The 57,671-nt window shown below is 64.7% G+C and carries 39 protein-coding genes (1 of these 39 running past the window's edge); 22 read left to right on the forward strand and 17 right to left on the reverse strand.

The genetic code is table 11. The annotated features are described in order from the left end of the window. Positions 1-172: 172 nt before the first annotated feature. The 9 genes from DT603_RS00005 (at position 173) to DT603_RS00045 (ending at position 13,124) form a co-directional block, all read left to right on the forward strand. Positions 173-472 carry a YciI family protein gene (locus DT603_RS00005; protein ID WP_162347806.1) on the forward strand — a complete coding sequence of 100 codons (300 nt, stop codon included), beginning with the start codon at positions 173-175 and terminating at the stop codon, positions 470-472. Next, entirely contained in the window at positions 469-747 is a 279-nt protein-coding gene (locus tag DT603_RS00010) for a BolA/IbaG family iron-sulfur metabolism protein (RefSeq protein WP_162347807.1), read from the forward strand. The genes DT603_RS00005 and DT603_RS00010 overlap by 4 nt, the downstream gene beginning before the upstream one ends. Positions 748-920: 173 nt before the next feature. After that, a complete protein-coding gene (locus tag DT603_RS00015; RefSeq protein WP_162347808.1) occupies positions 921-1,961 on the forward strand; it encodes a LacI family DNA-binding transcriptional regulator in 1,041 nt (346 codons plus the stop codon). Positions 1,962-2,043: 82 nt separating this feature from the next. Beyond that, positions 2,044-5,004, forward strand: coding sequence for a TonB-dependent receptor (locus tag DT603_RS00020; protein WP_246191508.1), 2,961 nt, complete (start codon positions 2,044-2,046; stop codon positions 5,002-5,004). A 122-nt stretch (positions 5,005-5,126) separates the two neighbouring features. Beyond that, positions 5,127-6,740, forward strand: a complete 1,614-nt coding sequence (locus DT603_RS00025; protein WP_162347809.1) for a glucoamylase family protein — start codon at positions 5,127-5,129, stop codon at positions 6,738-6,740. A gap of 9 nt (positions 6,741-6,749) precedes the next feature. Next, positions 6,750-8,069 carry a sugar ABC transporter substrate-binding protein gene (locus tag DT603_RS00030; protein WP_162347810.1) on the forward strand — a complete coding sequence of 440 codons (1,320 nt, stop codon included), beginning with the start codon at positions 6,750-6,752 and terminating at the stop codon, positions 8,067-8,069. Continuing rightward, positions 8,066-8,944, forward strand: a complete 879-nt coding sequence (locus tag DT603_RS00035; protein WP_162347811.1) for a carbohydrate ABC transporter permease — start codon at positions 8,066-8,068, stop codon at positions 8,942-8,944. The genes DT603_RS00030 and DT603_RS00035 overlap by 4 nt, the downstream gene beginning before the upstream one ends. Further along, positions 8,941-9,765, forward strand: a complete 825-nt coding sequence (locus tag DT603_RS00040) for a carbohydrate ABC transporter permease (RefSeq protein ID WP_162347812.1) — start codon at positions 8,941-8,943, stop codon at positions 9,763-9,765. Before DT603_RS00035 ends, DT603_RS00040 begins: the two co-directional genes overlap by 4 nt. 161 nt (positions 9,766-9,926) lie before the next feature. Continuing rightward, positions 9,927-13,124, forward strand: a complete 3,198-nt coding sequence (locus tag DT603_RS00045) for a discoidin domain-containing protein (RefSeq protein ID WP_162347813.1) — start codon at positions 9,927-9,929, stop codon at positions 13,122-13,124. Positions 13,125-13,305: 181 nt separating this feature from the next. On the opposite strand, the gene DT603_RS00050 is transcribed toward DT603_RS00045, so the two are convergent. The 4 genes from DT603_RS00050 to DT603_RS00065 all read right to left on the reverse strand — a co-directional run bounded on the left by DT603_RS00050 (position 13,306) and on the right by DT603_RS00065 (position 18,673). Then, entirely contained in the window at positions 13,306-13,965 is a 660-nt protein-coding gene (locus DT603_RS00050; protein ID WP_162348321.1) for a bifunctional 4-hydroxy-2-oxoglutarate aldolase/2-dehydro-3-deoxy-phosphogluconate aldolase, read from the reverse strand. A 212-nt stretch (positions 13,966-14,177) separates the two neighbouring features. Further along, positions 14,178-16,091, reverse strand: coding sequence for a phosphogluconate dehydratase (gene edd, locus DT603_RS00055; RefSeq protein WP_162347814.1), 1,914 nt, complete (start codon positions 16,089-16,091; stop codon positions 14,178-14,180). A gap of 181 nt (positions 16,092-16,272) precedes the next feature. Next, positions 16,273-17,262 carry a glucokinase gene (glk, locus tag DT603_RS00060; protein WP_162347815.1) on the reverse strand — a complete coding sequence of 330 codons (990 nt, stop codon included), beginning with the start codon at positions 17,260-17,262 and terminating at the stop codon, positions 16,273-16,275. 49 nt (positions 17,263-17,311) lie between these two features. Further along, positions 17,312-18,673 carry a GH1 family beta-glucosidase gene (locus DT603_RS00065; protein ID WP_162347816.1) on the reverse strand — a complete coding sequence of 454 codons (1,362 nt, stop codon included), beginning with the start codon at positions 18,671-18,673 and terminating at the stop codon, positions 17,312-17,314. A gap of 230 nt (positions 18,674-18,903) precedes the next feature. On the opposite strand from DT603_RS00065, the gene DT603_RS00070 reads away from it, so the two are divergent. From DT603_RS00070 to pbpC, 10 genes are all read left to right on the forward strand, one after another. Continuing rightward, positions 18,904-19,992 (forward strand): ABC transporter ATP-binding protein, encoded by a 1,089-nt coding sequence (locus DT603_RS00070; protein WP_162347817.1) that lies wholly within the window; start codon positions 18,904-18,906, stop codon positions 19,990-19,992. Between the two features lie 240 nt (positions 19,993-20,232). Beyond that, the gene (gene smc / locus DT603_RS00075) at positions 20,233-23,736 is read left to right on the forward strand and encodes a chromosome segregation protein SMC (protein WP_162347818.1); all 3,504 of its coding nucleotides are present in this window, start codon (positions 20,233-20,235) and stop codon (positions 23,734-23,736) included. Positions 23,737-23,861: 125 nt separating this feature from the next. Next, positions 23,862-24,587, forward strand: coding sequence for a cell division protein ZipA (zipA, locus tag DT603_RS00080; RefSeq protein ID WP_162347819.1), 726 nt, complete (start codon positions 23,862-23,864; stop codon positions 24,585-24,587). Between the two features lie 198 nt (positions 24,588-24,785). Next, positions 24,786-27,125, forward strand: a complete 2,340-nt coding sequence (gene ligA / locus DT603_RS00085) for an NAD-dependent DNA ligase LigA (protein WP_162347820.1) — start codon at positions 24,786-24,788, stop codon at positions 27,123-27,125. A gap of 55 nt (positions 27,126-27,180) precedes the next feature. Beyond that, positions 27,181-28,185, forward strand: coding sequence for an EF-P lysine aminoacylase EpmA (gene epmA, locus DT603_RS00090; RefSeq protein ID WP_162347821.1), 1,005 nt, complete (start codon positions 27,181-27,183; stop codon positions 28,183-28,185). 93 nt (positions 28,186-28,278) lie between these two features. After that, complete coding sequence (locus DT603_RS00095; RefSeq protein WP_162347822.1) at positions 28,279-28,992, forward strand: DUF3011 domain-containing protein; 714 nt, start codon at positions 28,279-28,281, stop codon at positions 28,990-28,992. Between the two features lie 54 nt (positions 28,993-29,046). Beyond that, entirely contained in the window at positions 29,047-30,102 is a 1,056-nt protein-coding gene (gene mtnA / locus DT603_RS00100; protein WP_162347823.1) for an S-methyl-5-thioribose-1-phosphate isomerase, read from the forward strand. A gap of 503 nt (positions 30,103-30,605) precedes the next feature. Continuing rightward, positions 30,606-33,200 carry a DNA gyrase subunit A gene (gene gyrA, locus DT603_RS00105; protein WP_162347824.1) on the forward strand — a complete coding sequence of 865 codons (2,595 nt, stop codon included), beginning with the start codon at positions 30,606-30,608 and terminating at the stop codon, positions 33,198-33,200. A 161-nt stretch (positions 33,201-33,361) separates the two neighbouring features. Beyond that, the gene (locus tag DT603_RS00110) at positions 33,362-38,233 is read left to right on the forward strand and encodes an alpha-2-macroglobulin family protein (RefSeq protein WP_246191525.1); all 4,872 of its coding nucleotides are present in this window, start codon (positions 33,362-33,364) and stop codon (positions 38,231-38,233) included. An 82-nt stretch (positions 38,234-38,315) separates the two neighbouring features. Continuing rightward, positions 38,316-40,700: a penicillin-binding protein 1C gene (gene pbpC, locus DT603_RS00115; RefSeq protein WP_162347826.1), complete on the forward strand. Its 2,385-nt coding sequence runs from the start codon at positions 38,316-38,318 to the stop codon at positions 40,698-40,700. Positions 40,701-40,819: 119 nt separating this feature from the next. On the opposite strand, the gene DT603_RS00120 is transcribed toward pbpC, so the two are convergent. Next, positions 40,820-41,413, reverse strand: a complete 594-nt coding sequence (locus tag DT603_RS00120) for a ferritin-like domain-containing protein (protein WP_162347827.1) — start codon at positions 41,411-41,413, stop codon at positions 40,820-40,822. A 30-nt stretch (positions 41,414-41,443) separates the two neighbouring features. Further along, entirely contained in the window at positions 41,444-41,926 is a 483-nt protein-coding gene (locus tag DT603_RS00125; protein ID WP_162347828.1) for a peroxiredoxin, read from the reverse strand. Between the two features lie 136 nt (positions 41,927-42,062). Here DT603_RS00125 and DT603_RS00130 point away from each other — a divergent pair, with 136 nt between their 5' ends. Continuing rightward, positions 42,063-42,518 carry an Hsp20/alpha crystallin family protein gene (locus tag DT603_RS00130; protein ID WP_162347829.1) on the forward strand — a complete coding sequence of 152 codons (456 nt, stop codon included), beginning with the start codon at positions 42,063-42,065 and terminating at the stop codon, positions 42,516-42,518. A 120-nt stretch (positions 42,519-42,638) separates the two neighbouring features. Next, positions 42,639-43,538 carry a DnaJ C-terminal domain-containing protein gene (locus tag DT603_RS00135; protein ID WP_162348322.1) on the forward strand — a complete coding sequence of 300 codons (900 nt, stop codon included), beginning with the start codon at positions 42,639-42,641 and terminating at the stop codon, positions 43,536-43,538. Between the two features lie 37 nt (positions 43,539-43,575). Here the strand turns inward: DT603_RS00135 and pilH are convergent, their stop codons facing one another. From pilH to purB, 11 genes are all read right to left on the reverse strand, one after another. Then, positions 43,576-43,968, reverse strand: a complete 393-nt coding sequence (pilH, locus tag DT603_RS00140; protein ID WP_162347830.1) for a twitching motility response regulator PilH — start codon at positions 43,966-43,968, stop codon at positions 43,576-43,578. 93 nt (positions 43,969-44,061) lie between these two features. Beyond that, on the reverse strand, positions 44,062-45,057 hold the full coding sequence (locus DT603_RS00145; RefSeq protein ID WP_162347831.1) for a YhdH/YhfP family quinone oxidoreductase: 996 nt from the start codon (positions 45,055-45,057) through the stop codon (positions 44,062-44,064). 150 nt (positions 45,058-45,207) lie between these two features. Then, entirely contained in the window at positions 45,208-45,789 is a 582-nt protein-coding gene (locus DT603_RS00150; protein ID WP_162347832.1) for an LOG family protein, read from the reverse strand. A gap of 112 nt (positions 45,790-45,901) precedes the next feature. Continuing rightward, positions 45,902-47,326, reverse strand: coding sequence for a dihydrolipoyl dehydrogenase (gene lpdA / locus DT603_RS00155; protein WP_162347833.1), 1,425 nt, complete (start codon positions 47,324-47,326; stop codon positions 45,902-45,904). Between the two features lie 126 nt (positions 47,327-47,452). Beyond that, a complete protein-coding gene (sucB, locus tag DT603_RS00160; RefSeq protein ID WP_162347834.1) occupies positions 47,453-48,682 on the reverse strand; it encodes a dihydrolipoyllysine-residue succinyltransferase in 1,230 nt (409 codons plus the stop codon). Between the two features lie 36 nt (positions 48,683-48,718). Next, positions 48,719-51,559, reverse strand: coding sequence for a 2-oxoglutarate dehydrogenase E1 component (locus DT603_RS00165; RefSeq protein WP_162347835.1), 2,841 nt, complete (start codon positions 51,557-51,559; stop codon positions 48,719-48,721). Between the two features lie 189 nt (positions 51,560-51,748). Continuing rightward, positions 51,749-52,657, reverse strand: a complete 909-nt coding sequence (locus tag DT603_RS00170) for a GNAT family N-acetyltransferase (protein WP_162347836.1) — start codon at positions 52,655-52,657, stop codon at positions 51,749-51,751. Continuing rightward, the gene (locus tag DT603_RS00175) at positions 52,657-53,832 is read right to left on the reverse strand and encodes a ribosomal protein uL16 3-hydroxylase (protein ID WP_162347837.1); all 1,176 of its coding nucleotides are present in this window, start codon (positions 53,830-53,832) and stop codon (positions 52,657-52,659) included. The genes DT603_RS00170 and DT603_RS00175 overlap by 1 nt, the downstream gene beginning before the upstream one ends. After that, a complete protein-coding gene (gene bla / locus DT603_RS00180) occupies positions 53,829-54,722 on the reverse strand; it encodes a subclass B3 metallo-beta-lactamase (protein WP_162347838.1) in 894 nt (297 codons plus the stop codon). The genes DT603_RS00175 and bla overlap by 4 nt, the downstream gene beginning before the upstream one ends. 44 nt (positions 54,723-54,766) lie before the next feature. Next, a complete protein-coding gene (locus tag DT603_RS00185) occupies positions 54,767-55,165 on the reverse strand; it encodes a VOC family protein (RefSeq protein WP_162347839.1) in 399 nt (132 codons plus the stop codon). A gap of 27 nt (positions 55,166-55,192) precedes the next feature. Continuing rightward, positions 55,193-56,575, reverse strand: coding sequence for an adenylosuccinate lyase (gene purB, locus DT603_RS00190; protein WP_162347840.1), 1,383 nt, complete (start codon positions 56,573-56,575; stop codon positions 55,193-55,195). A 183-nt stretch (positions 56,576-56,758) separates the two neighbouring features. Here purB and DT603_RS00195 point away from each other — a divergent pair, with 183 nt between their 5' ends. Next, a protein-coding gene (locus DT603_RS00195; protein ID WP_162347841.1) for a class II fumarate hydratase crosses the window boundary here: on the forward strand, positions 56,759-57,671 show its 5' portion. Its footprint extends 494 nt past the window's final position; 913 of the gene's 1,407 nt are visible here — the first part of the coding sequence; it begins with the start codon at positions 56,759-56,761; its stop codon lies off the right edge, out of view.

Raw genomic sequence — 57,671 nt, forward strand, 5'->3', positions numbered from 1 at the left:
GGGGGCAGCGAATCGGTCGTCGGGAGGTCTGGCGAATGAGCCGGCTCCGGGCGGGCCGCTGCTTCCGGCCGTGCAATGGAACCAAGAGTAAGCGGTGGCGGGGCGGGTGTCCAGCGCCGACAGGAGCGGCGGCCTTTACAATCCAGCCCTGGAACGATGAGGGAAACAAAGCATGTGGTATGCCATTGAAGGTTACGACGCGGTCGACGCACTACCCAGGCGCCTGCAGGCCCGGGCCGCGCACCTGGCACGATTGACCGCCTTGCGCGACCAGGGGCGGCTGCTGCTGGCCGGTCCCTGCCCGGCGATCGACGCCGAAGACCCGGGTCCCGCGGGCTTCAGCGGAAGCATCGTGATTGCAGAGTTCGAGTCGCTCGCCGAAGCACGCACCTGGGCCGACCAGGACCCGTATGTGGCAGCCGGGGTCTATGGCCGGGTGGAAGTAAGGCCATTCCGCAAGGTGCTTCCGTGACGCGCCTGGAGCGCATCCGCGCGGCATTGGACGCTGCCTTCCAGCCCACCCACCTGCTGGTGAACGACGACAGCCACCTGCATGCCGGTCACGCGGGCGCGCAGGACGGTCGCGGTCATTTCGGCGTTGAAATCACCAGCGCGGCGTTTACTGGCAAACCTTCCCTGGCCAGGCACCGCGCGGTGTATGCGGCGCTGGGCGACATGATGACCACCGACATCCATGCACTTTCGATACAGGCGATTGCGCCTGGAGAGTCCAGTCTGGACAGCTGAGGGCTGCAGCACTACAAAATGACGCGACGCAACACGAACGGGCCTGCAATGACAGCGGCAACCCGCTGAAATAAAAGGACTTTTCTCAACAGATAACATTGGCTTTACATCTGCTTGTGGAAACGTTTACAGTCCGCGCAGCTCGCTGAATCCCGGCTCGCGGAGTGCACTGAATGGCGCGAACCCACGTCACCATCAAAGATGTTGCACGTGAGGCCTCGGTCTCCGTAGCCACCGTGTCGCGTGCCCTGAACGGGCATGAGAATGTCGCCGAGGGCGTGCGCAAGCACGTGACCGAAATCGCCAACCGGTTGCGCTACCAACCCCATGCCGCGGCACGCAGCCTCAGCAGCCGCAGGACCCAGACCATCGGGGTGGTGCTACCTGACCTGTATGGCGAGTTCTTCTCCGAGCTGATACGTGGCATCGACGTGGTTGCCCGCAGCCGGCGCCAGCACCTGCTGGTTTCCAGCTATCACGGCCATCCGGAAGAGCAGGGCGAGGCCTTGCGTGCCATGCGCGGCCGCGTCGATGGGCTGCTGGTGCTGTCTCCTTACGCGGACCGGCCGGGTTTCCTGACCGACAACCTGCCGATGGCATTGCCGGCGGTACTGATCAACACGCACCTGCCCGATGCCACCTATCCGGTCCTGAGCATCGACAATTTCGGCGGTGCCTCGGCCATGGTGAAGCACCTGGCCGAAGTCGGGCACCGCCACGTCGCCTTCATCTGCGGCCCCGAAGACAATTTCGACGCACGCGAACGGCTGCGCGGCTACCGCAGCGCCCTGGCCGAACACCTGCCGCAGGCCACCGCCATGGAATTGCCGGGTGACTTCGACGAGTCCTCCGGTTATGAAGCCGGCAAGCAGATACTGTCCGCCGCCCAGCGGCCCGACGCGGTTTTCGCCGCCAACGACATGATGGCGCTGGGTTGCCTGTACGCGTTCAACGAAGCCGGGGTGAAGATTCCCGACGATATCGCGCTTGCGGGTTTCGACGACATTCCCCTGGCGCGCTTTGTTCACCCTACCTTGACCACGATGCGGGTCAGCATTGCCGAGCTCGGTGGCCTGGCGTTGTCCCGGCTGCTGGTTTCGATAGAAAGCGACGAAGAGCAGGAAGTCACTTCGCAAACGCTGGTGCCGGAGTTGATCGTTCGCGAATCCTCCATCCGCGCGCCCCAACGTCAATCGGACACCGATGGTTCATGAGCCATTTTTTTTCGCTGCCTGATGTAACCGGTTCCAGATGTAGTTCTCCAACTCGATTGCAAACCCTGGGAGGGGATAGGTCATGAAGAGCCACAAGCAACGCAACATCCGTCCCACACGCAAACTGCTCAGCTGCGCCCTCGCCAGCTGCCTGATGCTGGGCGTGGCGCCAGCGGTATTCGCACAATCGACAGCAGCAACGATCCGCGGCCAGGTCTCTGCTGACTCGGCGCCGGCCACGGATGCGAAGGTGACCGCAACCAACGTGGCTACGGGTTTGACCCGCAGCGTCCAGTCCAATGCGAGCGGTGGTTACTCGCTGGCCGGCCTGCCACCGGGAACCTACCGGATTGAGGTTTCTGCGGCCGGACAGACCAGCTCGCAGACCGTGACGGTCGCCGTGGGCCAGACCGCAACGCTGAACCTCGGGGTGGGTGGAGTGGCTGAGACCGCGGCGGGTGAAGCGACTGACCTGGAGGCAGTCACGGTACAGGGCACCATGCTGACCGAAACGAAGACGTCCGAGATTGCGACCTACGTGTCGCAGAAGCAGATTGATTCGCTGCCGCAAGGAACGCGCAACTTCCTGGCTTTCGCCGATACGGTTCCGGGCATGCAGTTCCAGACTGCTTCCGATGGTTCCACCAAGATCAAATCGGGGGCCCAGAGCGCTAACGGCGTGAATGTCTTCATCGACGGCGTCGGGCAAAAGAACTATGTATTGCAGGGTGGCGTCAGCGGCCAGGATTCAAGCCGGGGCAATCCGTTCCCGCAGTCGGCCATTGGCGAGTACAAGGTGATAACCCAGAACTACAAAGCCGAGTTCGACCAGTTGAGCAGCGCGGCGATCGTTGCCACCACCCGATCCGGCTCAAACAACTTCTCCGGAAGCTTCTTCTGGGACTATACCGATACGAACTGGCGTAAATCGACTGAATTCGAACAACGTTCGAACACCAAGGCCGAGTCAAAGGACGAGCAGTACGGCATCTCGTTCGGTGGTCCAATCATCCAGGACCAGGCGCACTTCTTCGTGGCGTATGAAGCGAAGGAATACGAGTCGCCGCGCACGATCATTCCCGGCCGCGGATACACCATCGACGAGCTTCCGGGCGATATCCAGGCCCAGATCGGCACCGGCTTCCTCACCGCCCCGTTCAAGGAAAACCTTTATTTCGGCAAGGTCGACTGGGCATTTGGCGACAATCATTATTTCGAGCTGACCGCGAAATACCGCGACGAAGTGGAAGTCACCAACATCGGCGGTGAAAACCTGCCCAGCTACGGCACCGACAAGGTCAATGATGAAACCCGGGTGGACCTGCGTTATCAGTTCAACACCGGGAACTGGCTAAACGATGCGCACCTCATCTATGAAGACACCAGCTGGGGTCCTCGCCCGAGCACCAGTGGGCGCGGCTACATACTGACGGACGTCACCGGATGGAACGATGTGATCATCCGGACGGGCGCCGGCCCCGACTACCAGAACAAGGGACAAAGCGGCTACGGGTTCCAGGACGACCTGACCTTTACCGGCTGGGAAGGCCACACCGTGAAGATGGGCGTGAAGTACAAGCGTATCGAAGTAAGTGCGCAGGAGCAGTCTCCGTACAACCCGGCCTATTACTACAACATTGGTGGAAGCCTTACCCAGCCGATCCACGTCCGCTTTGGCTTGCCGATTGCCGGAGTGGGTGACAACAGCGCAGTGTCCCGCAACAACCAGTTCGGCCTCTATATCCAGGACGACTGGGAAGTCAACGACAAGCTGATACTGAATTTCGGCGTGCGCTGGGACTATGAGGAAAGCCCGACCTACCTGGACTACGTGACGCCGGCCGATGTTGCTTCCTCGCTGCGCTCTTCGACTGCGATCAACAATCCCAACTCGGGCGTCAATGTCGAGGACTACATCAGCGATGGCAACAATCGCAAGTCGTTCAAAGGCGCATGGGCGCCACGCCTCGGCTTTTCGTATGACCTCGCCGCGGACCAGCGCCATGTGATCTATGGAGGTGCGGGTCGTTCGTACGACCGCAACCTGTTCGACAATCTGCAGCTTGAGCTGACCAAGGCGAGTTTTGCCACCTACGACTTCGCGTTCCAGCCATCGTGTCCCGTGGCCGGCGTCGGCGGTTGCCTGGCATGGGATCCGAGCTATTTCGACCCTGCAGTCCTTGCCGGACTTGCTTCCGCCACCGGCGCGGGCCGCGAGGTCTTCATGTTGAAGAACGAGCTGAAGACGCCGTATTCGGACCAGTTCAGTCTGGGCATGCGCAATGCGCTGGGCGACTGGATGACGGACGTGACCATCTCGCATATAGACAGCAAGGATGGCTTCGCTTTCCTGTTGGGGAATCGCCGCCCCGACGGCAGCTTCTTCCCGCCTGGAAGCACCTGGGATCCGAAGCCCTGGGGCCAAGGCTTTCCCGGGTTCGGCAATCTGATCCTGGGCACCAATGGGATCGAAACACGATCCAATGCGCTGTATGTCAAGGTTGAAAAACCCTATACGCCTTCCTCCGGATGGGGCGCGACCTTCGCTTACACATACACCGACGCGGAAGAAAATCGCCAGGCCGGCGAGGTCTTCTCACTGGACAAGCCAACGCTTGCCGATTATGGGTGGAAGAAGGCGGGCGGCGTTTCGCCACACCGGTTCGTCGCAACCGGTATCTACGACGCGCCGTGGGGAATCACCGTCTCGGGCAAGTTGACGCTTGCCACCCAGGCGCCGCGGTACATAACCAATTGCTTCGACGCTCCCGATTTCAATAATTGCTCGTTCGATCAGTATGAGCCAGATGGAACCCTGGGCTTCAAGCAGTTCGACCTGGCAGTCATGAAGCAATGGGCGGCAAGCAGCAACGTCAAACTGCGTGTCAGGGCGGACGTATTGAACGTATTCGATTGGGTGAACTATGCGGGCTACGACGACTGGCGCGGCGGCCCCGGCGATGCGAACCTGAATTTCGGAACGCCCAATAGCCAGTCCCTGCCGACACGTACCTTCAAGCTGTCGTTTGGCCTGGACTGGTAAGAAGATCAGGCCCACCCGGCCGCCGCACAGGCGGCCGGTTTTTAACGCTGGTCTGCAGATGTCCAAATATCGTGTTAACCCACGCACGGATGTAACCGCTTCCAAGAGGTTCAAAGGTTTCAATGAAGTCTCGTCGTCTACGTGTGTCGCTCTGCATCTGTCTCGCTGCGTTGGTCGCCGTGGCTTCTTCATGCAAGAAAACGCCCGAACCCGAACCGCGGAAGACAACAGCGCAGGTCGCCGGGCAGCCGGCCAAACCCGCCGTGCCTTCGCGGCCTGAACTGCCGCCGCTGTTCCGCGACATCGAACGCCGCACCTTCCAGTTTTTCTGGGACACCACCAATGAAACCAACGGACTGACGCCGGACCGCTTCCCGTCGCGTCCCTTTTCCAGCATCGCTTCGGTCGGTTTCGCATTGACGGCCTATCCGATCGGCATCGAGAACAACTGGATCAGCCGCAACCAGGCGGTTGACCGCACCTTGCTGACGCTGAAATTCTTCCGTGACATACCGCAGGGTCCGGAACGTACCGGCAAGGGGGCCTACAAGGGTTTCTACTATCACTTCCTGGACATGCAGAAGGGCGCGCGCTACGACAGCTGGGTGGAACTTTCCAGCGTAGACACCACCCTGCTGATGATGGGCGTGTTGTTCGCCCAGTCCTACTACGACCACGATGATCCGCGCGAGGTCGAAATCCGCAAGCTTGCCGAGGAACTCTACCGCCGCGTCGACTGGACCTGGCTGCAGCAGAACAAGCCGCTGATCTCGATGGGCTGGTTCCCCGAAAGCGGCTTCATCAAGCACGACTGGATGGGCTACAACGAAGCCATGATGACCTACCTGCTGGCGCTGGCTTCGCCTACCCATCCGGTCAGCCCGGATGCGTGGGAAGTCTGGACGCGCAGCTACGACGAAGTCTGGGGCGTCTACCAGGACCAGGAATTCCTGGCCTTCGGCCCGATGTTCGGGCACCAGTACACGCACGTCTGGGTCGATTTCCGCGGCATCCAGGACGACTACATGCGCGAGCACGGCATGGACTACTTCGAAAACAGCCGCCGCGCCGCGCTCGCCCAGCGCACCTATGCCATTTCCAATCCGATGAAGTGGAAGGATTACGGCGAGAACGTGTGGGGGCTGACCGCCAGTGACGGCCCGCAGCAGACCCTGCAGGAATACCGCGGCGAGCAACGCGAATTCCGCCATTACTCGGCGCGTGGCGCCGGCCTGCGCGAGAACTTCGACGACGGCACCATCGCGCCGACCGCGGCGATCGCCTCGCTGCCGTTCGCGCCGGAAGTGGTGATTCCGGCCACCCTGGAAATGCACAAGCGCTACGGTGAGTACATTTATTCCAGCTATGGCTTCCTGGACTCGTTCAACCGCAGCTTCGACTACGACATCCCGCTGAAGACGGGCCGACTGGTGCCGGGGGAAGGTTGGGTGTCCAGTGACTACATCGGCATCGACCAGGGCCCGATCCTGACCATGATCGCCAATTACCGCAACGAGTTCGTCTGGAACGTGATGAAGAAGAACCCGCACATCCGCACCGGACTGGAGCGGGCCGGCTTCAAGGGCGGCTGGCTGGCGCCGAAGGGCGTACCCGCGCCGACGACGAAACCGGCGGACGTGGACGCAGCCAACGCGCGTTCGCTGGGGATGGCCGAATCGCGCGCCAGCAGCCAGGAAAGCAAGGAACCGCCGCCGAGGCCGCAGGCGCCGCAGTAAGCTGTGCAGATGCGTACCGTGGCCAGGTTCCATTCCACAGCAGTGCTGGTGAAGACGGCAGGCTGGTTGCTGTTGGGGTGCTGCGCGCTGGCGGCTGCTTCGTGCAAACGCGATCAGGACGGACGCGAGGTCGTCACCTTCTGGGCAATGGGTTACGAAGGCGAAGTGGTCGCGAAGCTGCTGCCCGAATTCGAGCGCCGGAATCCCGGCATCCGGGTGAACCTGCAGCAATTGCCGTGGCTGTCGGCGCACGAGAAGCTGCTGACGGCCTTTGCTGGCGAGTCGTTGCCGGATGTTTCGCCCATCGGCAATACCTGGATCCCCGAGTTCAGCGCGCTGGGTGCGCTGGAACCGCTGGACGATGAGATTTCCGCCAGTCCGGGCTTCAATGTGCCCGACTATTTCCCTGGCGTCTGGGACAGCGGCGTGGTCGATGGAAGCACTTACGCGGTGCCCTGGTATGTGGAAACGCGCCTGCCTTTCTATCGAACCGATCTGCTGCAGGCGGCCGGAGTCAAAGTGCCTCCGCGCAGCTGGGACGAGTGGCGCGAGGCGATGCACGCGATCAAGCGCGAAGTCGGCCCGGACCGCTACGCGATCCTGCTGCCGCTCAACGAGTTCGAGCCGCTGCTGAGCCTGGCCATACAGCAGCCGGATCCCTTGCTGCGCGCCGGCGGCCGCTACGGCAATTTCCGCAGCGCCGGTTTCAGGAAGGCGATGGGCTTCTACAAGGAAATGTTCGACCACAAACTTGCCCCCGTGGTGACCAACAACCAGATCTCCAACGTGTGGGATGAGTTCGGCAAGGGCTTCTATTCCTTCTACATTTCCGGCCCCTGGAATATCGCCAAGTTCAAGGAACGCCTGCCGCCGGCGCAGCAGGGCGACTGGATGACGATGCCGCTGCCGGGTCCGGAGGGGCCCGGTGCTTCGTTGGCGAACGGCACCAGCTTCGTGATCTTCCGGCAGTCCACCCACAAGGCGGCCGCGTGGAAACTCATCCACTTCCTGTCCCTGCCCGAGACCCAGGCACGCTTCCACGCGCTGACCGGCGACCTGCCACCGCGCCGTTCACCCTGGCTCACGCCGGCATTGGCAAGCGATCCCTATGCCACGGCGTTCCGCGAGCAACTGGAACGGGCCATCCCCACCCCCAAGGTGCCGGAATGGGAACGCATCGCCCAGGAGCTGCGCGTGGTCGGCGAGGAAGTGGCGAACGGAAAAATGAGCGTGGACGAAGCAGCCGAGGAAATGGACCGGCGCGCTGACCGCTATCTCGAGAAGCGGCGCTGGATGCTGGACCAGGCCGCCGCGGTCGGCGTGCCATGAAGCCGTCCACCGCAGGCTGGATGTTCGCGGCACCGGCGCTGATCGTCATCGGCCTGTTCTTCGGCCTGCCGGTGATTGCCGCACTTGCCCTTAGCCTGACCGATTTCGATATCTACGCACTGGCCGACCTGGGCAACCTGCGCTTCGTGGGGCTCGACAACTACGTCGGACTGCTGCAGAACCCGTTGTTCTGGAAGTCACTGGGCAACACGCTGTATTTCGTGGTCGTCGGAGTGCCGCTGTCGGTGGCGATGTCGTTGGGCGCCGCGTTGCTGCTGCATTCCAAAGCCGGACGGCTGAAGCCGTTCTTCCGCACCGCCTATTTCGCGCCCGTGGTGACCACGGTGGTTGCCGTGGCGGTGATCTGGCGCTACCTGTTCCATACCCGCTACGGGCTGGTGAACTGGGGACTGTCGGCCATCGGCGTCGATGCCATCGACTGGCTGGGGGATCCGCGCTGGGCCATGCCGACCATCATCCTTTTCGCCGTGTGGAAGAACTTCGGCTACAACATGATCATCTTCCTGGCCGGCCTGCAGAGCATCCCGGAAGACCTCTACGAAGCCGCACGCATAGACGGCGCCGGCACCTGGAAGCAGTTCCGCCACGTGACCCTGCCGATGCTGGGGCCGGTGCTGCTGCTGGTCGGCATCCTGACCATGGCTGGCTACTTCCAGTTGTTTGCCGAGCCCTATGTGATGACCCAGGGTGGTCCGCTGGAAAGCACCAAGAGCGTGCTCTACCTGATGTACGAGGAAGGCTTCAAGTGGTGGAACCTGGGCAACGCATCGGCCGTGGCGTTCCTGCTTTTCCTGCTGATGGTCGCCACCACCAGCGGACTGCTGTGGTTCGCGCGCAGGAAGGGCGTGGAATGAAACGCAGCCTGCCGTCGGTATTGCTGATCAATGCGCTGCTGGTGCTGCTTGCCGTGGTGAGCCTGGCGCCGTTGCTGTGGATGCTGTCGGTGTCCTTCATGCAGACCGGCGAAGCGGGGCATTTCCCGCCGCCACTGCTGCCTTCGCATGCCACGCTGGGCAATTACCGCGAGCTGTTCGTGCGCGCCGGCATGGGCCGCTTCCTGTTCAACAGTTTCCTGGTTTCCAGCTGCGTGATGGTACTGTCGGTGCTGTTCAATACGCTGGCCGGTTATGCCTTCGCCAAACTGCGTTTCAGGGGCCGTGATCGCACCTTCCAGGCGCTGCTGGCCGCGCTGGTGATACCGGGCCAGGTGGCGATGATGCCGCTGTTCCTGCTGTTGAAGCAGATGGGACTGGTCAACACCTATATGGGTGCCATCGTGCCGGGCATGGCGGCGATCTTCGGGATCTTCCTGGTGCGCCAGTACGCGCGCTCCATCCCCGACGAACTGCTGGAAGCGGCGCGCATCGACGGCGCCGGTGAATGGCGGATTTTTTTCCAGATCGTGCTGCCGGCGTTGAAGCCGATCCTGGTGACACTGGCAATCTTCAGTTTCCTGGGTGCATGGAACGACTTCATGTGGCCGCTGATCATCCTCAGCGACGAGAGCCTGCAGACGCTGCCGGTGGCGCTGGCATCGCTGTCGCGCGAACACGTGATGGACTACGAACTGATGATGGCCGGCTCGGTGGTCACCATCCTGCCGGTGCTGCTGCTGTTCCTGGTGTTGCAGCGCTACTACATCCAGGGATTGCTGCTGGGGAGCGTCAAGGGGTGAGAATGGATGGCAACCGTGCTTTTTTCCTGTCGTCATTCCCGCGCAGGCGGGAATCGCTATCGGCGGGGTGCCGGATCGACAATGGTCCTCACCTGCGCGCAGATCAGAAGCTTGGAGCGATTCCCGCCTGCGCGGGGTTTCCAACCGCCGTACGGCGGGTCATGACGAGCTTGTTTTCTATCGTCGCTTTAATTGCCCTCACTTCGTTTCGTGCTCACGCACAGGACGAATCCAGAATCCTGGACAACTTCGCCGACCCCGCTGCATGGCGCGTCGTCACCTCCAACCAGGTCAACGGCGCGCTGCGCCAGGTCCAGGGCGCGGACGGCAAGGCGCTATGCCTGGATTACGATTTCAAGGGTGTCTCCGGCTACGCAGGACTGCAGCGCGACCTTGCGCTGGATTACCCGGAAAATTACCGTTTCGACTTCCAGCTGCGCGGCGACTCACCACGCAACGACCTGCAGTTCAAGCTGGTCGATGCCAGCGGCGACAATGTCTGGTGGGTCAACAATCCCAGGTACGACTATCCAACAGCCTGGACTGCGGTCCACTACAAGAAGCGGCACATCGACAAGGCATGGGGGCCGGATCCGGACCGCGTGCTGCGCAAGAGCGCGAAGCTGGAGTTCACCGTCTACAACAACGCCGGTGGCAAGGGCTCGGTGTGCTTCGACGAGCTGACGCTCACCCCGCTGCCTCCACAACCTTCCACCCCTTATGCGCCAAAAGCGCGGGTGGCGGACATGGCCAGTGGCGTGCCCACAGGCAATGACGCGCTGGCGCCGCTGGCCGTGGATGATCCTGGTGCAGACACTTCGCTGGTCTGGTCTGCTGCGGACGCGCCTGCCCAGCCGCTGGTACTTGATCTCGGCGCGAGCCGCGAGTTCGGTGGATTGAGCTTGCGCTGGGGCGCGGTTACGCGAGGCATGCCGACGGTGTTCGCCTCCAGCTACGAGATCGCGCTTTCCGATGACGGCAGGCAATGGCGCATCGCGCGCACCGTGTCTGGCGCCAACGGTGGTTCGGACTGGATTGCATTGCCCGAATCCGAAGCGCGTTACCTCAGGCTGAGGGTGCTGAAAGCGCCGGCTTCGCGGGTGGTGCTCGAAAACCTGACCGTCCAGCCGCTTGGGTTTGCGGAGACACCAAACGCCTTCCTGAAATCCGTGGCGAGGCAGGTGCCCAGAGGCTGGTTTCCACGCGGCTTCAGCGATGAGCAGTCGTACTGGACCATCGTAGGCCTCGATGGTGGATTGCAGCAGGGGCTGATAGGAGAGGACGGCGGCATCGAGATCGGCCGCGGCGCACCCAGTGTTGCCCCGATGCTCTACAGCGAAGGAAGGCTGGTGACCTGGCCGGACGTGCAGATCACCCAGTCATTGCAGGGCGGATACCTGCCGATTCCCAGCGTCGAGTGGAAGGACGGCGACACGGAACTCAAGGTGACCGCATTCGCACAAGGCACGCCCGCGCATTCGCAACTGGTCGCCCGCTATCGCCTGAGCAATCGCTCCGATACCGCCCGTGACTATGTGCTGGCGCTCGCCGTGCAGCCTTTCCAGGTCAATCCTCCCACCCAGTTCCTGAGCACTGTCGGCGGTTTCTCGCCGCTCAATACCCTGCAACTGGGGCAGGACAGGGTCAGCATCAACGGCAAGGCCAGGATCTTCCCCACCACACGCGCTGCCGCAGTGCTGGCGACGACTTTCGACGCAGGCATCATCGGCGAACGCCTGGAGGGCGCTTACCTGGATCGTCCGGATGCCTGGCTGCGACGGGACGTGGTCGCCGATGCGGCCGGCATGGCTTCCGGCGCATTGCTGTATCCCATTCACCTGGAACCTGGCGAAAGCCGCGAGCTGGGCTGGGTGGCTCCATTGCAGGGCGAATACCAACAACAACAGGGATTCGATCTGGAAGCCGCGCAATCGCGGGTCGCGGCCTCGTGGCGCGCCAGGCTGGACAGCGTCCGTTTCGAGGTGCCTCCGCAGGGCCAGGCCCTGGTGGATACCTTGCGCACTTCCACGGCGCACATGCTCATCTCGCGCATCGGCCCGCGCCTGCAACCCGGTACGCGATCCTATGCCCGCAGCTGGATCCGCGACGGCGCGATGATCTCCGAAGGGCTGTTGCGGATGGGCAGGAAAGAGGTGGTGCGCGACTACGTGGACTTCTATGCGCCCTACCAGTTCAAGGACGGCATGGTGCCGTGCTGCGTCGATGACCGCGGCAGCGATCCGGTGCCGGAGAACGACAGCCATGGCGAACTGATCTTCAACATCGCCGAGCTGTACCGTTACGACGGCGACAAGGCCTTCCTGCGCAGGATGTGGCCGCACGTGCTGGGCGCTTACACCTATATGGAAAAACTGCGGCTCAGTGAGCGCACCGAGGGCAATCGCGCGGTCAATCCGGCGTTCTACGGAATGATGCCGCGGTCGATCAGCCACGAAGGGTATTCGGCCAAGCCGATGCATTCCTACTGGGACAATTTCTGGGCCCTGCGTGGTTACAAGGACGCGGTGGACGTGGCCCGCTGGCTGGGCAAGGAAAAGGAAGCAAGGCGTTTCGAGGCCTCGCGCGATGAGTTCCGCCAGGACCTGCAGGACTCGCTGCGTGCGGCCGCGAGCCTGCACGGTATCGATTTCCTGCCCGGTGCGGCGGAGCTGGGCGATTTCGATGCCACATCGACCACGATTGCGCTGGCACCCGGTGGCGAGCAGGGCAGGCTGCCGGAAGACCTGCTGCACAACACCTTCGAGCGCTACTGGCGGGAATTCGAGCAGCGTCGGGATGGTCAGCGCGAGTGGAAGGATTACACCCCGTACGAATGGCGCAACGTGGCGGCCTTCGTGCGGCTGGGCTGGCGCGAACGCGCGTGGGACGCGGTGCAGTTCTTCTTCAAGGACCGCGTGCCGCAGCCCTGGAACCAGTGGGCCGAAGTAGTGTCGCGCACCCCGCGCGCCCCGTTTTTCCTGGGCGACCTGCCGCATGCCTGGGTGGGTTCGGATTTCGTCAGGTCGGCACTGGACATGTTTGCCTACTCGCGTGAGATCGACGACAGCTTCGTGCTGGCCGCCGGTATCCCCACGGACTGGCTGGAAGGCAAGGGCATTGCCATCCACGACCTGCGCACGCCGCATGGCAGGCTCGGTTATTCCCTGCGCCGAAACAAGGGTGAGCTTTCGCTAAGCGTGGAGGCGGGGATGAAGCTGCCGGTGGGTGGCCTGGTATTCCCGTGGCCCTACAGGACGCCGCCGGGCAAGGTCACGGTCAACGGAGCTCCTGCCGAATGGAAAGATGGCGAGGTGCGGATCCAGTCGCTGCCGGCCACCGTGGCCATGGAAGCAAGGTAGCCGGATATTGTAGGAGCGACGCGAGTCGCGAAGCTCGTTATGGTTCGGTTCTTCAGGGCTTCGCGACTCGCGTCGCTCCTACATAGCGGTTGGCGACGTCATGGGTTGCCGGGCTCGCTGATCGCCACGACCTAGTTCTAACAGCAACTTTGAGCCGGTAGCCGGGAGTCGACGGCGCCGATCAGGCGGTGCGCGCCCGCGACACCAGCGCGGCGGCCCTGGCCGAAGCCGCTTCCACCTTGTCCCATTCGCCTGCATCCAGCCAAGCCTTGGGCACCATCCATGAGCCGCCCACGCAGACGACATTGGGCTGGGCCAGGTATTCGGCCGCGTTGTCCTCGGTGATGCCACCGGTCGGGCAGATCTTCAGGTCGGACAAGGGGCCGGCAAGGCCTTTCAGCATCGCCAGGCCGCCGACGGCGCTGGCCGGAAACAGCTTGCACACGCGGAACCCGCGCGCCATCAGCGACAGCAGTTCAGTCGGCGTTGCCGCGCCGGGCACGACGGGAAGTGGAGCCTTCGCCAGTGCATCAGCCATCCCGGCCGGTGTGCCAGGGGTGACCAGGAAATCGGCACCCGCCGCGATCGACTGCTCCATCTGCTCGATGGTCAGCACGGTGCCGGCGCCGATCACGATGCCGGGCAGTTCCTTCTTCAGCATCGCCAATGCTTCCATCGCCACCGGCGTGCGCAGGGTCAGTTCAATCGCCGGCAAGCCGCCTGCCAGGAGCGCGGCCGCTACCTTGCGCGCCTCATCCAGCGTGTGCACGGTGACCACTGGCAGGATGCCCGCCGCACGCAGGAGTTGTTCGGCTTTTTGCTGGTGCTGGGTGATGGTCATGGTCATAGGTGGGGATTCTGGTAGTCGGGCCGCTCTCCCATCGGGAGAGGAGTTGGGGTGAAGGTACGACGGAGTTTGCTGTGGTTACCGGCGTTGTTGGCCTCGCCGTAACCTCACACCCCAAGGGTGCTTCCTTCGGGGCGTCCGTCGCTTCGAGCCACCCCCGCCTTCGCGGGGGCAGGCTCTTGTCCCGACGGGGAGAAGGTAATTTCTCAAGCATCCTTCGCCTCATGCGGCGCCGCTGCCGCGGCCGAGTCGCCGCCCAGCTCGTATTCGGCGTCATATTCCCAGCCGCCTTCAGGGGAGGGCGGGCCACAGGATATCGACAGCGCGCCCTGGTCCGCCGGCGTCACCAGGTTGCGGCTCCAGGCGAACAGGTTGCGTCCCATGTCCTGCGCAGCCGGGGCGGTGTTGGCCGCGTGGCTGCGCGCGTTCCATTCGTCCGCGTCGACCAGTACTTCCAGCGTGCCGGCGTTGGCATCGAGCCGGATCATGTCGCCTTCGCGCAGCTTGCCGATCGGGCCGCCGCGCGCGGCTTCGGGGGTCAGGTGGATGGCGGCGGGAATCTTGCCCGAAGCGCCGGAAAGCCTGCCGTCGGTGACCAGGGCCACCCGGCGACCCTGGTTCTGCAGCAGCCCCAGCAGCGGCGCCAGCGAATGCAGTTCCGGCATGCCGTTGGCGCGCGGGCCCTGGTAACGGACCACGGCGATGAAATCCTGCGGCAGCACGCCGGCCGCATGCAGCTTGTTGAGCGCACGCGGGTCGTCCAGCACCACAGCGGGTGCCTCGATGCGGTGGTATTCGGACTTCACCGCCGAAATCTTCATCAGCGAGCGCCCCAGGTTGCCGCGCAGCAGGCGCAGGCCGCCCTGAAGGTCGAAGGCGGCGATGACCGGGCGCACCACGGCGTCGTCTGCGCTGGTCGCGATGCCCGGGGTGTAATCAAGCTTGCCGTCGGTCAGCCGCGGCTCGTCGCAATAGGCACGCATGCCGCCAGCTGCGACGGTGACCACGTCCCCATGCATCAGGCCGGCATCGATGAGTTCGCGGAACACGAACTGGGTGCCGCCGGCGGCAGCGAAGCGGTTCACGTCGGCCTCGCCATTGGGGTACACCCGGGCCAGCAGTGGAATGATCCGGGAAAGATCATCCATGTCGTCCCAGGTCAGCATCACGCCGGCGGCGCGTGCGACGGCAATCCAGTGGATGGTGTGGTTGGTGGAACCGCCGGTTGCCATCAGCGCGACCATGGCGTTGACGATGGCGCGCTCGTCGACCAGCCGGCCGATGGGCCGGTAGTCGTCGCCCAGTGCGGTGATGCGAAGTACCCGTTCGGTCGAGGCACGCGTCAGCGCGTCGCGCAGCGGCGTACCGGGATTGACGAACGAGGTTCCGGGCAATTGCAGGCCCATCGCTTCCAGCAGCACCTGGTTGGAATTGGCGGTGCCGTAGAAGGTGCAGGTGCCGGCCGCGTGGTAGGACGCCGCTTCCACCTCCAGCAGCTCCTCGCGGGTGGCCTCGCCGGCCGCGTAGCGTTCCCGCACTTCGGCCTTGAGCTTGTTGGGAATGCCCGGCGTCATGGGCCCGGCCGGCACGAACATGGCCGGCAGGTGGCCGAAAGCCAGCGCGCCGATCAGCAGGCCGGGGACGATCTTGTCGCACACGCCCAGGTAGAGCGCCGCGTCGAACATGTCGTGGCTCAGCGAGATCGCGGTGGCCTGGGCGATGTTGTCGCGCGAGAACAGCGACAGCTCCATGCCCGGCCTGCCCTGGGTGACGCCATCGCACATGGCTGGCACGCCGCCGGCGACCTGCGCGGTGGCGCCCAGCTCGCGGGCGACCCGGCGGACGATTTCCGGGTAGTGCTCGAACGGCTGGTGGGCCGACAGCATGTCGTTGTAGGCATTGATGATGCCCAGGTTGGGAGTCACGTCAGCACGCAGCCGGCCCTTGTCCGGCGAATCGCTGGCGGCGAAGGCATGGGCCAGGTTGCCGCAACTCAGGCGCGTGCGGCTGGGGCCTTCGCGATGGGCCGCATCGATGCCGCGCAGATAGGCGGCGCGGGAATCAGCGCTGCGCTTGCGGATGCGTTCGGTGATTTCATGCAGGCGTGGGTGCAGGGTCATGGCGGTGGCGCTATCGGCTCGGAGAGGGCGGAGGCGATTGGAACTGGGACCACGACAATACCAATCCTGTCAGCGCTTCCCGGAAATCAAAGCCTCCGGCCTGAGTTTACCCGCTTCGGATCCTTAGTTGCCGTCAGGATCAAATACCAGATGCATACCAGATGGGATCCCCGCAGAGCGGCTAAAGCCCAGAGAAGCTTTCCACGGCAAATGCCGCCGCGCCCAGCAGGCCCGGGCGGGGGTGGATGACGGCCAGGGTCGGCACACGCGCCATCGCGGGCGAGAAGCGACCCTTGTGCTCGAAGCGCTGGCGAAACCCGGAGTGCTGCAACGACGGCAGCAGCTTGGGTACCAGGCCGCCGGTGAGGAAAACGCCATCCCAGGCGCCGGCGCTGAGCACCAGGTCGCCGGAAATGGCGCCGAACACCGCGCAGAACACATCCAGCGTGCGCATGCAGCGGACATCGCCGGCGGCCGCGCGCGCGGTCACGTCGGCAGGCTGCATGGGGCCGGGGTCTTCGCCGGCGATCTCGCTCAGGGCGCGATGCAGGTTGACCAGTCCGGGGCCGCAGATCAGGCGTTCGTTGGACACACGCCCGAACTGTTCGGAAAGACGGATGAGGATTTCGATTTCCTCGGGTGTGCCGGGCGGGAAGCTGACATGCCCGCCTTCGGTTTCCAGTGGATAGCGCTTGCCCTCGCGGACCAGCAATCCGCCCACGCCCAGGCCGGTGCCCGGACCGATCACCGCGTAGGTTCGGTCGGCCGAGGCCGGCGCCGGCGTCCACTGCGCACCGCCAATGGCAACCACGTCCGCCGGCGTCAGCAGGGAAACCGCCATGGCCTGGGCGGCGAAGTCGTTGACCAGGCGGATGTTCTCGAAGCCCAGCGCGGCGCGGGTACGCGACAGCGAGATCACCCAGGGGTGGTTGGTGATGCGCGCTTCGTCGCCATCGACGCGGCCGGCCACTGCGAAGACGCCGTTCTGGGCGGTGGCCCCGGTCTGGTCCAGGTAATGCTGGGCGGCGTCGGCCAGCGAAGGGAAATCGGCGACCGAAAACCCTTCCACGCTGTCGACGATGAGCGGCGTTTCCGAAGAGGTATCGGCCAATGCGAAACGCGCATTGGTGCCGCCGATGTCAGCGAGCAGGACGCGGGCGGTGCCGGTCATGCGGAGTACTTCAAGTAATGGCTACAAAGAGTATTCCGCTGCATTCGGCTCAGTCGTCCTCGTTGGTCAGCGCTGCGCCGTGGCTGGCGACAACCTTCGCATAATAGCGTGCGCTGTCCTTCGGGGTGCGGGTCTGGGTTTCGAAGTCCACGTGGACAATACCGAAGCGTTTGGAATAGCCCAGCGACCACTCCAGGTTGTCCAGCAGCGACCAGACGAAATAGCCGCCGATATCGCAGCCGGCCTCGATGGCGTTGTGCACTGCACGCAGGTGCTGGCGCAGGTAGCTCAGGCGCAGGGGGTCGCGCACACGACCGTTCTCTGCCTTGGGCGGGTCGAAGAACGCGGCGCCGTTCTCGGTGATGAAGACCTTGGGATTGCCGTAGCGTTCCTTCACCCACAGCAGGGTATCGGTGAGTCCCTGCGGGAAGACCTCCCAACCGGTTTCGGTATAGGTGTGCTGGTTCTGGCGCACCGGCACCACCTTGAGCGGCCAGTTGAGCTCGTCGTGCTTGGACACGTTGCGGGTGTAGTAGTTGACGCCGATGAAATCCAGCGGCTGCTTGATCAGGTCCATGTCGTCCTGCGACCACTCTGGCCAGGCTTCGCCGAAGATCTCGCGCAGCTCTTCCGGATAGGTGCCGAAGAAAGCCGGGTCCAGGTACTGGCGATTCATGTAGGCCTCGGCGCGCCGCGTGGCGGCGAGGTCCTCGGGACTGTCGCTGGCCGGGTACTTCGGCTCGATGTTCACCACCAGGCCGATCTCGTGCTTGCCCACTTCGCGGTATACCTTGACCGCGGCGCCATGCGCGCGCATCAGGTTGTGCGAGGCGATGGGCGCTTCGAACCGGTTGCGGTGGCCTGGCGCCAATGCCCCGTGCAGGTAGCCGCCATCGGTGACCACCCAGGGCTCGTTGAGCGTGGCCCAGCGCTTGATGCGCCCGTCAAGGCGTTCGAACATCACCCGCCCGTACTCGGCGAACCAGTCGGCGACGTCGCGGTTCAACCAGCCACCCTGGTCGTCCAGTGCCGCCGGCAGGTCCCAGTGGAACAGGGTGGCCACCGGCTGGATGTCGTTTTCCAGCAGCGTGTCGACCAGGCGCTCGTAGAAATCCATGCCTTTCTGGTTCACGCGGCCCTTGCCCTCCGGCATCACCCGGCTCCAGGAAATGCTGAAGCGGTAGGCCTGCATTCCCAGCTCTTTCATGATGTCGATGTCGCCACGCCAGCGGTTGTAGTGGTCGCAGGCCACATCGCCGGTGTCGTTGTTCAACATGCGGCCCGGCGTATGCGCGAAGCGCTGCCAGATGCTGGGGCCGGCGCCGTCGGTCAGGGGTGATCCTTCGATCTGGTAGGCAGCAGTGGCGCTTCCCCAGACGAAGCCGTCCGGGAACTGGTAAATATTCGACATGGCCCCTCCGGCGCGTCGGTGGATCTGGCTACGGGATTTGGTGCTGCTTTGTGAAAACGGTTACATGGCAGAATACCCCATGCCCATAGCCAGCGGAACGGTTCAGGGCAGACAAGGGGCCCGCGGCCTCGATAGTGCGACGTAGCGCAAAACGCACGCAGCGGCGATGTCACCGGGAGGGCCGGCGACAACGTGCAAGCCAGGTGCCCAATCCAATCGCCGGAGACAAGATGGCCAGCGTTCGACTCGACAGTGTTCGCAAGGTGTATGACAACGGCCAGGTGGCTGTGCAGGGCGCGAGTTTCGAAGTCGCCGATGGCGAACTGATGGTGCTCGTGGGACCGTCGGGCTGCGGTAAATCGACTTTGTTGCGGATGATCGCCGGGCTTGAGGACATCACCTCGGGCACCTTGTCGATCGGCGACAAGGTGGTCAACGACATCGCGCCGAAGGATCGCGATATCGCCATGGTCTTCCAGAGTTATGCGCTGTACCCGCACATGACCGTGGCCGAGAACCTGGCCTTTGGCCTGAAGCTGCGCAAGCACGACCAGGCCACCATCGACCGGCGCATCGGCGCGGCCGCCGAAACGCTGGGCCTGACCACGATGATGGACAAGCGGCCCGGGCAGATGTCGGGCGGCCAGCGCCAGCGCGTGGCCCTGGGCCGGGCGCTGGTGCGCGAGCCGTCGGTGTTCCTGCTCGACGAACCTCTTTCCAACCTGGACGCCAAGCTGCGCCATTCGGTGCGCACCGAAATCGCGCGCCTGCACCGCCAGCTCGGCACCACCATGATCTACGTCACCCACGACCAGGTCGAAGCCATGACCCTGGGGCAGCGGATCGTGGTGCTCAAGGACGGCGAGATCCAGCAGATCGACACCCCCATGGCGCTTTACGAGCGGCCGGCCAATCTGTTCGTGGCGGGTTTCCTGGGCAGTCCGGCGATGAACATCCTGCAGGGCAGGCTGGTGCAGTCCGATGGCCTGTTCCTGCAGACCAAGCAAGACCTGCGGCTTCCGCTGGGCGCGGCCCGCATTGATCCGGGCTGGCTCGACACCGAGCTGTCGGTCGGCATACGCCCGGAAAACCTGCAGCCCGGGTCGGGCCAGGCGGAGAGCTTCGAGGCGGTGGTGGACGTGATCGAGCCGGTGGGCAACGAGGCGTTCCTGAGCCTGCGCCACGGCATCCATGAACTGGTCGCGCGCGTCGCCCCGGAAAACCTGCCGCGGGTGGGCGACCTGCTCAAGCTCCATGTGGCGCCGGACCGCCTGCATTTCTTCGACCCGGTCAGCGGGCGGCGGCTGCTGCCTGGCTGAGCTGCGAAAGCGGCCGGCGTGCCGGCGTAATCCCTGCAGCCCAGACGTGCTGCGATGCCCTCCAGGCCAAGGGTTTTGCCCTCAGGACAACGCAGGCTGTCGGCTATACTCGCCCGTGGAACCGCAGTTTGATAGCGGTTGAGCCAATCGAATCAATGGGTTGGCAATCACTCTTAATACAACTTCTTATAAAGAGCAGCGTTACCGCCCTGCGGCGACGCTGCCGGAAACCCACGCCGCATGCGCCTTTCCACTATCAAGCTCGCCGGTTTCAAATCCTTCGTCGACCCGACCACGCTGCATCTGCCGACCAACATGACCGGGGTCGTGGGTCCCAATGGCTGCGGCAAGTCCAACATCATCGATGCGGTGCGCTGGGTGATGGGCGAAAGCTCGGCCAGCCGCCTGCGCGGCGATTCGCTGACCGACGTGATCTTCTCCGGCTCGGCGGCGCGCAAGCCGGTGTCGCAGGCCACGGTCGAGCTGGTCTTCGACAACAGCGACCACACCATCGCCGGCGAGTTCGCCGCCTTCAACGAGATATCGGTCAAGCGCCTGGTCAGCCGCGACGGCACCAGCAACTACTACCTCAACGGCACCAAATGCCGCCGCCGTGACATCACCGACCTGTTCCTGGGCACGGGCCTGGGTCCGCGAAGCTACTCGATCATCGAGCAGGGCATGATCAGCCAGATCATCGAGGCGCGCCCCGAAGACCTGCGCGTGTACCTGGAAGAAGCCGCCGGCATCTCCAAGTACAAGGAGCGCCGCAAGGAAACCGAGACCCGCATTCGCCACACACGCGAAAACCTCGATCGCCTGGGCGACCTGCGCGAGGAAATCACCAAGCAGCTGGAGCACCTGAAGCGCCAGGCCAGGCAGGCCGAGCAGTACCAGGCACTGCAGGAAGAGCGCAAGGTCAAGGACGCCGAGTGGAAGGCGCTGGAGTACCGCGGCCTGGACGGCCAGCTGCAGAAACTGCGCGAAGGCCTGTCCCAGGAAGAAACCAAGCTGCAACAGCTGATCGCCGAGCAGCGCGAGGCCGAGCGCCAGCTGGAGACCGGCCGCGTCGGCCGCGAGTCGGCCAGCGAAGCCCTGAACAAGGCGCAGGGCGAGGTCTACCAGGTCGGCAGCGCCCTGGCCCGCATCGAGCAGCAGATCCAGCACCAGCGGGAACTGGGCGAACGCCTGCAGAAGGCGCGCGATGAAGCCCAGAGCGCGCTCAACGAACTGGGCCAGCACATCAGCGGCGACGAAACCCGGCTGGGCGTGCTGCGCGCCTCGGTCGACGAGGCCGAGCCGCAACTTGCCGAGTTGCAGGAGAACGACCAGTACAAGCAGGAAGCGCTGCGTGAGGCAGAAGCCAGGCTGCAGGACTGGCAGCAGCGCTGGGAAACACACAGCCGTGATTCTGCCGAGGCCTCGCGGGCCGGTGAAGTGGAACGCACCCGCGTCGACTACCTGGACAAGCAGTCACTGGAAGCCGACCGCCGTCGCGAGGTCCTGACCAGCGAACGCAGCGGACTGGACCTGGACGCGCTGGCGGCCGTGTTCGAAGACGCGCAACAGCAGCACGAAACCCAGAAAGCAGCGCTCGACGGCCTCAATACCGACCTGGAAACCCGCAAGCAGTCGGTGGGCGCGCTGCAGGAACAACAGCGTGGCGCGCAATCCGAGCTGGCCGACGTCCGCAAGAATACGCAGGCGGCCCGCGGCCGCCTGTCCTCGCTGGAGACCCTGCAGCATGCCGCGCTGGGACAGGAGCAGGGTGCTGCGGTGGCCTGGCTGAAAGCGCGCGGGCTGGATTCGGCGGCGCGCGTTGGCGAAAGGCTGTCGGTCGAGTCGGGCTGGGAAAACGCAGTGGAAGGCGCGCTTGGCCAGCTGATCGAAGGCGTGCTGGTCGATGCGCCCGAAACCCTGGTCGAAGCGCTGGGCGAACTCGGCGAAGGCCGCATCGCACTGGTGTCGTCAGCTGATGACGGTTCTTCCTTCTCGCCGACTTCGCTCGCGGCCAAAGTGCAGGGACCTCTTGCCATCCGCCGCCTGCTGGCGCGCCTGCACGTGGCCGAAGACCTGGCCGAAGCCCGCCGCCTGCTGCCGCAGCTGGCCGAAGGCGATTCCATCATCACCCGCAATGGTGAACGCATGGGCGCCGGCTGGGTGCGCGTGCTGCGCTCCGGCGCCGCCAAGCAGGGTGCCTTGCTGCGCGAACGCGACATCCAGTCGCTGCGCGTGGAAATCGGATCGCTGCAGAAGCGCGAAGCCGAGCTGGACCAACTGCTCAGCAGTTTCCGCGACCAGCTGCTGGCGGCCGAGCAGCAGCGCGAAGACGCACAGCGCGCCCTCTACATCGCCCATCGCGGCGTTTCCGAACTGGCCGGCCAGTTGCAGAGCCAGCAGGGCAAGGTCGAATCGGCGCGCAACCGCATCGACCGCATCGACGGCGAACTCCTGCAACTGCACGAGACCCTGGACACCAGCCGCGAGCAGGCCCGCGAGGCGCGCTCGAAGCTGGAGGACGCGATCAGCCGCATGGCCGGACTGGAAACCAATCGCCAGTCACTGGACGCCGAACGCCGCCAGCTCGCCGAGGCCCGCGATGCCGCCCGCGATGCGGCCCGCAACTCGCGCGATACCGCCCATGCGCTGGCATTGACCCTGGAATCGCAACGCACCCAGATCGTTTCGCTGAGCCAGGCGCTGGATCGCATGGCGGGCCAGCGCGGCCAGCTGGACTCGCGCCTGGGCGACCTGTCCTCGCAGCTGAGCGCCGGTGATTCGCCGGTGGAAACACTCGAGAACGAACGCCAGGCTGCGCTGGAACAGCGCGTGCTTGCGGATCGCGCGCTGGGCGAGGCGAGGGCGGCGCTGGAAGGGATCGACAACGACCTGCGCAATTTCGAGCAGGTCCGCCACCAGCGCGACGAGCAATCCATTGCCCAGCGCGAGGTCATTTCCCAGCGCAAGCTCGACCAGCAGGCGCTGAGCCTGAAGGCCGACCAGCTTTCCTCGGCCGTGGTGAATGCGGGCTTCGTGCTCGAGGACGTCATCAACAGCCTGCCCGAGGTTGCGGCGCTGGCCGACTGGGAACAGGCGGTAACCAGCATCGACGGCAGGATGCGCCGGCTGGAGCCGGTCAACCTGGCCGCCATCCACGAATACGGCGAAGCTTCGCAGCGTTCCGAATACCTGGAAGCGCAGAACCTCGACCTGACCTCGGCCCTGGAGACGCTGGAAGAAGCAATCCGCAAGATCGACCGCGAGACCCGCGGCCGCTTCAAGGACACGTTCGACAAGGTTAATTCGGGCGTACAGGAGCTGTATCCGCGCCTGTTCGGCGGCGGCCACGCCTACCTCGAACTCACCGGCGAGGACCTGCTGGATACCGGCGTGGCCATCATGGCGCGTCCGCCGGGCAAGCGCGTCTCCAATATCTCGTTGCTGTCCGGTGGCGAAAAGGCGATGACGGCGGTGGCGCTGGTGTTCGCCATCTTCCAGCTCAACCCCGCGCCGTTCTGCCTGCTCGACGAGGTCGATGCGCCGCTGGATGAGGCCAACGTCGGCCGCTTCACCGCCATGGTCAAGGAAATGAGCGAGAAGGTGCAGTTCCTGTTCGTCAGCCACAACAAGTCGACGATGGAAGCCGCGCACCAGCTGAGCGGCGTTACCATGCGTGAGCCTGGTGTCAGCCGGCTGGTATCGGTGGACCTGGAAGAGGCCGCACGGCTGGCGGGAGCAGCCTGATTGCCGATACGATGATGGCGAACCCGATGACGGCAGGCCGGATGACGACTGATTCAACAATGACAGCCGGCATGATCCTGAAAAAACCCATTCCCTCAGCGACCCCCGCGCGGAGAAACAGATAAATGTCCGACATGGCCTTGCTTCGTATCGGCATCCTGATTGCTGGCGCACTTTTGATCGTGGCGATCGTGTTCTTCGGTCGACCCAAGAAATCCAGCCAGGGCAAGCGCATCGAGCCCGGCGAACGTGATGCCACGCGCAGCGAACCCAGCCTGGCCGGGGAACTGTCGGCCGATGGCGCGGGACTGGACTACAGCAGTGATGCGGTTTCCCAACCCGAGCTCGGCCTGCCCGGGGCGTCCATCGATTCGGACCTGGGCAAGCGGCCCAGCCAGGATTTCGACAAGATCGTCTCGCTTTATGTCGCCGCACGCGCCGGCCATGCCTTGCGTGGCGAGGACATCGTGGTGGCTGCGGAAAAAACCGGCCTGACCTTCGGCCACATGAATGTGTTCCACCGCCTGGTGGAGAATCACCCGGAACGCGGCCCGATCTTCAGCATGGCCAATATCCTGCAGCCGGGCAGTTTCGACATGGCCAACATCCGGGAGCTTGAAACCCCGGCCATCGCCTTCTTCCTGACCCTGCCGGCGCCGCTGACCGCGCTGGACGCCTGGGAGAAGCTGCTGCCCAACGTGCAGCGCATGGCCGAGCTGCTGGATGGCGTGGTGCTGGACGACAGCCGCAACGCCCTGGGCCGCCAGCGCATCATGCATATCCGCGAGGAACTGCGCGCCTACGACCGCCAGCACGAAGCACCACCGCTGACCAAGTCGCCGCGCTGGTGATACAAGCTCCTCTCCCGTCGGCGCCCGAAGGCTGTCCGCAGGTGAGAGGGGTTGGGGTGAGGGTAGGGCGAAGTCATGATGGTTCGGACGCCGCCGACTCCGCCGTACCCTCATCCGGCGCGATGCGCCACCTTCCCAGCCTTGCACACCCCTGATGGGGCGCCGAGAGGAGAAGGGTTAACAAGCCACCGCTGAATCATGACCAATCCCGCCGCCCGCGCCGCCCGACTCCGCAGCCAGCTGGAAGACGCCAGCCACCGCTATCACGTCCTCGACGAACCCAACATCCCGGACGCGGAATACGATCGTCTGCTGCGTGAACTGGAGGAGCTGGAAGCCGCCCATCCGGAATTGCTGACGCCGGATTCCCCGACCCAGCGCGTGGGCAACGCGCCGTCCGCGAAATTCGCCGAAGTCCGCCATGCCATTCCCATGCTTTCGCTGGGCAACGCCTTCAGCGAAAGCGAGGTGCGGGATTTCGTGCGCCGCATCGAGGAAAAGCTGCGGCGACCGGTACTGGAATTTTCGGCCGAGCCGAAGCTCGATGGCCTGGCCATCAGCCTGCGTTACGAAGACGGCAGCTTCGTGCAGGGCGCGACCCGTGGCGACGGCGCCAGTGGCGAGGACGTCACCGCCAACCTGCGCACGGTGAAGGCCATTCCGCTGCACCTGCGCGGGACGGGCTGGCCGCAGGTACTGGAGGTGCGTGGCGAGGTCTACATGCCCCGCGCGGGCTTCGAGCGCTACAACGAAAACGCCCGCCTGCATGGGGGCAAGGTGCTGGCCAACCCGCGCAACGGTGCTGCGGGCTCGCTGCGCCAGCTCGATCCGCGCCTGACCGCGCAACGGCCGCTGGCGTTCTTCGCCTACGGCATCGGGCTGGTGGAGGGCGGCGCGCTGCCGGACACGCATTCGGCCACCCTCGCCCGACTGCGTGAATGGGGTTTCCCGGTCAGCGCCGAATCGAAAGTGGTGCAGGGTGCTGACGGGTTGCTTGGCTATTACCAAAGCATCGGGAAAAAACGCGACGCGTTGGCCTTCGACATCGACGGGGTGGTCTACAAGCTGGACGACAATGCGGGCCAGCGCGAGATGGGCTTCGTGTCGCGCGCGCCGCGCTGGGCCATCGCCCACAAGTTCCCGGCGCAGGAGCAGGCCACCACGGTGGAGGCGATCGAGATCCAGATTGGCCGTACCGGTGCCGCTACCCCGGTCGCGCGCCTGAATCCGGTGCAGGTCGCCGGCGTGGTGGTGACCAATGCGACCCTGCACAACGCCGACCAGATCGCCCGCCTGGACGTGCGCGTCGGCGATACCGTCATCGTCCGCCGCGCCGGCGACGTTATTCCGGAAGTGGCCGGCGTGATGCTGGAGCAGCGGCCGAAGAATGCGATGCCGTGGGCCATGCCATCCACTTGTCCCATCTGTGGATCGGAGATCGTGCGCGAGGAAGGCGAGGCGGTCTGGCGCTGTTCCGGCGAGCTGTCTTGTCCGGCGCAGCGCAAGGAAGCCATCCGCCATTTCGCTTCGCGGCGCGCCATGGACATCGAAGGCCTGGGGGATCGCTTCATCGAAGATCTGTCCGACTTCGGTTACCTGCAGTCGGTCGCCGACCTCTACAAACTCAACCTCGAAGACCTGCTGGAGATGAAGCGCCGGGTCGACGAGCGGGATGGAACCACGCCGGAGACAGTGAAGGCGGGCAAGGTAGCGACCAGATGGGCGGAAAACCTGGTCGAAGCCATCGACCGCAGCCGCAAGACCACGCTGGAACGCTTCCTCTTTGCGTTGGGCATCCAGCATGTTGGCGAAAGCACCGCCAAGGCACTGGCCAACTGGTTTGGCGATCTTGAACTCATCCGCCACTTGCCCTGGCCGCTGTTCAAGCACGTGCCGGACGTGGGGGGCGAAGTGGCGCGCTCGATCGGTCATTTCCTTGACCAGCCCGGCAACCAGCAGGTCATCGACGCGCTGCTGGCCCGCGGGGTGGTGATCAGCGACACGCACCTGCCGACCGCGAAACTGCAGGAAAGCCTGGATCTGGCGAACCTGCTGCTGGATCTGGAAATTCCAAAGATCACCCGCATTCGCGCCGACCAGCTAGGCAAAGCATTCGACTCGGCACAGGCGCTGGTCGATGCGCCTACCCATCATTTCGTGACTGCGGGTCTGCCGGCCGAATCAGCGGAGTCATTGGCCGCATGGCTGGAGAAGCCGGGCAACGCCGCCTTGTTGCTGCTTGCGGGCGCTGCACTCGCCACGCTGCAGGCGATGGTGCCCCAGGGGGACGAAAGCACCGCCGGACCGCTGGATGGCAAGACGGTAGTGCTGACCGGCGGACTGGCCTCCATGAGTCGCGGCCAGGCCGGTGAGAAACTCGAAGCACTGGGCGCAAAACTCGCTGGCAGCGTATCGAAGAAGACCAGCCTGGTGGTTGCCGGCGAAGCGGCCGGATCCAAGCTGGCAAAAGCCGAGGAGCTGGGCATCGAAATCTGGGATGAAGCCAGGTTGCTCGAGTTTCTGGAAGCAAACCCATGACCAGGGCGAAGTCATTTTGCAGGGCCGACGCAAGTCGCGCGCCGCTGAAACTGCAATGGCTTCGCGACTTGCGTCGCTCCTACATGCGGAGCTGGGCATCTTGACTGGCGCCGGGCTGGAGGCACTGCGTTTGCGCGCCGCGGTCAATGCCTTGTTCCGCCTGTATTTCGCGGAGCGCGACGTGCTGGAGGTGGAGACCCCGATCCTTTCGGAGGCGGGCAACACCGAGCCCAACATCGAGAGTTTCACCACCACCTTCACGGGCCACTCCGATGCGGGCGCACGCACGCGGTGGATGCGGACCTCGCCCGAATACCCGCTCAAGCGCCTGCTCGCCGCCGGCGTGGGTGACTGCTACGAACTGGGGCGCGTGTTCCGCAACGGCGAGGCCGGCGGGCGCCACAACCCCGAGTTCACCATGCTGGAGTGGTATCGCGTCGGCTGGGATCACCTGCAGCTCATCGACGAGACCATAGAGCTGGTGCAGCGTGCACTGGCGTTGATCCGGCGCCAGGCCGAAGTGGTATCGCTGACCTATCGGGAGCTCTTCCTGCAGGGCCTGTCGCTGGATCCGTTCACTGCATCCGATCAGGAGTTGCAGGCGCCGCTGTCAACGCAGCTCATCGATGGCCGTGGCCTGACCCGTGACGACTGGCTGGATCTGCTGATCACCCATCTGCTGCAGCCGGACTTCCCGGTCGATCGCATTACCGTGGTCCGCGACTGGCCCGCCAGCCAGAGCGCACTGGCCAGGATCAGGCCGGGCGATCCCCCATTGGCTGAACGTTTCGAGCTGTACCTGGGCCATCACGAACTGGCCAACGGCTACCACGAACTCACTGACGCCCACGAGCAACGCCAGCGTTTCCATCGCGACCTTGTAGTGCGGGAAGCAAGAATCGTCTCGCTGCCTCCACTCGACGAGCGGATGCTGTCGGCACTCTCGGGCGGTATGCCGGCGTGCACCGGCGTAGCGCTGGGAGTGGATCGTCTGCTGATGGCCATGCTGGACACCGACCAAATCGCGGACGTACTGGCTTTCGCATTCAACGAAGCCTGAACAAAAGCTCCAGGTAACGCGCCCACACCGTCCTTGCAGCTGCGTTAACGGTCTTCATGGGACCCTTGCCGCAGAGACAGGGGCAGTGTGGACATGAAAGTATTGGGCAAGAACTGTGCGGCCGGCCTGGTGTTGGCGGTGGCCATCAACGCCAGCTTATCCGCAGCGCCTGCCGTGCAGGACGGTATGCGTTTTCGCTGCGAAGCCGAGCGCAGCCAGCAGCATTACTGCAGCGTCGACACCCGCAATGGCATCACCCTGGTCAAGCAGCTTTCCGGCACGCCGTGCCTGCAGGGACGCAATTGGGACTACGACCGCCATGGCGTGTGGGTGTCGCATCGCTGCCGTGCCGAGTTCATAAGCGGAACCCTTCCCCCGGAGCCCCAGCCCACTCGCGCCACCACGGTCCGATGCGAATCACGAGCCAACCGCATCCAGCACTGTGCCGCGGACACCCGTAAGGGTGTTCGCCTGACGCGGTTGCTTTCCTCCTCGGACTGCGTTGAAAACCGCGACTGGGGCAGTGACGGGGAAGGCATATGGACGGCCAATGGCTGTCGTGCGGAGTTCGCGCTGGAAGGCGATGCTGAGTCCGGCTCAGGGCGCGACCCGGCCGCTGTTCCCCATCGCCTGACCTGCCAATCGATTGCGCAACAGCGGCAGCATTGCGCGGCCGCGGCCAGCAAGGGGGTGGACCTGATCCGCCATCTGTCGAAGACGCGATGCGTGGAAGGAGCCAACTGGGGATGGAACCCGACAGGCGTTTGGGTCGACAACGGCTGCCGCGCCGAATTCCGCGTGCGTTGAAGGGCGGCATCGGGCGGGGCCACTGCTTCCGCAGGGGTGCTCTAAACTGCGCTGATGGACAGACCAATCGACTACGCCCGCTACGACCGCATCCGCCCCATCCTTTGGACCGGCGACACCCTGGACCTGCTGGACCAGCGCAAGCTGCCATTCCAGGTCGAGCACCTGAGTTCCTCCACCAGTGACGAGGTCGCCGCGGCGATCCACGCGCTGGCCGTGCGTGGCGCGCCGGCCATCGGCATCGCCGCCGCCTGGGGTGTGGTGCTCGCAGGACGTGAAGTGGAAGCGGCAGACGGTGCCGAAGCCGCTTTGAAGATGGAGCCGGCCCTGCAGCGGCTGAATGCGGCGCGCCCCACCGCAGTGAACCTGGCATGGGCCCTGGCGCGCATGCGTCGGGTCCTGCAGGTCGCGGGCGCCGACTGGCGGCTGGTGCTGGAGCGCGAGGCGCAGGCCATCGCCGACGAAGACCTGGCCGCCAATCGCCACATGGGCGCGCTGGGTGCCGGACTGATCGAGGCGGGCAGCGGCGTGCTGACCCATTGCAATACCGGTTCGCTGGCCACTGCCGGCTTCGGTACCGCGCTGGGGGTGATCCGCGCAGGTGTGGCGCAGCATCGCATCGGCAAGGTCTTTGCCGACGAGACCCGCCCCTGGCAGCAAGGCGCACGCCTGACGGTCTGGGAACTCCAGCAGGATGGGATCGACGCCACCCTGATCGCCGATTCCGCCGCCGCGCACCTGATGAAGACCGGGGCCGTGCAGTGGGTGGTGGTGGGTGCCGACCGCATCTGCGCCAATGGCGACACCGCCAACAAGATCGGGACCTACCAGCTGGCCATTGCCGCGCGCCATCATGGGGTGAAATTCATGGTCGTTGCTCCGTCCTCCACGGTGGATATGGAAACGGCCAACGGCGAACTGATCGAGATCGAGGAGCGCGACGCCAGCGAAATGCTGGGTATCGGCGGCGTGCGCATCGTGGCTGAAGGCATACACGCCTGGAATCCGGTGTTCGACGTCACTCCTGGCGACCTGATCGACGCCATCGTCACCGAGAAGGGCGTGATCGAGCAGCCGACCCTCGATAAAATGCGTGCCGCCTTCGGCTGAAGGGTGACTGCGCCGGCCTGGCGTCTGTAGGAGCGACGCGAGTCGCGAAGCCGGTAAATCATGGGCCCGGACCCTGGTGCCAATCAGGCGCTACCTGCCTCGCGACTCGCGTCGCTCCTACAGCCGGTTGCCCCGATCGCCAGCCCGGCGCAGGCCGGAAGCCGCCTCATGGGGGAAGGTGCGTGGAGCGGGCAGGGGCCGACGCATCGGGCCATCGCAGGAGTCCTTGCACTGGCTTTGCTGGTAGGGCGATGAAATCGGTGGGCCACGCAGTGGCCGCGTGACCGGTACGGTCACCACGAAGAAAAGCGGGGATCAAGGCCGGCATTTCGACGCCAGCTCTGAGCCCCTAAGTGCTTGTTTTTCCGACCTTCCAGCCCTGCGTTGAAGCCCCTATCCGTGGTACACTTCCGCAGTTGAAAATCCCCTCGATTTCCGGCTCGCCGAACCCGCTTCGGCAGCATGGTTATTGACCGAAGAAATCACCAGCAGACGGAACCCGAATGGCAGATCTCGCCAAGGAAATCATCCCGGTCAATCTCGAAGACGAGATGCGCAAGAGCTACCTGGATTACGCCATGAGCGTAATCGTGGGGCGCGCGCTTCCCGACGTCCGCGATGGCCTGAAACCCGTCCACCGCCGCGTGCTGTTCGCCATGAACGAGCTCGGCGCGCACAGCAACAAGGCCCACTTCAAATCGGCCCGTATCGTCGGTGACGTGATCGGTAAATACCATCCGCACGGCGACCAATCGGTCTACGACACCCTTGTGCGCATGGCCCAGCCATTCTCGCTTCGCTATCTGCTGGTGGACGGGCAGGGCAACTTCGGTTCGGTCGACGGCGACTCCGCCGCCGCGATGCGTTACACCGAGGCGCGCATGGCGCGCCTGACCGACCAGCTGATGGCGGACATCGACAAGGAAACGGTCGATTTCCAGCTCAACTACGACGAGAAGGAATACGAACCGACGGTCATGCCGACCCGGTTCCCGAACCTGCTGGTCAACGGCTCGGCCGGCATCGCCGTCGGCATGGCCACCAATATCCCGCCGCACAACCTTACCGAAGTCATAGACGGCCTGATCGCGCTGATCAACGATCCGGAGATCGACGTCGACGGCCTGATGCAGTACATCCCCGGTCCCGATTTCCCCACCGCCGGCATCATCAACGGCACCAGTGGCATCGTCGCCGGTTACCGCACCGGCCGCGGCCGGGTGCGGATGCGCGCCCGCGCCACCATCGAGGTCAACGACGACACCGGCCGCGAGTCGATCATCGTCACCGAGATCCCCTACCAGGTGAACAAGGCGCGGCTGATCGAGAAGATCGCCGAGCTGGTCAAGGAAAAGAAGCTGGAAGGCCTGAGCGAGCTGCGCGACGAGTCCGACAAGGACGGCATGCGCATCTACATGGAGGTCAAGCGCGGCGATTCGGCCGACGTGGTGCTCAACAACCTGTACCAGCAGACCCAGATGGAGTCGGTGTTCGGCATCAACATGGTGGCGCTGGTCGACGGCCGCCCGCAGACGCTGAACCTGAAGCAGATGCTGGAGGCGTTCATCCGCCACCGCCGCGAAGTGGTCACCCGCCGCACCATCTTCGAACTGCGCAAGGCCCGCAACCGCGCCCACATCCTCGAAGGCCTGACCGTCGCGCTGGCCAACATCGACGAGATGATCGAGCTGATCAAGACCTCGGCGAACCCGGCCGAAGCGCGCGAGCGCATGCTGGCCAAGACCTGGGAACCGGGCCTGGTAGGCGCCTTGCTGGCAGCCAGCGGCGCGGACACCTCGCGGCCCGAAGACCTGCCGGCCGGCGTCGGTTTCCTCGACGGCGTCTACCAGTTGACCGAGGTGCAGGCCACCCAGATCCTGGAAATGCGCCTGCATCGCCTTACCGGCCTTGAGCAGGAAAAGCTGACCGAGGAATACAAGGAGCTGCTGGCCGTAATCGAAGGCCTGATCCGCATCCTTGAAAATCCCGACGTGCTGCTGGACGTGATCCGCACCGAACTGCTGAACATCCGCGAGGAGTTCGGCGACGCGCGCCGCAGCGAAATCCGCCACAGCGAGGAAGACCTGGACATCCTCGACCTGATCGCCCCGGAAGACGTGGTGGTCACCCTGTCGCATGCCGGCTATGCGAAGCGCCAGCCGGCCAGCGCCTACCGGGCGCAGCGTCGTGGCGGCCGTGGCCGCAGCGCGGCGGCGACCAAGGAAGAGGATTTCATCGATCAGCTGTGGCTGGTCAACACCCACGACACCCTGCTGACCTTCACCAGCAGCGGCCGGGTGTTCTGGCTCTCCGTCTACCAGTTGCCCGAAGCCGGTTCCAACGCGCGTGGACGCCCCATCATCAACTGGATTCCGCTGGAAGCCGGCGAGCGCGTGCAGGCGGTGTTGCCGGTGCGCGAATACGCCGAAGACCAGTACGTGCTGTTCGCCACCCAGGACGGCACGGTCAAGAAGACCCCGCTCACCGAGTTCGCCTACCGCCTCTCGCGCGGCAAGATCGCCATCAACCTGGACGAAGGCGACGCGCTGGTCGGCGTGGCCCTGACCGATGGCAGCCGCGATGTGATGCTGTTCGCTTCCAACGGCAAGGCCGTGCGTTTCGCCGAGAGTTCCATCCGCAGCACCGGCCGCAACACCACCGGCGTACGCGGCATCCGCCTGGCCAAGGGCGAGCAGGTGCGAAGCCTGATCGTGGTCGAGGGTGACGGCGATATCCTCACCGCCAGCCAGCGCGGCTATGGCAAGCGCACGCCGGTCGAGGATTATCCGCGCAAGGGTCGCGGCACCCAGGGCGTGATCGCCCTGCAGACCACCGCCCGCAACGGCCAGCTGGTCGGCGCAGTGCAACTGTCGGACCACCATGAGGTGCTGCTGATTTCCGATGGTGGAACCCTGGTACGTACCCGGGCAGCGGAAATCTCGCAGGTGGGCCGCAATACCCAGGGCGTGACCCTGATCAAGCTGGCCAAGGACGAAACCCTGCAGGCGGTCGAACGCCTGGATGCGTCGCTGGACGAGGAAGAAGAAACCTCGCCCGACGCCGCCGTTGTTGCCGAGCCGCCGCCGCCCGAAGCATGAGGATCGCGGCGCCCGTCAGCGGGCGACGTTGACCCTTGGCCGACTTTGTTTGCGTTCTATACTGCCAATACATTCTGGGCAGGGAAATGCAAATGGAATTGGCATCTCGGGGAAATCAGAACGCGCGCAGCCGGCTGGTGCGCGCGTTTTTCGTTGCGGCGATGCTGGTGCTGGCACTGGGTGCCTGCAAGCGCAATGAAACCGGCCAGCTCCCCGCACCCAGCGGTGAGCCGATCAAGGCACAGAAGGAAGAGATAAAGGGCTTCGCCCTGTCCAGCGCGTATCCGGACCAGCACGACGGCGACCTTTCCATCGCGCTTGAATTCAGCCGCCCGCTGGTGGGCTCGCAGGACTTCGACGCGCTGTTGGCGGTGACCGACGACAAGGGCGCCACGGTCAAGGGCAGCTGGGTGCTGGATGACAAGGGCCTGGTCCTGCGCTTCCCGTTCGTCGAGGCCGCCAAGGATTACGAGGTGCTGGTTCGAGCCGACCTGCTGGCGGCCGATGGCAGCCGCCTGGGCAAGGAGCTGAAGCAGAAGGTCCATACCGGGCAGCTCGACCCTGCCGTCGGCTTTGCCTCGCAGGGCAGCGTGTTGCCGGCGCGGGAAAGCCGCGGCCTGCCGGTGGTGTCGATCAATGTGAAAGAGGTGGACGTCGAGTTCCTGCGGGTCACCGAAAAGAACCTGCCCAAGTTCTTCTCCGAGTACCAGCGCGGCGGGCGTCGCGGCAGCTGGGACCTGGACAGCGAATACGATGACCACACACCCATCGGCGAACTGGCCGAGCCGGTCTACGTCAACCGCTTCCTGCTGGGCGGCAAGCCCAACGAGCGCATGCTCACCTACCTGCCGATCCAGGGCGTAAAGGAGCTGCAGGAACCCGGCCTGTACTTCGCGGTGATGAAGCGCACCGGAAAGTTCTCCGGCGATTTCGAAACCGCGTTCTTCACCATCAGCGACCTGGGCCTGCATGCGCGTGCCTACAAGGACAAGCTGTTTGTGCACACGGCCTCGCTCAACAGCGGCGCCGCGGTCGGCGGGGTGGAGTTGAAGGTGCTGGACCCTCAGGGCGAGACCTTCCTGAAGGGTGAAACCGACAGCAACGGCAACGTGCTGCTGAACTACAAGCTGGAAGCCGGCCACGTGCTGGTCGCCCGGCGCGGCAAGGACGTGTCCATGCTGCCGTTCAACCAGCCGGCACTGGACCTGTCCGAGTTCTCCGTCGCCGGACGGCAGGCGGCCTGGTTCGACGTATTCGCCTGGTCGGGCCGCGACCTGTATCGCCCAGGCGAGACCGTGCGCATCAACGCGCTGCTGCGCGACAACGACGGCAAGCCCGTCGTCGCGGCTGGAAAAGTCGGCCAGCCGATCTTCCTGCGCCTTAAGCAGCCGGACGGCAAGACCTTCCGCGAAACGCGCCTGCAGCCGGGCGCCCAGGGTTATTTCAGTTTCGAGCAGGTCATCCCGCTGGAAGCGCCGACCGGACGCTGGCAGGTGGAGTTCCGCACCGATCCGGACAGCAAGGAAGCCGTGCAGGGCATGACCCTGCGCATCGAGGAATTCCTGCCCGAGCGCATGAAGCTGGACCTGCAAACCAGCCAGGCGGTGCTGAAGCCCGGCGAGCCGTTCAAGCTCACCGCGAAGGCGGCTTACCTGTATGGCGCTCCCGCGGACGGCAACCGCTTCACCGCCAAGCTCGCGGTCGCGGTGGAGCAGCATCCGCTGGAACAGCTGCCCGGGTATTTCTTTGGCGACCCCACGCTGAGCCTGCCCAAGGAAGCCAAGGACATCATCGATGCCAGCTTCGGCGCCGATGGCGTCTATGCGGAAGAGATCGCCTTGCCTGCGGAGGTCAAGCCCACCAGCACCATCGCGGCGATCGTGACCGGCAGCGTGTATGAGACGGGCGGTCGCACGGTCAATCGCTCGCTCAAGCGCGTGCTGTGGCCCGCCAGCGCGCTGGTCGGCGTGCGCCCGCTGTTCGACGACAAGGACGGCGCAGACGCCAACAGCAACGCGCGCTTCGAAATCGTGCGCGTCGATGCCGCGGGCAAGGCCCAGCCAGCCAAGGGGCTGAAGGTCACCCTGGTCCGCGAGCACCGCGACTACCACTGGAACTACGACGACGATGACGGTTGGGATTACGACTTCACCCAGCGTTTCGAAAATCTGGAAGTGAAGACGGTCGACGTGGGCGCCACGGCGGCGAAAATCGATTACCCGGTGGAGTGGGGCGGCTATCGGCTGGAGGTGTTCGATCCGGCCACTGGCCTGACCACGCGCTATCCCTTCAACGCCGGCTGGGGCTGGGACGACCAGAACCAGGGCCTGGATGCGCGCCCCGACAAGGTCAAGATCGCCCTCGACAAGACCGGCTACAAGGCCGGCGACACCATGAAGGTCACGGTGACCCCGCCACACGCCGGCCCGGGCCTGCTGATGGTGGAGAGCGACCGCATGCTGTATGTGCAGGCCATCGATGCCAAGCCGGGCAGCACGTTCCAGATCCCGGTGACCAAGGACTGGGAGCGCCACGATGTGTACGTGACCGCGCTGGTGTTCCGGGGCGGTTCGGTCTCCAGCAAGATAACCCCGGCGCGCGCCGTGGGCGTGGCCCACGTGCCGATGGATCGCCGGGCCCGTCGGGTTGCGGTTGGGCTGGTCGCGCCCAGGCAGATGCGACCCGAGCAGGACATGCCGGTCACCGTCAGCGTGCCCGAGCTTGCCGGCAAGACTGCGTTCGTGACCGTGTCGGCAGTGGACGTGGGAATACTCAACATCACCCGCTTCCCGGTGCCCGATGCCAACGCGCAGTTCTTCGCCCAGCGCCGCCTGGGCGTGGATGCCTATGACATCTATGGCCGGGTGATCGAGAGCTTCGAAGGCAGTACGGCCAAGATCCGCTTCGGTGGCGACATGGCGTTGGCGGCCCTGCCGCAGGCCAAGCGCCCGACTTCGCGGGTGCAGACCGTGGACCTGTTCGCAGGACCGGTGCAGCTCGACGCCAGGGGCAATGCGCGCATCAGGCTGAAGGTGCCTGATTTCAACGGCACGCTGCGGGTTTCGGCACTGGTGTATTCAGAGGAGCGCTATGGCAACGCCGACCGCGAAACCGTGGTGCGTGCACCGATCGTGGCCGAAGCCAGCCTGCCGCGGGTGCTGGCGCCGGGCGACAGGAGCACCGTGACCCTGGACGTGCAGAACTTCACCGGCACGGCGGGCGATTTCAAGGTCCAGGTCGATGGCATCGGGCCGCTGGATATCGCGCAGGCTTCGCGAAGTGCAAGACTCGGGAAAGATGCCAAGACAACGCTCAGCTTTCCCATCACCGCGCGCGAGGGCTATACGACGGCGCAGGTGCGAGTGCGCGTGGACGGCGGAGGTTTCAAGGTCGACCGCAAGTACGACCTGCCGGTGCGCGCCGGCTGGCCTTCGGTATTGCGTTCGCAGACACGGGTGCTCGATACGCTGTCTGCAATCGAACTGGGCAGCGGTTTCGCCGAGGGCCTGATGACTGGTTCGGTCACCGCACGCATGATGGTCAGCGCCTTGCCGCCGATTCCGTTCGGCAGCGCGCTGCAGGGTGCGCTCGAGTATCCGTATGGCTGCGCCGAACAGACCACCAGCAAGGGCTATGCCGCGCTGGAACTGGATGACGCCACCGCCAGGATGCTGGGTGTAAAGGGACTGGACCCGAAGAAGCGCCGCGAACGCATGGAAGGGGCGTTCGGGCGGCTGGCCTCGATGCAGGTTTCCAGCGGCCACTTCTCCATGTGGGGCGACGATGACTACGTCAATCCGGGCCTGACCCCGTACATCGTCGAGTTCCTGCTGGATGCGAAGGAGGGCGGTTTCGCCGTCCCCGATGCGGTGCTGCAGAAGGCCTTGAACCGCCTCAGCGAAGACCTGTTGGCCGGCGGCGCGCAGTTCTACGGTTACGACTCGCGCGAGCACCTCAGGTTCGCCAGCCAGGCGTACTCGGGCTATGTGCTGGCGCGCGTCAACCGGGCTCCGCTGGGAACCCTGCGTGCGTTGTACGACAACGAACGCGCCAGGAGCCTGACCGGTTTGCCGCTGGTGCACCTGGGCATCGCGTTGAAACTGCAGGGCGATGGGAAGCGGGGGGCCAAGGCCATTGCCGATGGTTTCGCCAAGGCCGGCGATCGCCCGGGCTACCTGGGTGACTACGGTAGCCGCGTGCGTGACGATGCGTTGATGATTGCGCTGGTGCACGAGCGCAAGGTCGCCAGACCGGAATACGACGCGCGCTCGGTGTCGCTGGGGCGCGAGCTGGATGCGCGCCGCAATAGCGGCTGGCTGTACCTCAGTACCCAGGAGCAGGTGGCGCTTGCGCGCCTGGGCAAGGCCCTGATGGCCGACCAGAAGAAACTGGTGTCGGGCAGCTACAGCGTGGGTGGCGAAACGGAAGCGATCACGCCGGTGAAGCTGTTCGGTCGCGCCTTCGATTACGCCACCCTGGCCAAGGGCGTGAAGTTCACGCCCGAAGGCGCACCGCCCCTGTTCGCCAGCCTGGAGATTGCCGGCATTCCCCGCAGCGCGCCGGCCTTCGACAACCGGCAGATCGGCATCGAGCGCAAGTACTACACGACCGACGGCAAGGACTGGAAAGGCGGCCCGCTCAAGGAGGGCGAAGCGTTGATCGTCCGCGTCAGCATCACCGCCAACGTGTCGATGCCCGATGCCTTGTTCACCGACCTGCTTCCTGCCGGGCTGGAGATCGAGAACTTCAACCTGGGCGACGCCGAGCAATGGGCGGACGTGGTCGTGGACGGCATCAACATCACCGACCGTTCCAGTTCGGCCGACGTCAAGCATGAGGAATATCGCGATGACCGCTACGTGGCGGCGCTGAAGCTTGATCGGGGCGATGCGGCCAGGGTCTTCTATCTGGTGCGCGCGGTTACGCCCGGCACCTACACGGTGCCGCCGCCGCTGGTCGAAGACATGTACCGGCCGGAAATCCGCGGGGTTGGCAAGTCGACACCTGCCTCGATCACGGTGGTGCAGCCCTGAGGAGTTGGCGCCGTGAGGGTTGACCGACGTCATCCCGGCGCAAGCCGGGATTCCTCCTGATCTGGTTCCTGGTTGTCATGTGATGGGTTGGCTGAAAAGAAATGTGGATTGCAGCCGCGGGCAGCCCGGATGGCGTCGACTGTCTCTGCTCAGGTGGAGTACGGTCGTCGTGCTGGTCACGATACTCGTACTGGATCTGGCTTCGCCCCCGCCACTCCCAAAGGCTCGCGACACCAGCACTCTGGTGGTCGCCCGCGATGGCACGCCGCTGCGCGCCTTCGCCGACCGCAATGGCGTGTGGCGTTATCCGGCCACGCCCGAATCGGTATCGCCGCTCTACCTGCAGGCGTTGCTGAATTACGAGGACCGCTGGTTCTGGAAACATCCCGGCATCAATCCCTGGGCGCTGCTGCGTGCGGGCGGGCAGTGGCTGCGCGGAGGGCGCATCGTGTCCGGCGGGTCCACCCTGACCATGCAGGTCGCGCGCATCCTCGACCCGCATACGCGCACGCCCTGGGGCAAGGCCAAGCAACTGTTGCGGGCGCTGCAACTCGAAGCTCATCTGTCGAAGCGGGAAATACTCCAGCTTTATCTGGAACGCGCGCCTTTTGGCGGCACCATCGAAGGCGTAGAGGCCGCCAGCTGGGCCTACCTCGGAAAGCCTGCTTCGCGCCTGTCGCAGGCCGAAGCCGCACTGCTGGCGGTTCTACCGCAGTCACCCAGCCGCCTGCGCCCCGATCGCCATCCCGATGCTGCCCGCAGCGCGAGGGACAAGGTGCTGCGGCGCATGGTCGCGCTGGGGGTATGGTCGCAAGCGGAGGTGGACGATGCCCGCATCGAACCGGTGGTGGCGCGCTCGCTGAAGCCGCCGCTTAGCGCCGCCTTGCTCGCCGAGCGCCTGCACCAGGCCGATCTCCGGGCGGCGCGCATCGTCTCCAGCATCGATGCCGGCCTGCAGCGGACGCTGGAAGAACGCGTGAACGCCTATTTCTCGACCTTGCCGGCGCGTACGTCGGCCGCCCTGCTGGTGATCGACAATGCCAGCATGCAGGCACGTGCCTATGTGGGTTCGGTGACCTTTGCCGACACCGAGCGGCTGGGCCACGTGGACATGGTGCGGGCGTGGCGTTCGCCCGGTTCCACCCTCAAGCCATTCCTGTACGGGCTGGCGTTCGATGACGGGCTGATCCATTCGGAAAGCCTGCTGGTCGATGCCCCACAGACCTTTGGCGGCTACCGTCCGGGCAATTTCGATTCGGCGTTCAACGGCCCCATCGGCGCGGCCGAAGCATTGCGCTTGTCGTTGAACGTGCCGGCTGTGGACCTGCTGGACCGCGTCGGGCCGGCCCGTTTTTCCGCACGCCTGGCCAATGGCGGCATCGAGCTGAAGTATCCGCGCGGCGGCAAGCCGAACCTCGCCATGATCCTGGGTGGCACCGGCGCGCGGCTCGAGGACCTGGTCGGCGCCTTCGCCTCGTTCAACCGGCAAGGCCTGGCCGGACGGGTGCGGTACACGCAGGACGACCCGCTGGTCGACCGGCGGATGATGTCGCCGGGAGCGGCCTGGATCCTGCGCGAGATCCTGGAGGCCAATCCGCGCCCCGGCTACGGCCTGGGCACCTTCGACATCGGCTCGCGTCCACGTGTGGCATGGAAGACCGGCACCAGCTATGGATTCCGCGATGCCTGGGCCATTGGCGGCACGCGCCGCTATACCGTGGGGGTCTGGGTAGGGCGACCGGACGGCACGCCGTTGCCGGGTCAGTACGGCGCGGTCACCGCCTTGCCGTTGCTGTTCGAAGTGATCGACAGCCTGCCACGCACGCGCAGCGACGGTGTGCCTTCGCCGCCACCGGCCAACGTGGCCGAGATCGACGTCTGCTGGCCCCTGGGTTTGCCCCCGGAAGACGAGGCGCCGCAGCTGTGTCAGCGAAAAATGAAGGCGTGGTCGCTGGAAGGCGCGGTGCCGCCCACGTTCCCCGAACGCGACGCGCGCCTGTGGAATGCCGGGCGCGAACGCTTCGAAGTGGATGCCAGTACTGGCATGCGGCTTTCCGGTGAATGCACGCGGCCACACCAGCCACGCGCCACGCAGATCGCCCGTTGGCCCGCGCTGGCTTCGCCGTGGCTGTCGGCGCAAACGCGCCAGCTGTCGGCACTGCCACCACTTTCGCCTGACTGTATTGCCGATGGGCGCGAGGCTTCCAACGAATTGCGCATTGAAGGCATCAATGACCGCGCCACCATAGCGCGGGCTCCCGGCAGTCGGCATGGCGCAAGGCTGCAGTTGCGCGCCTTGGGCACCGACGCGCGCGTGCAATGGCTGCTGGATGGAAAGTGGATTGCCGAGACGCAGGGCGCGCAGGCATTCCAGCGCGATTACGAAGAAGCCGGCGAACACTCCCTTACTGCATTGGCGGAAAGCGGTGCGTGGACGCGGATAAACTTCCGCATCCTCGAGCCATAGCTCGGGGACGCTGGTCCGAGGTCAGCCGGGAGACGCAAAAGGCCTTCGGCGGGAAACCGAAGGCCTTTTTTTAATCGCGAATCAAATCGTTCCCGCGATGCCGCACGGGATGCCGGTACTCAGTCTCCGATCCAGCCATCAAGCATGTCGGAGAATTCATCGGCGTGCTCTTCTTCCTGGGCAAGGATGGATTCCAGGATCCGCTTGGTGGTCGTATCGCGGTTGCCGATGTAGCTGATCATTTCGCGGTAGCTGTCGATGGCGATGCGCTCGGCCACCAGGTCTTCCTTGACCATGTCGCGCAGGTCCTGGCCTTCCTTGTATTCGGCATGTGCCCGCGCGGTAAGGGTGTCCGGATTGAGGTCCGGCTCGCCGCCCAGTTGCACGATGCGCTCGGCCAGCTGGTTGGCATGGGCCTGTTCCTGCTGCGCATGCTCCAGGAATTCGGCCTTCACCGAGTCGGCCAGCATGCCGGAGGCCATGAAGTAGTGGCGGTAATAGCGCAGCACGCATACCCACTCTGTCGCCAGCGCCTCGTTGAGCAGGCGGATCACCACTTCCTTGTCGGCGCCGTAAGTGCTGGTGATGGCGCCATCCTCGATGTTCTTGCGGGCATTGGCGCGCAGCGTCGCTTTATCGGTGAACACGCCACCACGGGCTTTCTCCAGGGCGGGCGAGCTGGCGGGTTGGGACTCGTTGGCGGGCTTGGACATTGACTGGCCTTTTTGAAGTGAAGGGGAGAATCAGCTCGGCAGGTTTTCCAGCACGTACTCGGCGGCGGAGACCTTGAATTCGCCTGGGGACTCGATCCAGAGCTGCTTGACGATGCCGTCTTCGGCGTACAGGGCATAGCGCTTGGAGCGCAGGCCCATGCCATAGCCGCTGGAGTCCATTTCCAGACCCAGCGCGCGGGTGAAATCGGCATTGCCGTCGGCCAGCATCTGCAGGCCCTCGGGCACGTCCTGCGACCGTCCCCATGCCTGCATGACGAAGGGATCGTTCACCGACACGCAGTAGACGTCGATTCCCCGCTCATGGAATGTTTCATAGTGCTCGACGTACCCGGGCAGGTGGCGTTCCGAGCAGGTGGGGGTGAAGGCGCCCGGTACCGCGAACAGGACCACCTTGTGGCCCTCGAACAGGGTAGGGGTGTCCACTGTTTCCACGCCCTCGCGAATACGCTTGAGGGTGGTTTCGGGAATGGCGTCGCCGATCTGGATGGTCATTGCTGCTCCTTGGGGATGAACGAGGGTAGGTCTGGCGATGGTAAGGCAGTGTCAAAGACTTGAAATGTCCGGGTTGGAACTCATGTTCCGGTCATGGCGGCCTGGTGCCGCCCCCAAAGCCTTCCAGGAGCATGCAATGCACATCGTCCACCACCGCCCGTGGCCGCGCCAGATCGCGCGCCAGCAGCAGATCAACCAGTTGTTCGAGCGCATCCTCGACAATGACGCGTCCCGCGTAGCCAGCAAGCCCCAATGGGCGCCGCGTGTCGACGTTCGCGAGGAAGCAGCACGTTTCGTGATCCTTGCCGACCTGCCGGGTATCGATCCCGATCAGATCGAGATCCAGATGGACAAGGGCGTGCTGAGCATCAAGGGCCAGCGCGGCACTGCTGTTGCCGACGCGGAATTGGGCCGTCATACGCGCATGGAACGGCCGCAGGGCAGCTTCCAGCGTGACTTCGCTCTGCCCGACAGTGCCGACGCCGAAGGCATCGTCGCCAGCGGCAGCAACGGGGTACTGGAGATCAGCATTCCCAAGAAAGCCGAGGCCTCGCCGCGTCGCATCCAGGTGGGCGCGTCGTCGGTGCAGTGAGCCGCGTCGCAGGCGTCCCTGTCCGCGGCCGTCGCCAACGATGGCCCGGACGGGCCGCGCAGTAAGTAGAATCGGCCCGCAGTCCGCAGGATTGCGGGCCGATTGTTCGAGAGGTACACGATGCAGTTCAAGGATTACTACCAGATACTCGGGGTCGAGCCGACCGCCGGCGATGCCGAGATCAAGACGGCGTACCGTCGCATGGCGCGCAAGTACCATCCGGACGTCAGCAAGGAGGCCGGTGCCGAGGAGAAGTTCAAGGGCGTGAACGAGGCCTACGAGGCTCTGCGCGACCCCCAGAAGCGCAAGGCCTACGACCAGCTGCGTTCGCAGGGCTACCGTCCGGGTGAGGAGTTCCGCCCGCCGCCCGATTTCGGTCGCGGTGGCGGCGCCGGCGGACAGGGCTTCGATTTCGAGGAAGTGTTCGGCAGCGATGGCAGCGGTGGCGCCGGGTTCAGCGACTTCTTCGAAGGCCTGTTCGGCCGACGTGCCCATGGTTCGCCCGGTCCGCGCGGACCGCGTCCGCAGGGTGATACGCGGGCGAAGGTGTCGGTGCCGCTGCAGGCGGTCTACGACGGCGGCCATGTGCGCCTTGGCCTCAACGGCAGGCAGCTCGACGTACGCGTGCCCAAGGGCGTCAAGCCCGGACAGGTCATCCGCCTGTCAGGGCAGGGGGATGGTGGCGGCAACCTGTTGCTGGAAATCGAATACGCCGCGCATCCGCAATTCGAAGTGGATGGACGCAACATCATCCACGTGCTGCCGGTGGCGCCATGGCAGGCGGCGCTGGGTGCAACGGTCAGCGTGCCCACGCTGGGGGGATCGGTGGACCTGAAGATCCCGGCCGATTCGGAAGCCGGGCGAAAATTGCGGCTGCGCGGACGCGGCTTGCCCGGCGCGCCGGTGGGCGACCAGATTGTCGAGCTGGAGATCACCGCCCCCAAGGCCGTCAACGAACGGCAGCGCACCGTTTACCGGATGCTGCAGGGCGCCTTCGAGGAAAACGAAAACGACGGGTAGGACCCGTCGTTTTCATTGCAAAACCTGTTGCCTTGACTCAGGCAGCCGTGGAAGGCGGCCTCTCGGTCGTGCTGAAAATGCGATCGATGACCTCGGCCAGCTCGTCTTCCGAGAAGGGCTTGGTCAGGTAGGCCTTCGCGCCCTGGCGCAATCCCCACATGCGATCGGTGTCCTGGTCCTTGGTGGTGACCAGGATGACCGGGATGTGCTTGGTGGTGGCCTCGCGACTCAAGGTGCGCGTGGCCTGGAACCCGTTTAGGTTCGGCATCACCACGTCCATCAACACCATGTCGGGCAGCTCGCGCTTGGCGACCTCCACCCCTGCGGCGCCGTCTTCGGCGGTGAGTGATTCATGCCCCAGTTTTTCAACGATGCGCTGGATGCCCAGCAGCTGCGAAGGCGAATCGTCGACGATCAGAATGCGCGCCATGCTTTACCCCATGTTGTCCCCAATGCCGATTGTAGTGTGACTTTGGCCTCGCGGAAAATGGGGCAGGAGCCGCAGCCGTGACCGGGTTCGCGTTTATCCGGTTTTAACCAGGGTGCGGCCGAAGGATTGTCCGGCGAGCATGCCGTTGAATACCTCAGGAAGCCCGTCCAGCGTAGTTTCCCGCGTGCAAATGGCTTCCAGGTGCCTGGGTTTCCAGTCGTCGGCCAGATGCCGCCAGATATCGTCGCGTATGCCGCGGGCGGTTCCGGCGGAGGCCACGCCCAGCAGAGAGACCCCACGGATGATGAAAGGCATGACCGTGGTGGGCAGTTCGTGGCTGGCCACCAGCCCTGCGGATGCGACGTTGCCGTAGGGCGCGGTCTGCGCCAGCAGGCTGGTCAGCATGCTGCCGCCGACATTGTCCAGGCCTCCGCCGAAGCGCACGGATTCCATGGGCCGCTTGCTGTCGAGCGCTTCCCTGCCAAGGACTTCCACGGCACCCAGCGACCTGAGGTAGTCGGCACGATCGGCCTTGCCACTCACGGCATGCACCTGGAAACCGGCACTGGTGAAGATGTCGACAGCCAGCGAGCCCACGCCCCCGGTGGCGCCGGTGACGGCCAGCGGACCCAGCTCGGGCGTCTGGCGGTTGTCCAGCATCCTGTACAGGGCAAGCGCGGCGGTGAAGCCGGCGGTGCCCAGGATCATGCTCTCGCGCAGGGTCAGGCCCGCGGGCAGCGCAATGACCCATTTCGAATCCAGTCGGGCGTACTGCGCGTAGCCGCCGTCGCGGGTTTCGCTGAGCCCCGAGCCGGTCACCAGCACCGCGTCCCCTTCCTTGAACGTGGGGTCGGTACTGGCAACCACATGGCCGGCTACATCGATGCCGCCCACCAGCGGGAATCTGCGCAGGATCTTGCCCTGGCCCGTGCCTGCCAGCGCGTCCTTGAAGTTGACCGATGAATACGCGGTCTTGACCACCACTTCGCCGGGATTGAGGTCGTCCAGCGAAATCGACTCGATGCCCGCGCGGTAGCCGTTGGCGTCGTCGTGGATGCGGAAGGCGGGGAACTGGTTGGGTACGGTCATAGCGTGCTCTCGACCCTGTCGGACGCAGGAATACAGTGACGAGATTCTGCGTCAACGGCTGCGCGACTGGAAGGAACAGGCCTGCTACTTTCGTCTTGCGCGCGACCTGTGCGAGCAGTCCGGGATCACGCAGCTCCTGATCAAGCAGGCTCAGCGCATCGCCAGGCGACGCTTCTCGCCGATCTGCGCCGGCTGATAGTTGCGCATCCACTGAAGCATTGTCGGGATGTCCTCGCCATGCCAGAGGTCGGCGCGCTGCTCGGCATGCAGGAAACGCTCTTCCACCATGCGGTCGATCATGCCGATCAGCGGGGCGTAGAACCCGTCGACGTCGAGGAACGCGCACGGCTTGTTGCCGATGCCGAGCTGTCGCCAGGTCAGCATCTCGAAGATCTCTTCCATGGTGCCGAAGCCGCCGGGCAGGGTGACGAAGCCATCGGAGAGGTCGAACATGCGCGCCTTGCGCTCATGCATCGAGCCGACGATTTCCAGCTCGGTCAGGCCACGGTGCGCGACTTCCCAGTCCGCGAGCTGCTTGGGAATCACGCCTGTGACCTGGCCACCGGCTTCCAGCACGGCATTGGCCACCACGCCCATCAGGCCGACGTTGCCGCCGCCGTATACCAGCCGCAATCCTTCCCTGGCGATGCGGTCGCCCAACGCCGCCGCGCGTTCCGAATAGATGGCCTTGCTGCCGGAGTTGGAACCGCAATAGACACAGATGGATTTCATAATGGCCGTAGGAATAAAGGGAGCGGACGCAGCGCGTGCTCAATGAAGAATTAGAAACAGGAAAGGGGAAGGGCGCTTTTCTTCACCCTTCCCCCTTTTCTGTTTGCTGCTTTCAGTTGACCTTGTGGATCGAACGCTTGGACACCGCCATGGCCGCATCGTGCACGGCTTCGGACAAGGTCGGGTGCGCGTGGCAGATGCGGGCCAGGTCGTCGGCCGAGCCGTTGAACTCCATCGCGATCACACCTTCGTGCACCAGCTCGGACACACCTACGCCAACCAGGTGCAGGCCGAGGATGCGGTCGGTCTCGGCATGTGCCAGGACTTTCACGAAGCCGGCCGGCTCGCCCATGGCCACGGCCCGCGCGATCGCCGCGAACGGGAAGCTGCCGGCCTTGTACGGAATGCCTTCGGCCTTGAGCTGTTGTTCGGTCTTGCCCACCCAGGCGATTTCCGGCTCGGTGTAGATGACCCAGGGCACGGTGTCCAGGTTGACGTGGCCGGGCAGGCCGGCGATCAGCTCGGCAACGGCGATGCCTTCCTCGAAGCCCTTGTGCGCGAGCATCGGGCCGCGCACGCAATCGCCGACCGCCCACACGCCGTCGACGCCGGTGTGGCAGTGTTCGTCGACTTCGATCTGGCCGCGATCGCTCAGCTTCACGCCCGTGCCTTCGGCCAGCAGGCCTTTGGATGCCGCCTTGCGTCCTACGGCTACCAGCAGCCTGTCGACCGCGAGCGTCTTCTCGCCTTCACCGTCGGCATAGGTAACGTGGACTTCCTTCTTCTTGATCTCGGCCTTGCTGACCTTCGCGCCCAGCTTGATGTCCAGGCCCTGCTTCTTGAATTCCTTGGCCGCGGTCCTGGCGACTTCCGCATCTGCGGCGCCCAGGAATTCCGGCAGGGCTTCCAGGATGGTGACTTCGGCTCCAAGGCGCTTCCACACGCTGCCCAGTTCCAGGCCGATCACGCCGGCCCCGATCACCGCCAGGCGCTTGGGCACCGAGGTGAAGTCGAGGGCGCCGACGTTGTCGACGATGTATTCGTTATCGAACTTCGCGAAGGGCAGCTCGATGGAATCCGAACCGGCGGCGATGACGACGTTGGTGCCCTTGAGCTCGACTTCGCTGCCGTCGTGCTGCTTGACCTTGACGATGTTGCCGGGCTGCAGCTGGCCGAAACCGTAGTAAGGCGTGATCTTGTTGGCCTTGAACAGCATCGCGATGCCGCCGGTGAACTGCTTCACGATCTTGTCCTTGCGGCCGATCATGGTGGCGACGTCCATCTTGGCGTCCTTGACGCTGATGCCGTGGTCGCCGAACAGGTGCTGCAGGTTGTAGTACTGGCGCGAGCTGTCCAGCAGCGCCTTGGAAGGAACGCAACCCACGCGCAGGCAGGTGCCGCCAAGAGCCGGCTTGCCATCCTTGCCCAGGGCGGCGTCGATGCACGCGACCTTCATGCCCAGCTGCGCGGCGCGGATGGCAGCGTGGTAGCCGGCCGGGCCGGCACCGATGACGACGACGTCGAATTGTTCGCTCATTGTGGTTCGTTATCCTTTGAACGGACGCTCATCGCATGATGAGCGGGGCAAATGGCAAATCGTGAAGGGTGAAGAAAAGCGCGCTTGTCCTTCACCATTGAGCGCCCAGCGCGCCCCATTCACCACTTACATGCCAAGCAGCATGCGGCTCGGATTCTCAAGCTGGTTCTTGATGTCCACCAGGAACAGGACCGCGTCCTTGCCATCGATGATGCGGTGGTCGTAGGAGAGCGCGATGTACATCATCGGCGCGGCAATGACGACGCCGTTCTCGACGATGGCCCGTTCCTTGATGGCGTGCATGCCCAGGATGGCGCTCTGCGGCGGGTTGACGATGGGCGTGGACATCAGCGAACCGAAGGTGCCGCCATTGGTGATGGTGAAGGTGCCGCCCTGCAGGTCTTCCAGCGCGAGCTTGCCGTCGCGGGCCTTCTTCGCATACTCGCCAATGCCTTTCTCGATTTCGGCGAAGCCCATGCGCTCGACGCTACGCAGGACCGGCGTCACCAGCCCCTTCTCGGTCGACACGGCGATCGAGATGTCCGCATAGCCGTGGTAGATCACGTCGTTGCCGTCCACCGACGCATTGACCGCCGGATGGCGTTGCAGCGCGTTGGCGGCCGCCTTGGCGAAGAAGCTCATGAAACCCAGCTTTACGCCATTGGCTTTCTCGAACGATTCGCCCAGCTCCTTGCGCATGGCCATGACCTTGCCCAGGTTCACTTCGTTGAACGAGGTGAGCATGGCGATGGAGTTCTTCGACAGCATCAGGCGCTCGGCGATGCGCAGGCGCATGCGGGTCATCGGCACGCGCTCTTCCGGACGCGAACCGCCGGTCACGCCGGCGGTCTTGCCGCTGGCGTAGTTGATGAGGTCTTCCTTGGTCACCGCGCCCTTGCGGCCGGTACCTTCGACTGCGGCCGGGTCGATGCCTTCGGAGACGGCGGTGAAACGCGCGCCTGGCGGCAGGCCATCGGTCGAGGCGACCGGTGCGGGCTTGGTGGAAGCAGGAGCCGCCGCCTGGGCCTTGCTCGCTTCGGCCCTGGGTTGGACTTCCTGGGCGCCCGCGGCCGGCGCGGCCTCGGCCTTCTTTTCGGGAGCCGGTGCGGCGGCCGCCGCGCCTTCCTCGATCACCGCCAGCAATTGCTGGCTGGTCACGGTGGCGCCTTCGGCGAACTTTATTTCCTTGAGAACGCCGTCGACGGGCGACGGCACTTCCAGCACGACTTTGTCGGTTTCAAGGTCGACCAGGTTCTCGTCACGCTTGACCGCGTCGCCGGCCTTCTTGTGCCAGGTGGCGATGGTGGCGTCGGAAACGGATTCGGGAAGAACCGGGACTTTGACTTCGGTGGCCATGTTGGAAAGGCTTCCTGTTAAGGGTTGTCGAATGGATTATTCGGCAACGATGTCGTTGCCGAACTTGTTGACGAGGGCATCGGCGACCAGTTGCAGCTGCTCTTCCACGTGCTGGGCGAAATGGCCGGCGGCGGGCGAGGGCGAGCGTGGTCGACCGGCGTAATACAGTTCCTGCCTGCTGCCGGTGCATGCCTTCAGGTGGTGGCGGATCTGGTACCACGCGCCCTGGTTCTGGGGTTCTTCCTGGCACCAGACGACCTCGGTGGCCGCTGCATAGCGCTTGAGTTCGGCTGCCAGCAGTTCGCGCGGGAAGGGATACAGCTGCTCGATGCGCAGGAGGGCCACGTCGTCCTGGCCGCGCTTGCGCTGGTCTTCCAGCAGGTCGTAATAGACCTTGCCGGAGCACAGCACGACGCGCTTGACCTTCTTGACGTCGGCGGTGGCATCGGGGATCAGGTGCTGGAATTCGCCATTGGCCAACTCATCCAGCGAAGACACCGCCAGCTTGTGGCGAAGCAGCGACTTGGGCGTCATCACGATCAGCGGCTTGCGCGTGGTCATGCGCAACTGGCGGCGGATCATGTGGAAGCACTGCGCCGGAGTGGTGGGTACGCAGACCAGCATGTTCTCGAGTGCGCACAGCTGCAGGAAACGTTCCAGGCGGGCGGAGCTGTGCTCGGGACCCTGGCCTTCGTAACCGTGTGGCAACAACAGGGTCAGGCCGCTGATACGGCTCCACTTGGCCTCGCCGGCGGCGATGAACTGGTCGATCACCACCTGCGCGCCGTTGGCGAAATCGCCGAACTGCGCTTCCCAGACGTCGAGGGTGTTGGGGTCGGTCGTGGAGTAACCATATTCAAACGCCATCACCGCTTCCTCGCTGAGCAGCGAGTCGATGATGGTGGCGTCTTCGGGGTTTTCGACCAGCTGGCGCAACGGCAGGTAATAACTGTCGGTCTTCTGGTCGTGCAGGATCGCATGGCGGTGGAAGAAGGTGCCGCGACCCGCGTCCTGGCCGACCAGGCGCAGGCGGTGGCCTTCCGAAAGCAGGGTGGCGTAGGCCAGGTTCTCGGCAAAGCCCCAGTCGCCCGGCAGCTCGCCCTTGGTCATCTTCATGCGGTCGTCGTAGATCTTGGCTACGCGCGGGTGCAGGGTGACGCCAGCCGGTATCGTGTTGATGATCCTGGCCAGCTGGTCCAGCGCGGTGCGCTTGACCTTGGTGTTGACCGGGTCGGTGACCTTGCCGGACAGGTATTTCGACCAGTCGATGGCAAGTTCATCGGGCTTGGGCTTGGCCAGCTCGGTGGTGACTTCACCGGAATCCAGCTTGTTGCGATAGCTGTCGACCAGCGCCTGGGCCTCACCCGCGGCGATGACGCCGCGCGCTTCGAGGTCCGCCGCGTAAAGCTCGCGGGTGGTCTTGTGGGCACGGATCACCTGGTACATCAGGGGCTGGGTAGCGGCAGGTTCGTCGGCCTCGTTGTGGCCCCAGCGGCGGTAGCAGACCAGGTCGATCACCACGTCTTTCTTGAACTGCTGGCGGAAGTCGTAGGCCAGGTTGGCGCAGAACACCACGGCTTCCGGATCGTCGCCATTCACGTGCAGCACCGGCGCGCCGACCATCTTGGCCACGTCGGTGCAGTACAGGGTGGAACGTGCGTCATCACGGGTGCTGGTGGTGAAGCCGATCTGGTTGTTGATGACGATGTGGACGGTGCCGCCGACCGCGAAACCGCGTGCCTGCGACATCTGGAACAGTTCCATCACCACGCCCTGGCCCGCGAAGGCGGCGTCGCCATGGATGATCACCGGCAGCACGGCCTTGCGCTCGCTGTCGCCACGTCGTTCCTGGCGCGAGCGCACGCTGCCCGCAACCACGGGATCGACGATTTCCAGATGCGAGGGATTGAACGCCAGCGCCAGGTGCACGGGATTGCCGGGCGTTGCTATGTCGGCACTGAAACCGTTGTGGTATTTGACGTCGCCGGTGTGGGCGCGGTCGTCGGCAACATATTCGAACTTGCCCTCGAACTCGTCGAACAGCTTGCGCGGCGACTTGCCCAGGGTATTGATCAGCACGTTCAGGCGCCCGCGGTGGGCCATGCCCAGCACGATGTCCTTGACGTTGTCGGTGCCGGCGCGGCGGATGGTCACGTCCAGCAGCGGGATCAGCGAGTCGCCGCCTTCCAGCGAGAAGCGCTTCTGGCCGACGTACTTGGTGTGCAGGTAGCGCTCCAGGCCCTCGGCGGCGGTCACGCGTTCCAGAATGCGGCGTTGCGTCTCGACATCCAGGCCGTAGTTGCCGCCCGCTGCTTCGAGGCGCGAATACAGCCACTGGCGCTGGGCGACGTCGGTGATGTACATGAATTCGGTGCCGATGGAGCCGGCGTAGGTGGCTTTCAACCGGGAGAACAGGTCGCGCAGCTTCATGCGCGGCTGGCCGGCGACCCCGCCGGTGCTGAATTCGCTGTCCAGGTCGCGGTCGGACAGGTTGTGGAAGCCCAGCTCCAGGTCCGGAGAATCCTGGCGCGGGGTCAGCCCGAGCGGATCCAGGTTGGCGGCCAGATGGCCACGTGAGCGGTAGGAGGTGATCAGGCGGCCGACATTGCGCTCGCGCTCATCGCCCGGGCCGGCAGCTGGTGCGGCGGCATAACCATTGTTGGCGGCGTGCCGGGCGGCTTCGCTGATCTGGGCGATGACGACCGAATGGGGTACGTCGCCAGCCTCGTGGCCCTTGAAGCCATCAAAGTAGGCCTTCCATTTGGGGCCGACGCTCTCGGGAGAGACCAGGTACTGCTCATACAGGTCTTCAATGAAGGAGGCGTTGCCGCCGCCGAGTTGCGAGGATTGCGCAAACTGCTTCAGGAGGTTGTCCACGATGGCGTAGGTAGGCTTGTCGAAGGGCCGATGTCTGGCTTGTGGGGTACCGGCAGGAACAGGGGAGCGAGGCCTGCGCGGGCGAGATGAATGCGCGAAATTATACCCGTATGGGGATAACGGCGCTGGCTCCTTGGACTAAAGGCCCATGCCCCGTACGGGTCCACGGTTGTAGCCAGCAATTCCTGCTCAGATGCCCAGTGCACGGAACTCGGTGCATGGCCGGGCCCGTTCCCAGAAACGGCCGAACTCGTCACGCAGTTGCCGCGCGCGACCGGCGCCATCCAGGTTGACTTCCCCATCGAAACGATGGCCCAGCGTGCGGAAGTAGTAGCCACTGGTGTCATTGGCGACAAAGGCCGCAGCGTAGGCCCTGTCGACCGGCTCGCGCACTTCGCGGAACGTGAACACGCTGGGCAGGCGCTGTGCCAGGGTCAGCAGGGGCGCCAGCGCGCGCTGTGGCGTGCCGGCGTCCTGCACCAGGATATGGACCTCGCCACCGCGCGTGGCCGTGGCGAAGCGCCGCAGCGCGTCGAGCACCTGCGGATGGTCCAGCAGACCCGGATCCAGCTCGCGGGTGTAGATGCGCAGGCCGCGCCGCGCATGGGTGACCACCGCCAACATCGCCGCGATCGCTCCGGCGCCGGTCTCCACCAGGGTGGTGCCGTGCAGCGCGCGGCGCATGGACTGATGCTGGATGCCCGCCTCTTCGAAGCGTTCGCCGTGCGGAATGAAGCCCTGGCGTGCGTAGAAGGCTTCAGCCGAGACCTGCGCATTCAGCGATACCGCCGGCCATCCCTGGTTGCGGGCTTGCTCCATCAACGCCAACAGCATCGCATCGCCCACGCCTTGTCCGCGCCAGGCGGCCAGCACCGCCATGCGTCCGATCCTGTGCTCGGGGGTCAGCCTGCCGGTGCCAATGGGATGGCCGTCCTGGTCGCGTGCGATGACGTGATGGCAAAGCGGATCCAGTGCATCCCACTCTTCCTCCAGGGGCACCTGCTGCTCCTGGACGAAGACGGTCTCGCGGACGGCGCGCAGTTCTGCCAGGCCGCTGGCATAGTCGATCGGCATCACCTGGAACGCGCGGTCGGACATCACTCCTCCTCGTCGGCAAGCAGCTGGTAGTGGCCCTGTGAATAGAGCTCGAAGGCGATATCGCGCCCTGCGTCGGAAAGGGCCGCATAGCCGCCGCCGTCCAGCAGCTCGGCCGACGCCAGCGCCTGTGCGTCCTTCACCGGTAGTGTGAACTCCAGGCCGCTGCAGAACAGTGTCGCCAACCGGCCGCTCCTGCGCCAGGCCAACCGGGAGAACGGATGTCGCTGCAGCTCGGCACCCTGCTGCAGGTCCCATTCCACTTCAATGCGGGGACGCGGCTGCCCGGCCACGGCCACTTCGCCGCCCGCCCGATAGGTGGTGATGAAACGCCCGAACCAGTCGCCCAGCTTGTCCGGGTCATTGAGGCGCAGGGTATTCAGCGCCTCCACGGCGCGCACCATGGCGGCTGCATCGATCTCGTTGGGGTCCTTCGGCGGCGCAAGATCAGGGTCGTGGTAGCGCATCGACTCGTCGGCGTCGGCGATCAGGTTGTCCAGGTAGTCGCTGACCAGCTCCGCCGATGAGGGCGCGCGCATGCCGACGGAGAGGGTCAGGCAGGGGTTCAGGGCCACCCCGTGGTGCGGTACACCGGGCGGGAGGTACAGCATGTCGCCGGGTTCCAGCACCCAGTCATGGCTGGGAGTGAACTGGCGAAGCAGTTTCAGTTCCACATCATCGCGGAAATCGAGCGGCGGGTTGGCTCCCGCATCGATCTGCCAGCGCCGTTGCCCCTGGGCCTGCAGCAGGAACACGTCGTACTGGTCCACGTGCGCCCCTACCGAACCACCGGTAGCGGCGAAGCTGACCATCACATCGTCGATCCGCCAGCGCGGCAGGAAGTCGAATCGCTGCAGGATCGCGCGCACGTCCACGTCCCATTTGTCCACGTCCTGCACCAGCAGGGTCCAGTCGTGGTCGGGCATGCCCGGGAACTCGTCTTCGGTGAAGGGGCCGGTGCGCAATGTCCATGCGTCGCGCGCACGGTCATGGCTGACGATGCGCGACAGGGCCATTTCCTCGCAGGCCAGCCCAGCCAGGTCTTCGGGCTCGATCGGCGAAACGAAGTCGGGAAAGGCATTGCGGATCAGCAGCGGCTTCTTCTGCCAGAATTCCTTGAGGAATTTCGCCGCGGGCATGCCAAGAAGATGCTTTGCGCTGGCCTGGACTTCAATCATGGGCTATTCCTTTTTTCATTTGCGGCGGCTTCTTCCGCCACGCGCTGGTCAAGGCGCTCGGCAGCCCTGGCGGCGTAAATCCGGCATGCGCTGGCGTCGACCAGTGGCTGGGTCGCACCGGGACCGAGCCGTGACCATAGCTGGCTGGCGGAAGGATGGGGCGTGAGCAGGATCTCGCAATCCAGCCTCGCCACGCGCAACAGCGTCTGCCGGAAGTCCGCCAGCACGCCCGGATGCGCGGCGTCGTCGGTATACCGGTACACATCGTCGGAGATGGCGGTAAGGCTGTCGGCGTATACCAGTTGCCGGCACTTGCGCTTTTCGCAGGAGCGCCAGCTCCAGCTGGTGCCCCCGGGGGTGTGTCCCGGCGTCGCGATGGCCTGCAGTGCCAGCGGGCCAACTTTCACGGCCTCGTCGTCAGCGATCAGCTGCACGCGCGCGACGGCGGGAAAGGAACGCAGCACCAGGAATTGCGGGTCGCTGCGATCGCTTGCGCCGCGCTTCAGTGTTGCCGCGGCGGGCGCACGCGCCAGCACCGGCGCCCCGGTGGCAGCTTGCAGCGCGGCCAGCCCGCCGGCGTGGTCCAGGTGTTCATGCGAGGACACGATCGCGCGCACATCTTCTGGCTTGAAACCCAGTGTGCGGATATTGGCAAGGATCTGCGCGCTGCCCGTGGGCGTGGCCCCGTCTATCAGTACGTGCCCCTGCACGGAGGTGACCAGCACTGCGCTGATGCCACAAGTGCCCACGAACCAGGTGTTGCCGTAGATACGTCGCGGCGTAGCGGGGTCGTCCCACCCGGCATCGGCGGCGCAAACAGTGGCCGCAGCAGCTGGCCCGGCGGCTGCGTGCGCGCCTGCGGAGGCAAGCAGCGTCGAGGTGAGAGCCATCAACCGCATGAGCAGTGAAGTGCGTGCGTGCAAGATATTTTCCTTCAATCGCAGAGTTCGTCGTAACCGCGGCCCAGGAACTGCAGCAGGCACCAGCCGTGGCCGAACGGATCGGCCAGCTGGACGATACGCCCCCAGGACGCTTCGCGGATTTCTCCTTCCTGGATGGCCCCGGCGGCCAGCGCGCGGGTCAGTGCCGGTTCCAAATGGTCCACCACCACATCCAGGTGGATGGGCATCCAGTGGCGTTGGTAGTCCCGCGTTGCCATGGCTGCGGCAATGCTGCCGGCAGTGTTTTCAAGCAGGTAAACCGGTACGTCTCCTCCCAGCATTTCCTGCACATGTGCGCCCAGTCGCCGGCCACGGTGCAGGCCGAATGCGCTGATGTAGAAACGCTCGGCTGCAGCCAGGTCGGGAACGTCGATGTTGATGAGCTGCTTCATGGCCGCATCACCCTGGAAATCACAAGCTCAGATATCCGCCGCCAGTGTGCCGGCGAGTCCTGTGTAGCTGCCAGGAGTCAGATCCAGCAGCCGCTGTTTCGCATCCGCCGGCAATTCCAGCGAACCGATGAACTGCCGCATCGACTGTTCGGTGATGCCCTGTCCGCGCGTCAGCGCCTTCAGTTGCTCGTACGGGCTCGGCAGGCCATGGCGGCGCATCACCGTCTGCACGGCCTCGGCCAGCACTTCCCAGGCTCCATCCAGATCTGCGTCCAGTTTTTCCGGGGCGACACTGAGCTTGGCCAAGCCCTTGCCCAGCGAATCCAGCGCCACCAGGGTATGGCCGAAGGCGGTGCCCAGTGCGCGGAGCACGGTGGAATCGGTCAGGTCGCGCTGCCAGCGGCTGATCGGCAGCTTGGCACTGAAATGTTCGAACAGCGCATTGGCCAGGCCCAGGTTGCCCTCGGCGTTCTCGAAGTCGATCGGGTTGACCTTGTGCGGCATGGTGCTGGAGCCGACTTCGCCTTCCTTGAGCGTCTGCTTGAAGTAGCCCAGCGAGATGTAGCCCCAGATGTCGCGGGCAAGGTCTATGAGGATGATGTTGGCGCGGCGCGTGGCGTCGCCGATCTCGGCCACGTTGTCGTGCGGCTCGATCTGGGTGGTGTAGGGGTTGAAGACGATGCCCAGCCTGCCGATGAAGGCCTGGGTGAAGGCTGGCCAGTCCACTTCCGGATAGGCGATGACATGGGCGTTGTAGTTGCCCACTGCGCCATTGCTCTTGCCGGTCAGTTCAACGGCGGCGATCTGGCTGCGCTGGCGCTGCAACCGCGCGACCACGTTGGCGATTTCCTTGCCCAGTGTGGTCGGCGAGGCAGTCTGGCCATGCGTACGCGACAGCATCGGCTGCGAAGCCTGGGCATGCGCCAGCGCGCGCAACTGGGCGATGACCTGGTCCAGCGCGGGAAGCAACACGTTGCTGCGCGCCTGTTCCAGCATCAATGCATAGCTGAGGTTGTTGATGTCTTCGCTGGTGCAGGCGAAATGCACGAACTCCAGGGCCGGGCCCAGCTCTGAACCAAGATCGCCGGCATCGTCCTTGAGCTGCTCCTTGATGAAGTACTCGACCGCCTTGACGTCGTGGTTGGTGGTGCGCTCGATCTCCTTGACCCGCGCCGCATGCGCGGTAGAGAAGCCGTCGGCCAGGGCGCGCAGGCGCAGGGCCGCGTCCTCGCTGAACTTCGGCAACTCGACGATGCCCGGCTCGTCGGCCAGCGCCAGCAGCCACTCCACCTCGACCTTCACCCGGGCCTTGATCAGGCCGTACTCGGAGAAGATCGGCCGCAGCGCATCGACCTTGGCGGCATAGCGGCCATCGAGCGGGGACAGGGCGAGCAGGGCGGATTCGGACATGTGGGGATGCTGGGGATGTGGGGGCCACATTCTAAACGTTGCGGGCGTATCCTTCAGAAAACCGGTTTCGCCATTGTGCGAAGGCTGGACCCAGCGTCTTCCACGCCTAGTGTTTTCGGATGAAGTCGCTGGATTGCGCCATCGCCGGATGGCAATGAACCATATCTGGGAACGGAGACCGTCATGAGTGATTCCTTTCGCATCGAACACGACAGCATGGGCGAGCTGCGCGTGCCCGGCGAGGCGCTCTGGGGCGCGCAGACGCAGCGCGCGCTGCAGAATTTCCCCATCTCGGGCCAGCCCATCCCGCGCGGGTTGATCCGCTCTCTGGGCCTGATCAAGGCCGCTGCCGCCGAAGTCAATGTGGGTCTGGCGCTGTTGCCGAAAGGGGTCGCCAAGGCCATCCGCAGCGCTGCGCTGCAGGTTGCAGCAGGCGAATACGACGCGCATTTCCCGATCGACATCTACCAGACCGGCTCGGGCACCTCGTCCAACATGAATGCCAACGAGGTCATCTCCAACCTGGCTTCCGCATCCGGCAAGGTTCGGGTGCATGCCAACGACCACGTGAACCTCGGCCAGAGCTCCAACGACGTCATTCCCACCGCGATCCGGGTATCGGCCCAGCTCGCCGTGGTCGAAGAGTTGCTGCCGGCCCTGAAACATCTCAGGCAGACCATCGACAGGCGCGGCCGCTCACTGGCCAAGGTGGTCAAGACCGGGCGCACGCATCTGATGGATGCGATGCCGCTGACCTTCCAGCAGGAATTCTCTGCCTGGTCTGCGCAATTGAAGTCGGCCGAGGATCGCCTGCAGGATAGCCTCAAGCGGTTGCGTCGCCTGCCGCTGGGTGGGACCGCGATTGGCACGGGCATCAACGCCGATCCGCGCTTCGGCGCCAGGGTGGCGCGTGCGCTGTCACTGCTTACGAAGACGCGCTTCGAATCGGCCGCCAACAAATTCGAGGGACTGGCGGCGCAGGACGATGCGGTCGAGCTGTCCGGCCAGCTGAGCGCGCTGGCCGTGGCCCTGATCAAGATTTCCAACGACCTGCGCTGGATGAATTCCGGGCCGCTGGCCGGACTGGGTGAAATCG

It is taken from the genome of Pseudoxanthomonas gei (assembly GCF_010119615.1).
Classification (GTDB): Bacteria; Pseudomonadota; Gammaproteobacteria; order Xanthomonadales; family Xanthomonadaceae; genus Pseudoxanthomonas_A; species Pseudoxanthomonas_A gei.

Bases quoted from the DNA above. Each gene is read 5' to 3' on its own strand.
- DT603_RS00145 (WP_162347831.1), bottom strand. From the start codon at position 45,057: ATGACCGTACCCAACCAGTTCCCCGCCTTCCGCATCCACGACGACGCC.
- DT603_RS00005 (WP_162347806.1), top strand. From the start codon at position 173: ATGTGGTATGCCATTGAAGGTTACGACGCGGTCGACGCACTACCCAGG.
- DT603_RS00185 (WP_162347839.1), bottom strand. From the start codon at position 55,165: ATGAAGCAGCTCATCAACATCGACGTTCCCGACCTGGCTGCAGCCGAG.
- glk (WP_162347815.1), bottom strand. From the start codon at position 17,262: ATGACCGGCACCGCCCGCGTCCTGCTCGCTGACATCGGCGGCACCAAT.
- DT603_RS00110 (WP_246191525.1), top strand. From the start codon at position 33,362: ATGCTGGTGCTGGCACTGGGTGCCTGCAAGCGCAATGAAACCGGCCAG.
- sucB (WP_162347834.1), bottom strand. From the start codon at position 48,682: ATGGCCACCGAAGTCAAAGTCCCGGTTCTTCCCGAATCCGTTTCCGAC.
- bla (WP_162347838.1), bottom strand. From the start codon at position 54,722: ATGGCTCTCACCTCGACGCTGCTTGCCTCCGCAGGCGCGCACGCAGCC.
- DT603_RS00125 (WP_162347828.1), bottom strand. From the start codon at position 41,926: ATGACCATCCAGATCGGCGACGCCATTCCCGAAACCACCCTCAAGCGT.
- DT603_RS00120 (WP_162347827.1), bottom strand. From the start codon at position 41,413: ATGTCCAAGCCCGCCAACGAGTCCCAACCCGCCAGCTCGCCCGCCCTG.
- DT603_RS00175 (WP_162347837.1), bottom strand. From the start codon at position 53,832: ATGATTGAAGTCCAGGCCAGCGCAAAGCATCTTCTTGGCATGCCCGCG.
- mtnA (WP_162347823.1), top strand. From the start codon at position 29,047: ATGGACAGACCAATCGACTACGCCCGCTACGACCGCATCCGCCCCATC.
- DT603_RS00130 (WP_162347829.1), top strand. From the start codon at position 42,063: ATGCACATCGTCCACCACCGCCCGTGGCCGCGCCAGATCGCGCGCCAG.
- DT603_RS00040 (WP_162347812.1), top strand. From the start codon at position 8,941: ATGAAACGCAGCCTGCCGTCGGTATTGCTGATCAATGCGCTGCTGGTG.
- DT603_RS00015 (WP_162347808.1), top strand. From the start codon at position 921: ATGGCGCGAACCCACGTCACCATCAAAGATGTTGCACGTGAGGCCTCG.
- ligA (WP_162347820.1), top strand. From the start codon at position 24,786: ATGACCAATCCCGCCGCCCGCGCCGCCCGACTCCGCAGCCAGCTGGAA.
- smc (WP_162347818.1), top strand. From the start codon at position 20,233: ATGCGCCTTTCCACTATCAAGCTCGCCGGTTTCAAATCCTTCGTCGAC.
- DT603_RS00050 (WP_162348321.1), bottom strand. From the start codon at position 13,965: ATGACCATCACCCAGCACCAGCAAAAAGCCGAACAACTCCTGCGTGCG.
- pilH (WP_162347830.1), bottom strand. From the start codon at position 43,968: ATGGCGCGCATTCTGATCGTCGACGATTCGCCTTCGCAGCTGCTGGGC.
- DT603_RS00135 (WP_162348322.1), top strand. From the start codon at position 42,639: ATGCAGTTCAAGGATTACTACCAGATACTCGGGGTCGAGCCGACCGCC.
- purB (WP_162347840.1), bottom strand. From the start codon at position 56,575: ATGTCCGAATCCGCCCTGCTCGCCCTGTCCCCGCTCGATGGCCGCTAT.
- zipA (WP_162347819.1), top strand. From the start codon at position 23,862: ATGTCCGACATGGCCTTGCTTCGTATCGGCATCCTGATTGCTGGCGCA.
- DT603_RS00020 (WP_246191508.1), top strand. From the start codon at position 2,044: ATGAAGAGCCACAAGCAACGCAACATCCGTCCCACACGCAAACTGCTC.
- DT603_RS00170 (WP_162347836.1), bottom strand. From the start codon at position 52,657: ATGTCCGACCGCGCGTTCCAGGTGATGCCGATCGACTATGCCAGCGGC.
- epmA (WP_162347821.1), top strand. From the start codon at position 27,181: ATGGCTTCGCGACTTGCGTCGCTCCTACATGCGGAGCTGGGCATCTTG.
- edd (WP_162347814.1), bottom strand. From the start codon at position 16,091: ATGACCCTGCACCCACGCCTGCATGAAATCACCGAACGCATCCGCAAG.
- DT603_RS00025 (WP_162347809.1), top strand. From the start codon at position 5,127: ATGAAGTCTCGTCGTCTACGTGTGTCGCTCTGCATCTGTCTCGCTGCG.
- gyrA (WP_162347824.1), top strand. From the start codon at position 30,606: ATGGCAGATCTCGCCAAGGAAATCATCCCGGTCAATCTCGAAGACGAG.
- lpdA (WP_162347833.1), bottom strand. From the start codon at position 47,326: ATGAGCGAACAATTCGACGTCGTCGTCATCGGTGCCGGCCCGGCCGGC.
- DT603_RS00035 (WP_162347811.1), top strand. From the start codon at position 8,066: ATGAAGCCGTCCACCGCAGGCTGGATGTTCGCGGCACCGGCGCTGATC.
- DT603_RS00070 (WP_162347817.1), top strand. From the start codon at position 18,904: ATGGCCAGCGTTCGACTCGACAGTGTTCGCAAGGTGTATGACAACGGC.
- DT603_RS00045 (WP_162347813.1), top strand. From the start codon at position 9,927: ATGACGAGCTTGTTTTCTATCGTCGCTTTAATTGCCCTCACTTCGTTT.
- DT603_RS00030 (WP_162347810.1), top strand. From the start codon at position 6,750: ATGCGTACCGTGGCCAGGTTCCATTCCACAGCAGTGCTGGTGAAGACG.
- DT603_RS00150 (WP_162347832.1), bottom strand. From the start codon at position 45,789: ATGAAATCCATCTGTGTCTATTGCGGTTCCAACTCCGGCAGCAAGGCC.
- DT603_RS00095 (WP_162347822.1), top strand. From the start codon at position 28,279: ATGAAAGTATTGGGCAAGAACTGTGCGGCCGGCCTGGTGTTGGCGGTG.
- pbpC (WP_162347826.1), top strand. From the start codon at position 38,316: ATGGGTTGGCTGAAAAGAAATGTGGATTGCAGCCGCGGGCAGCCCGGA.
- DT603_RS00065 (WP_162347816.1), bottom strand. From the start codon at position 18,673: ATGTCGAATATTTACCAGTTCCCGGACGGCTTCGTCTGGGGAAGCGCC.